The sequence below is a fragment of the Flavobacterium sp. GW823-FHT06G12 genome (genome assembly GCF_058794775.1).
The window spans coordinates 1-57,671 of sequence record NZ_JBXAHE010000003.1; the positions used below are offsets into that span (position 1 = coordinate 1).

49 protein-coding genes and 1 other RNA gene (1 of these 50 running past the window's edge) are annotated in these 57,671 nt (G+C 32.4%); 22 read left to right on the forward strand and 28 right to left on the reverse strand.

All coding sequences use genetic code 11. The features are described from left to right. Positions 1–2,648 (reverse strand): SprB repeat-containing protein (locus AC1Q5Z_RS12855; protein WP_492445136.1); only part of this gene is annotated, 2,648 nt, incomplete at its 3' end. Positions 2,649–2,702: 54 nt separating this feature from the next. Then, a complete protein-coding gene (locus AC1Q5Z_RS12860; RefSeq protein ID WP_198856273.1) occupies positions 2,703–3,314 on the reverse strand; it encodes a COG1470 family protein in 612 nt (203 codons plus the stop codon). 498 nt (positions 3,315–3,812) lie between these two features. Between AC1Q5Z_RS12860 and AC1Q5Z_RS12865 the strand changes: the two genes are divergently transcribed. The 6 genes from AC1Q5Z_RS12865 to AC1Q5Z_RS12890 are packed head-to-tail and all read left to right on the forward strand — an operon-like array spanning position 3,813 to position 9,110. Continuing rightward, positions 3,813–4,298 carry a SixA phosphatase family protein gene (locus AC1Q5Z_RS12865; RefSeq protein WP_198856272.1) on the forward strand — a complete coding sequence of 162 codons (486 nt, stop codon included), beginning with the start codon at positions 3,813–3,815 and terminating at the stop codon, positions 4,296–4,298. Positions 4,299–4,303: 5 nt separating this feature from the next. After that, entirely contained in the window at positions 4,304–6,382 is a 2,079-nt protein-coding gene (ppk1, locus tag AC1Q5Z_RS12870; protein ID WP_289058680.1) for a polyphosphate kinase 1, read from the forward strand. A gap of 34 nt (positions 6,383–6,416) precedes the next feature. Next, positions 6,417–7,313: a Ppx/GppA phosphatase family protein gene (locus tag AC1Q5Z_RS12875; protein ID WP_492445138.1), complete on the forward strand. Its 897-nt coding sequence runs from the start codon at positions 6,417–6,419 to the stop codon at positions 7,311–7,313. Between the two features lie 17 nt (positions 7,314–7,330). Then, positions 7,331–7,912, forward strand: a complete 582-nt coding sequence (locus tag AC1Q5Z_RS12880; protein ID WP_198856270.1) for a TMEM175 family protein — start codon at positions 7,331–7,333, stop codon at positions 7,910–7,912. A 3-nt stretch (positions 7,913–7,915) separates the two neighbouring features. Further along, positions 7,916–8,476 carry a Crp/Fnr family transcriptional regulator gene (locus AC1Q5Z_RS12885; protein WP_492445140.1) on the forward strand — a complete coding sequence of 187 codons (561 nt, stop codon included), beginning with the start codon at positions 7,916–7,918 and terminating at the stop codon, positions 8,474–8,476. Between the two features lie 55 nt (positions 8,477–8,531). Next, complete coding sequence (locus tag AC1Q5Z_RS12890; protein WP_492445141.1) at positions 8,532–9,110, forward strand: NAD(P)H-dependent oxidoreductase; 579 nt, start codon at positions 8,532–8,534, stop codon at positions 9,108–9,110. Between the two features lie 40 nt (positions 9,111–9,150). On the opposite strand, the gene AC1Q5Z_RS12895 is transcribed toward AC1Q5Z_RS12890, so the two are convergent. The 3 genes from AC1Q5Z_RS12895 to AC1Q5Z_RS12905 all read right to left on the reverse strand — a co-directional run bounded on the left by AC1Q5Z_RS12895 (position 9,151) and on the right by AC1Q5Z_RS12905 (position 11,535). Next, positions 9,151–9,567, reverse strand: coding sequence for a DUF8439 domain-containing protein (locus AC1Q5Z_RS12895; RefSeq protein ID WP_198856267.1), 417 nt, complete (start codon positions 9,565–9,567; stop codon positions 9,151–9,153). 254 nt (positions 9,568–9,821) lie between these two features. Beyond that, entirely contained in the window at positions 9,822–10,907 is a 1,086-nt protein-coding gene (gene dnaX, locus AC1Q5Z_RS12900; protein WP_066034110.1) for a DNA polymerase III subunit gamma/tau, read from the reverse strand. Positions 10,908–10,968: 61 nt separating this feature from the next. Further along, a complete protein-coding gene (locus AC1Q5Z_RS12905) occupies positions 10,969–11,535 on the reverse strand; it encodes a hypothetical protein (protein ID WP_492445144.1) in 567 nt (188 codons plus the stop codon). 206 nt (positions 11,536–11,741) lie between these two features. Between AC1Q5Z_RS12905 and AC1Q5Z_RS12910 the strand changes: the two genes are divergently transcribed. The 3 genes from AC1Q5Z_RS12910 (at position 11,742) to AC1Q5Z_RS12920 (ending at position 13,916) form a co-directional block, all read left to right on the forward strand. Then, the gene (locus tag AC1Q5Z_RS12910) at positions 11,742–12,896 is read left to right on the forward strand and encodes a tetratricopeptide repeat protein (protein WP_492445146.1); all 1,155 of its coding nucleotides are present in this window, start codon (positions 11,742–11,744) and stop codon (positions 12,894–12,896) included. A 164-nt stretch (positions 12,897–13,060) separates the two neighbouring features. Further along, a complete protein-coding gene (locus AC1Q5Z_RS12915; RefSeq protein WP_492445148.1) occupies positions 13,061–13,537 on the forward strand; it encodes a BON domain-containing protein in 477 nt (158 codons plus the stop codon). Between the two features lie 7 nt (positions 13,538–13,544). Continuing rightward, entirely contained in the window at positions 13,545–13,916 is a 372-nt protein-coding gene (locus AC1Q5Z_RS12920) for a LysM peptidoglycan-binding domain-containing protein (RefSeq protein ID WP_492445149.1), read from the forward strand. A 124-nt stretch (positions 13,917–14,040) separates the two neighbouring features. Here AC1Q5Z_RS12920 and AC1Q5Z_RS12925 read toward each other — a convergent pair whose 3' ends face one another. After that, positions 14,041–14,334: an SH3 domain-containing protein gene (locus AC1Q5Z_RS12925; RefSeq protein ID WP_198856264.1), complete on the reverse strand. Its 294-nt coding sequence runs from the start codon at positions 14,332–14,334 to the stop codon at positions 14,041–14,043. Positions 14,335–14,458: 124 nt separating this feature from the next. Between AC1Q5Z_RS12925 and rnpB the strand changes: the two genes are divergently transcribed. Next, positions 14,459–14,792: RNase P RNA component class A (gene rnpB / locus AC1Q5Z_RS12930), an RNA gene on the forward strand. Between the two features lie 31 nt (positions 14,793–14,823). After that, entirely contained in the window at positions 14,824–16,071 is a 1,248-nt protein-coding gene (locus AC1Q5Z_RS12935; RefSeq protein ID WP_492445151.1) for a cation:dicarboxylate symporter family transporter, read from the forward strand. 120 nt (positions 16,072–16,191) lie between these two features. On the opposite strand, the gene AC1Q5Z_RS12940 is transcribed toward AC1Q5Z_RS12935, so the two are convergent. Beyond that, positions 16,192–16,386, reverse strand: coding sequence for a hypothetical protein (locus tag AC1Q5Z_RS12940; protein WP_111377225.1), 195 nt, complete (start codon positions 16,384–16,386; stop codon positions 16,192–16,194). Between the two features lie 194 nt (positions 16,387–16,580). On the opposite strand from AC1Q5Z_RS12940, the gene AC1Q5Z_RS12945 reads away from it, so the two are divergent. After that, complete coding sequence (locus AC1Q5Z_RS12945) at positions 16,581–17,132, forward strand: hypothetical protein (RefSeq protein ID WP_286968528.1); 552 nt, start codon at positions 16,581–16,583, stop codon at positions 17,130–17,132. A gap of 32 nt (positions 17,133–17,164) precedes the next feature. Here the strand turns inward: AC1Q5Z_RS12945 and AC1Q5Z_RS12950 are convergent, their stop codons facing one another. After that, a complete protein-coding gene (locus AC1Q5Z_RS12950) occupies positions 17,165–17,854 on the reverse strand; it encodes a response regulator transcription factor (RefSeq protein WP_198856261.1) in 690 nt (229 codons plus the stop codon). Between the two features lie 10 nt (positions 17,855–17,864). Continuing rightward, the gene (locus AC1Q5Z_RS12955) at positions 17,865–19,223 is read right to left on the reverse strand and encodes a sensor histidine kinase (protein WP_492445153.1); all 1,359 of its coding nucleotides are present in this window, start codon (positions 19,221–19,223) and stop codon (positions 17,865–17,867) included. A gap of 137 nt (positions 19,224–19,360) precedes the next feature. Between AC1Q5Z_RS12955 and AC1Q5Z_RS12960 the strand changes: the two genes are divergently transcribed. Together AC1Q5Z_RS12960 and AC1Q5Z_RS12965 are read left to right on the forward strand one after the other, a co-directional pair. Beyond that, positions 19,361–20,248 (forward strand): hypothetical protein, encoded by an 888-nt coding sequence (locus AC1Q5Z_RS12960; protein WP_343584497.1) that lies wholly within the window; start codon positions 19,361–19,363, stop codon positions 20,246–20,248. A gap of 35 nt (positions 20,249–20,283) precedes the next feature. Further along, entirely contained in the window at positions 20,284–22,401 is a 2,118-nt protein-coding gene (locus AC1Q5Z_RS12965; RefSeq protein ID WP_492445154.1) for a TonB-dependent receptor domain-containing protein, read from the forward strand. A gap of 52 nt (positions 22,402–22,453) precedes the next feature. On the opposite strand, the gene AC1Q5Z_RS12970 is transcribed toward AC1Q5Z_RS12965, so the two are convergent. Together AC1Q5Z_RS12970 and AC1Q5Z_RS12975 are read right to left on the reverse strand one after the other, a co-directional pair. Beyond that, positions 22,454–23,062 (reverse strand): RsmD family RNA methyltransferase, encoded by a 609-nt coding sequence (locus tag AC1Q5Z_RS12970; protein WP_198856257.1) that lies wholly within the window; start codon positions 23,060–23,062, stop codon positions 22,454–22,456. Then, the gene (locus tag AC1Q5Z_RS12975) at positions 23,059–23,880 is read right to left on the reverse strand and encodes a DUF3822 family protein (RefSeq protein WP_198856256.1); all 822 of its coding nucleotides are present in this window, start codon (positions 23,878–23,880) and stop codon (positions 23,059–23,061) included. Before AC1Q5Z_RS12975 ends, AC1Q5Z_RS12970 begins: the two co-directional genes overlap by 4 nt. Positions 23,881–24,160: 280 nt before the next feature. Between AC1Q5Z_RS12975 and AC1Q5Z_RS12980 the strand changes: the two genes are divergently transcribed. Further along, positions 24,161–25,570: an ATP-dependent DNA helicase gene (locus tag AC1Q5Z_RS12980; protein ID WP_492445155.1), complete on the forward strand. Its 1,410-nt coding sequence runs from the start codon at positions 24,161–24,163 to the stop codon at positions 25,568–25,570. A 162-nt stretch (positions 25,571–25,732) separates the two neighbouring features. Continuing rightward, the gene (gene ygiD, locus AC1Q5Z_RS12985; protein WP_343584489.1) at positions 25,733–26,563 is read left to right on the forward strand and encodes a 4,5-DOPA-extradiol-dioxygenase; all 831 of its coding nucleotides are present in this window, start codon (positions 25,733–25,735) and stop codon (positions 26,561–26,563) included. A gap of 73 nt (positions 26,564–26,636) precedes the next feature. Here the strand turns inward: ygiD and AC1Q5Z_RS12990 are convergent, their stop codons facing one another. Continuing rightward, positions 26,637–27,974 (reverse strand): outer membrane protein assembly factor BamB family protein, encoded by a 1,338-nt coding sequence (locus tag AC1Q5Z_RS12990; protein ID WP_492445157.1) that lies wholly within the window; start codon positions 27,972–27,974, stop codon positions 26,637–26,639. Between the two features lie 112 nt (positions 27,975–28,086). On the opposite strand from AC1Q5Z_RS12990, the gene AC1Q5Z_RS12995 reads away from it, so the two are divergent. Then, entirely contained in the window at positions 28,087–28,611 is a 525-nt protein-coding gene (locus tag AC1Q5Z_RS12995; protein ID WP_492445159.1) for a hypothetical protein, read from the forward strand. 3 nt (positions 28,612–28,614) lie between these two features. Next, complete coding sequence (gene kdsB / locus AC1Q5Z_RS13000) at positions 28,615–29,349, forward strand: 3-deoxy-manno-octulosonate cytidylyltransferase (RefSeq protein ID WP_343584482.1); 735 nt, start codon at positions 28,615–28,617, stop codon at positions 29,347–29,349. A 190-nt stretch (positions 29,350–29,539) separates the two neighbouring features. Here kdsB and AC1Q5Z_RS13005 read toward each other — a convergent pair whose 3' ends face one another. The 13 genes from AC1Q5Z_RS13005 to AC1Q5Z_RS13065 form a co-directional block, all read right to left on the reverse strand. Then, entirely contained in the window at positions 29,540–31,954 is a 2,415-nt protein-coding gene (locus AC1Q5Z_RS13005) for an alpha-ketoacid dehydrogenase subunit alpha/beta (RefSeq protein ID WP_492445161.1), read from the reverse strand. A 191-nt stretch (positions 31,955–32,145) separates the two neighbouring features. Then, the gene (locus tag AC1Q5Z_RS13010; protein ID WP_492445163.1) at positions 32,146–34,893 is read right to left on the reverse strand and encodes a gluzincin family metallopeptidase; all 2,748 of its coding nucleotides are present in this window, start codon (positions 34,891–34,893) and stop codon (positions 32,146–32,148) included. Between the two features lie 289 nt (positions 34,894–35,182). After that, positions 35,183–35,911, reverse strand: a complete 729-nt coding sequence (locus tag AC1Q5Z_RS13015) for an LOG family protein (RefSeq protein ID WP_111425481.1) — start codon at positions 35,909–35,911, stop codon at positions 35,183–35,185. A gap of 392 nt (positions 35,912–36,303) precedes the next feature. Continuing rightward, complete coding sequence (locus tag AC1Q5Z_RS13020) at positions 36,304–37,170, reverse strand: toxin-antitoxin system YwqK family antitoxin (protein ID WP_492445165.1); 867 nt, start codon at positions 37,168–37,170, stop codon at positions 36,304–36,306. 23 nt (positions 37,171–37,193) lie between these two features. Further along, a complete protein-coding gene (gene uvrA, locus AC1Q5Z_RS13025; RefSeq protein ID WP_492445167.1) occupies positions 37,194–40,025 on the reverse strand; it encodes an excinuclease ABC subunit UvrA in 2,832 nt (943 codons plus the stop codon). Between the two features lie 162 nt (positions 40,026–40,187). Continuing rightward, a complete protein-coding gene (locus AC1Q5Z_RS13030) occupies positions 40,188–41,033 on the reverse strand; it encodes a hypothetical protein (protein WP_343584469.1) in 846 nt (281 codons plus the stop codon). Positions 41,034–41,138: 105 nt separating this feature from the next. After that, positions 41,139–41,714, reverse strand: a complete 576-nt coding sequence (locus tag AC1Q5Z_RS13035; RefSeq protein WP_286968516.1) for a hypothetical protein — start codon at positions 41,712–41,714, stop codon at positions 41,139–41,141. A gap of 23 nt (positions 41,715–41,737) precedes the next feature. After that, a complete protein-coding gene (locus AC1Q5Z_RS13040) occupies positions 41,738–41,989 on the reverse strand; it encodes a hypothetical protein (protein ID WP_286968515.1) in 252 nt (83 codons plus the stop codon). A gap of 163 nt (positions 41,990–42,152) precedes the next feature. Further along, positions 42,153–45,146: a sensor histidine kinase gene (locus AC1Q5Z_RS13045; protein WP_492445170.1), complete on the reverse strand. Its 2,994-nt coding sequence runs from the start codon at positions 45,144–45,146 to the stop codon at positions 42,153–42,155. Beyond that, on the reverse strand, positions 45,130–45,885 hold the full coding sequence (locus AC1Q5Z_RS13050; RefSeq protein ID WP_492445172.1) for a LytR/AlgR family response regulator transcription factor: 756 nt from the start codon (positions 45,883–45,885) through the stop codon (positions 45,130–45,132). Before AC1Q5Z_RS13050 ends, AC1Q5Z_RS13045 begins: the two co-directional genes overlap by 17 nt. A 161-nt stretch (positions 45,886–46,046) precedes the next feature. Then, complete coding sequence (locus tag AC1Q5Z_RS13055; RefSeq protein ID WP_198856242.1) at positions 46,047–47,831, reverse strand: chloride channel protein; 1,785 nt, start codon at positions 47,829–47,831, stop codon at positions 46,047–46,049. Between the two features lie 73 nt (positions 47,832–47,904). Continuing rightward, a complete protein-coding gene (gene ggt / locus AC1Q5Z_RS13060) occupies positions 47,905–49,593 on the reverse strand; it encodes a gamma-glutamyltransferase (RefSeq protein WP_343584463.1) in 1,689 nt (562 codons plus the stop codon). Positions 49,594–49,613: 20 nt separating this feature from the next. Further along, positions 49,614–50,198: an acyl carrier protein phosphodiesterase gene (locus tag AC1Q5Z_RS13065; protein WP_198856240.1), complete on the reverse strand. Its 585-nt coding sequence runs from the start codon at positions 50,196–50,198 to the stop codon at positions 49,614–49,616. Between the two features lie 207 nt (positions 50,199–50,405). Here AC1Q5Z_RS13065 and glmM point away from each other — a divergent pair, with 207 nt between their 5' ends. After that, positions 50,406–51,794 carry a phosphoglucosamine mutase gene (gene glmM / locus AC1Q5Z_RS13070; RefSeq protein WP_198856239.1) on the forward strand — a complete coding sequence of 463 codons (1,389 nt, stop codon included), beginning with the start codon at positions 50,406–50,408 and terminating at the stop codon, positions 51,792–51,794. 65 nt (positions 51,795–51,859) lie between these two features. On the opposite strand, the gene AC1Q5Z_RS13075 is transcribed toward glmM, so the two are convergent. Beyond that, positions 51,860–52,732 carry a lysophospholipid acyltransferase family protein gene (locus AC1Q5Z_RS13075; protein ID WP_492445175.1) on the reverse strand — a complete coding sequence of 291 codons (873 nt, stop codon included), beginning with the start codon at positions 52,730–52,732 and terminating at the stop codon, positions 51,860–51,862. A 112-nt stretch (positions 52,733–52,844) separates the two neighbouring features. Here AC1Q5Z_RS13075 and AC1Q5Z_RS13080 point away from each other — a divergent pair, with 112 nt between their 5' ends. Continuing rightward, the gene (locus AC1Q5Z_RS13080; protein ID WP_198856237.1) at positions 52,845–53,483 is read left to right on the forward strand and encodes a rhomboid family intramembrane serine protease; all 639 of its coding nucleotides are present in this window, start codon (positions 52,845–52,847) and stop codon (positions 53,481–53,483) included. 51 nt (positions 53,484–53,534) lie between these two features. Next, positions 53,535–54,224, forward strand: coding sequence for an SIMPL domain-containing protein (locus tag AC1Q5Z_RS13085; RefSeq protein ID WP_198856236.1), 690 nt, complete (start codon positions 53,535–53,537; stop codon positions 54,222–54,224). 153 nt (positions 54,225–54,377) lie between these two features. Here AC1Q5Z_RS13085 and AC1Q5Z_RS13090 read toward each other — a convergent pair whose 3' ends face one another. Further along, positions 54,378–55,748, reverse strand: coding sequence for a sensor histidine kinase (locus tag AC1Q5Z_RS13090; protein WP_492445177.1), 1,371 nt, complete (start codon positions 55,746–55,748; stop codon positions 54,378–54,380). A gap of 251 nt (positions 55,749–55,999) precedes the next feature. Here AC1Q5Z_RS13090 and AC1Q5Z_RS13095 point away from each other — a divergent pair, with 251 nt between their 5' ends. Continuing rightward, on the forward strand, positions 56,000–56,965 hold the full coding sequence (locus AC1Q5Z_RS13095) for a YheT family hydrolase (RefSeq protein ID WP_198856234.1): 966 nt from the start codon (positions 56,000–56,002) through the stop codon (positions 56,963–56,965). 23 nt (positions 56,966–56,988) lie between these two features. Here AC1Q5Z_RS13095 and AC1Q5Z_RS13100 read toward each other — a convergent pair whose 3' ends face one another. Further along, positions 56,989–57,671, reverse strand: partial view of a DUF2490 domain-containing protein gene (locus tag AC1Q5Z_RS13100; RefSeq protein ID WP_492445179.1) — the 3' portion only. The gene runs 85 nt beyond the window's last position; 683 of the gene's 768 nt are visible here — the last part of the coding sequence; its start codon lies off the right edge, out of view; the stop codon is at positions 56,989–56,991.

Here is a 57,671-nt window from a genome sequence, read left to right on the forward strand (position 1 = left end):
ACAGTTGCAGTAGTTCCTACCACCACATTTGCACTGTTTTTCCAAGAGTAGTTTACCGTTCCAATCGCGTTTGTCACAGTTCCAGCTGTTACGCTTCCACTGCTTGCACCAAAGCAAGAGGCATCTGTTTTAGAAGACGCGCCTAAAGCTAAAGCCGCCGCAGGCTGTCCGATTGTAACAGAATTGGATTGTGAAGAACAGGTATCTGTAACGGTTAAAGTATAAGTTCCCGCTGGAAGATTTGAAACAGTTGCAGTAGTTCCTACCACCACATTTGCACTGTTTTTCCAAGAGTAGTTTACCGTTCCAATCGCGTTTGTCACGGTTCCTGCTGTTACGCTTCCAGTGCTTTTTCCAAAGCAGGAAGCATCGGTTTTAGAAGATATGCCTAAAGCTAAGGCCGCCGCAGGCTGTCCGATTGTAACAGAATTGGATTGTGAAGAACAGGTGTCTGTAACGGTAACCGTATAAGTTCCCGCCGGAAGATTTGAAACAGTTGCAGTAGTTCCTACCACCACATTTGCGCTATTTTTCCAAGAGTAGGTTACAGTTCCAATCGCGTTTGTCACAGTTCCTGCCGTTACGCTTCCAGTGCTTGCGCCAAAGCAAGAGGCATCTGTTTTAGAAGATACGCCTAAAGCTAAAGCGGCCGCAGGCTGTCCTATTGTAACAGAATTGGATTGTGAAGAACAGGTGTCTGTAGCAGTCACCGTATAAGTTCCCGCAGGAAGATTTGAAACAGTTGCAGTAGTTCCTACCACCACATTTGCACTGTTTTTCCAAGAGTAGGTTACAGTACCAATCGCGTTTGTCACGGTTCCTGCTGTTACGCTTCCAGTGCTTTTTCCAAAGCAGGAAGCATCGGTTTTAGAAGAAGCTGCCAAAGCGAGAGCTGCTAAAGGTTGTGTAATTACAACACCATTAACATTTGCAGAACAACCATTTGCATCAACAACTTTAATGTCATAAGTTCCTGCTGTTAAATTTTGTAAAGTATTTGGAGTCGTACCGCCGTTTATGTAATACGTATATGGAGCGGTTCCGTTGGTAGCTTTTATCTGAATAGTACCATCATTGCCTCCAAAACATTTTACATTAGTTTTTGTATCTAATGCAACCGTGTAAAATGGGGGTAAAACAATAGTTGATGTTACAAAATCTCGATTGGCATACCACCAAGTATTTATCGTATTTAAATTACCATATTGTGGAGAACCATTATTGTTAGAATTAAAACCATTCCATCTGTGGCAATTACCAGGAGGAGTACTGTTAGGTGTACAACCTGTTAGGTTTACTTTGGCATCAAAAGTACCGCCAGTATAAGTAATGGCGCTGTCATCCCAGTAAAACTTTAAAACGTATCCTGATGGAGCTGCTGGTCTTACAGTTGTGCATGAAAAACCATATTGATTTTCTTCTACATCATATATTGGAAAATGGAATGCAGCCTGCCCAAATGTAACGACAATAGGTATATTTGTTCCTTGTGCGATCGTGTTTCCTAAACCATCTTTTCCGTTCCAAGGAACACTTACGGCATAAGGAGGAGCGCCTGATGCAGTAACAGTTTGGGTTGTCAAGACATCTTTGGTTCCTGGAGTATAAATTCCGTCTCCGCCATTAAAATCAAGAAGTATTTCAATTGTTCCGCTTTTAAAAACGCTGATATTGATATTACTTTCACCAATACCACAATTGGTTATTCCGTTAATGACTATGTTGCCGTTGTAAGTTCCGTTTTTCCAGACATTAATGTCAGGATCGTTTAAGAAAACCTCATACTTCGGACTCATTTTTGTGGCATCAGAAGCATTGTAAACGCTTTTTTGATCATTTGCAGCATTTCCTGAATTTCCCGGACCTGTATTGTTAAAAGCAACATTGAAATACCATGGTCTAAAACCTGCACCATTGAAATTGATTTTATTAACAAAACCATTTTGAGTAGTAGCTCCAGTTGTAGAGCCATTGTCGGGAGCAAAAACATAGAAAGCTCCTGTAAAATCGGTGGTAACATTGTTCATGGCAAAAGCCCAACGTTTTGAATAAAGACGACCTGGAATTGAATTTTTAGTACTGTTGTTAGCTACAGTTATATCATAATAATTATAATAAAGTTCAGAGTAGTTTGAACTGTTGCTTTCAAATTCAATCCAATAATCACCAGCAGGCATACCTGTTGGATCAAAAACAATAGGAACATAACCAGCAGTAGTCACGCCATCAATTCCATTTGGACCATTTTGGGCTCTTGAAAGGCGTTGAGCTTCAGTACCTGTTATGTTTGCTGTAATACTGGTCAAATTATAACTAGCAAAAGCAACCGTACCGTCAGGTTTCATAATTCTGAATTTAGAATCTATTTCGTTGCTGTTATCTGGTGCAGTTCTTCTGGCTCTAGTAAAACCTAAGTACACCTTTTCGCTATTTGGATTTTGAATTCTAATATAAAGCCTTTGTTCATTGGTTGAACCATATCGAGCAAAATTTCCGTATTCATCATTATTTATGCAAAGAGAAGCTCTATGATTAACATCTGGAGTTGTTTGTTTAGAACCTTCGCCAGCATAAATATTGATGCATAAAGTGCTCAATACAAGGCTTAAAAGAATTTGTAAATTGATCTTAAATGTAAAGTTTTTCATATTAAATATTTTTAATATTGCTGTAATTAGAACTACGAGTAAAACGAATGACTACTACATTTGGTAGTTTAAAGCATAAAGTGTTTTAGAAGCTGCGATCTTTTTAAAATCTAAGATGAAGTCGTTAAACCCAACCCCTTTTGTTTTTTTTGGAGGGACATAGGTGTAAACAATAGTTTGGCTTATGCTTTGAGGACAAGTAGAAGATGTTGCAATGATTTTAGTCCCATTCCATTGATCAAGTTGACTAAGATCTCTTGGATTAAGCTTTATGTAAAATTCTTTGCTTTCTCCTGGAGCAAGAGTAATGGTTTTGTTTTCCAGTCTATTAGTGAATAAAACATTACTTTTTGAAGAGCTTCCATCTGGATTTTCATTGAAGTCTGAAAAATTATCCGCAGATAATTGATAAGTATCTGTTGCGTTTCCAGTATTTTTAATTTGAAGCACAAAGGAAGTTTCTGCACCCGTAAATTTTTGCTCATTTGATCCATCAATAGTAATTTCCGAACCACACGAACCAGACTGAGCAAATAAAACCGTTGTAATCAAGCAGAGTAGCAGCGTAAAAAAGTTCTTTTGAAAGATATTTTTTCTTTGCGAAAAAATAATCTTACAATTGCTTACAAATTTCACCGCTTTTTCAAGAGTAGATTTAGTTTTCATAACTTAAGATTTTATTTTAAAGTATTTATGAAATTTTAACAGAATCAAAGTTATATTAGAGTTTTTCTAATATTATTTTTTTATCTGTAACTAACCAAAAAACTCGTTGAAGTGTTACTTTTTTAGAAAAAAATGACCCAAAAACACTTTTTTTTAACTCAAAAAAGTAGAATTTTTTCGTACATTTTTTTGCTCTTTTGATGAAAATAGGTTTGTTTTTGATGTTGTAAATAATTAATAATCAGGTATTTAGTTAAAATTTTAAAAAAATGTATAATATCGACTAAATACTAATTTCTTAGATGAATTACATAAAAAATAAAAATTTACGTTCCTATTCTATGTTAATGTTAATGTATTGAGAATAATGTATTCTTGTTAAAATTTAATAAGAATGTTAACAGAAATAAAAAAAAGAAAAGGTTTAAAATATCTTTTGTAAATTAGAACTTAATTAAAAAAATATCCTGTAAAACAGGTTTTTAAATTATGCAGCTTATGAAAAATCTCATATTAATTCGTCATGCCAAATCTAGCTGGGAAGCACCACTAAAAGATTTTGATCGTCCTTTAATGAAAAGAGGAATTTTAGATGCGCACGACGTTTCATTAAATATTTCAGAGTATCTTCCTAAAACGTATATTATTTGGAGTAGCACCGCTGCGAGGGCTTCAGAAACAGCATTGATTTTTGCTCAAAATATTTCATACCCTATAGAAAGCATTGTTTACAAAGACGAGTTATATACTTTTGACGATAAACAACTCGAAAAAGTTATTAAATCGTGTGATAATAGTTTTGAAAGCGTTATTCTTTTCGGACATAACGAGGCTATTACAAATTTTGTTAATAAATTTGGGGATGTTTTTATAGAAAATGTTCCAACTTCAGGCTTTGTGTCATTACAATTTGATGCAGAAAGCTGGGACACTATCCATAAGGGCAAAACACATAAAACTATTTTCCCCAAAGATTTAAAATAATAACAGTGTACGAACAGAAATATATCGATAGAGAAAAAAGCTGGTTAGCGTTTAATGCAAGAGTACTTCAAGAAGCTGCAGATAGTACAGTGCCACTTTTAGACAGACTGCGTTTTGTTGGAATTTTTTCAAACAATTTAGACGAATTTTTTAGAGTTCGATATGCAGCCATTCGGCGATTAAGCCTCTCGGGTATTTCTGGCGAAAAATATTTAGGAGGTATTTCTGCCCACCAATTAATTAAAGATATTACCGAAATTGTAATTCAGCAGCAATCTGAAAGTTTGCGTATACTTAGTAATATTGAAGCCGAACTCGAATCTGAGAATATTTTTATTATAAACGAAACACAGATTACGCCAAAACAAGAGTGTTTCTTAAAAGACTTTTATACTCAAAAATTAAGTCCAGAACTGGTAACGATTATCTTAAATGATTTAGCAGTTTTTCCAATTTTAAAAGATACGTTAGGTTATCTGGCAGTTCGTTTAGAATTAGCTAATGATGAGGTTCGTTATGCCTTAATCGAAATTCCAAAAAACATCAACAGATTTGTCGTTCTTCCGTCTGAAGACGAAAAACAATATGTTATTTTAATTGATGATGTCATTCGTTTCAAGCTGAAAAACATCTTTAATATATTCGATTATAAGAGTGTTTCTGCCCACATGATTAAAATTACCCGAGACGCACAATTGGACATCGACAGTGATTTGAGCAAAAGTATGCTTGAAAAAATTGCTACATCTGTAAAAGACCGTCGTATAGGAGAACCTGTTCGTTTTATTTACGATAATTTAATTGAAGATGATACGCTGCAATTTTTCTTAGATAAAATGAAAATTGTAGAAACAGATAGTATAATTCCTGGAGGAAGATATCATAATCGCCGCGATTATATGAGTTTTCCAAATTTAGGACGTTACGATTTATTGTATAAGCCAAATGAGCCTATGCCGGTTCCTGGTTTAAGCTTAGAAGGCAGTATTTTAGAAAAAATCAGCAAAAAAGACTATTTAGTTCACGCGCCTTATCAGTCTTTTTCTTATTTAACCAAATTTTTGCGAGAAGCGGCTTTAGATCCTAAAGTAACAAGTATCAAAATAACTTTATATCGTTTAGCTAAAAACTCGCAAGTAATTAGCTCTTTAATAAATGCTGCTAAAAATGGTAAAAGAGTAGTGGTACAAATCGAACTTCAAGCCCGTTTTGATGAAGCTTCAAATATTTCGTATGCAGAACAAATGCAAATGGAAGGAATTGAACTTATTTTTGGAATGAAAGGTCTTAAAGTACATAGTAAAATATGTGTAATAGAAAGATTGGAAGAAGGTAAAAATCGTCGTTATGGATTTATTTCTACAGGAAACTTCAACGAGTCGACTGCTAAAATCTATACAGACGTAACGCTTTTAACCTGTCATCAGGGAATTTTAAAAGACACTTCAAAAATATTTGAGTTTTTTGATATCAATTACAGAGTACATCGATATAAGCATTTAATCGTATCGCCTCATTATACAAGAACCAAATTTATAAAACTGATTGATCGCGAAATTCTTCATGCGCTTGCAGGTAGAAAAACACACATAAAGTTAAAAATGAATAGTTTATCTGATTTTAAAATGATCGATAAATTATACGAAGCAAGCAATGCAGGAGTAAAAATTCAGCTTCAAGTAAGAGGAATTTGCTCTTTAATTCCTGGAATTCCTGGAATGAGCGAAAATATTGAAGCAATAAGTATCGTAGATAATTACTTAGAACATTCGAGAGTATATATTTTTGGAAATGCTGGTTTAACCGAAGTTTATATTTCTTCTGCCGATTTTATGACTAGAAACCTAGATGCAAGGGTAGAAGTAACATGTCCGATTTATGATCTTGAAATTAAAAAAGAACTAATCGATAACTTCAATATTGGTTGGAAAGGAAATGTAAAAGTAAGGTATCACTCTTATAAATTAGATAATAAATATAAGCCAAAAAATCATCATGCCCCATTTAGAGCACAGTTTGAGACCTATAAATATTATCAAAATAAAGTAGCAATACTAGATGAGGTTCCTCAAAAAGTAAATTAATAATAAATACCAATTTTCAAATCATAAAGTGAGCATGATTAACATTAGGAAGTTTGCAGCGATAGATATCGGTTCGAATGCCATGAGGCTTTTGATCGCTAACGTTGTGGAGCAAGAAGGAAAAGAAAAAGAACCGCAGTTTAATAAAAGTTCCCTTGTTCGTGTGCCAATTCGTCTAGGGCAAGATGCCTTTACGGTTGGAGAAATTTCACAAGAAAATATAGATCGAATGGTTGATGCCATGAAAGCATTTAATCTTTTGATGAAAGTACATAAAGTAGAGCGTTATATGGCATTTGCAACTTCTGCAATGCGTGAAGCATATAATGCAAAAGAAGTCGTGGCTTTGATTAAGAAAAAAGCAGACATAAAGATTGAAATTATTGACGGTAAAAAAGAAGCGGCAATTATTGCTTCAACAGATTTGCATCATTTAATTAAATCTGACGAAACGTATCTTTTTGTTGATGTTGGAGGTGGAAGTACTGAGTTTACTTTGTTCTCTGACGGAAAAATGATTACTTCAAGATCGTTTAAAGCAGGAACAGTACGTTTGCTGAATAATATGGTGCATGATGTTGTTTGGGATGAAATCGAAAAATGGATTAAAACCAACACGGCAGATTATGATGAAGTAACATTGATAGGTTCTGGAGGAAACATCAATAAGTTGTTTAAAATGTCTGGCAAACAACAGGAAAAACCACTTTCGTACATTTATGTTAACTCTCAATATGCTTTCTTAAATTCGTTGACATACGAACAAAGAATTGCTGAATTGGGACTAAACTCTGATCGTGCCGACGTAATTATCCACGCAACTCGTATTTACCTGAATGCAATGAAATGGAGCGGCGCACGCCAGATTTATGTTCCTAAAATCGGACTTTCTGATGGTATCGTAAAAGCAATGTATTACGGTAAAATTTAATATTTATATTTTTTTAAATGAACAAAGGTAGACTAGAAGCTTTTAGTGATGGTGTTTTGGCAATCATTATAACCATTATGATTTTGGAAATCAAAGCGCCAGAAGGACATCAGTTTGAAGATTTAAAACCGCTTATTCCCAAGTTTTTAAGTTATATTTTAAGTTTTATCTATGTTGGAATATACTGGAACAATCACCATTATTTATTGCACGGATTGTCAAAAGTAAACGGAAAAGTGTTATGGAGTAATTTGCACTTTCTGTTCTGGCTTTCACTAATTCCTGTTTCTACCGCTTGGATGGGAGAACATAATTTCGAGAAAGCTGCAATGTCGCTTTATGGTGCTATTCTATTTTTATCTGCAATTTCATATGTCATATTACAGTACACAATTATGTGTAGTGAAGGTGATGATTCTGCTTTGAGAAAAGTGCTTAAAAAAGATTTTAAAGGTAAAATTTCTTTGGTTTTATATGTAATTGGAATTGTTGCCGCATTTTATAATCAATGGATTTCTGGCGCTGCATATTTTATTGTGGCAATGTTGTGGCTTATTCCAGACAAAAGAATCGAGAGAGTTTTTGCTTCTAACGAATAATTTATGAAATCTGTTTTTCAGTCCATTCAGAATTTTTCTGCTGATGAATTAAGTCATTTAGATGATTTGATTACATTTCGAACATTGAAAAAAGGAGAGCTTTTATTGACTGAAAATCAGATTTGCAACGAAATAGTTTTTATCGAAAAAGGAATTCTCCGTTCCTTTTTTGTTAATCATAAAGGTGACGAAATCACCAATTGTTTTGCTTTTGAAAATGAATTCATGGCGTCTTTTGCGAGTTTCATAACAGAAGAAAAAGCAGAAGAAAATATTCAGGCTTTAACCGATACAAAGCTTCAAGTCTTAAATAGAAAAGCTCTTGAAAAACTATATAAATTAGGGTTCAATTGGCAGGAAACAGGACGGAAATTGACCGAAATAGAATTTGTAAATCTGCATAAAAGAATGATTTCCTTTCAAAAGTTGTCAGGCGCAGAACGTTACAGAGAATTGTATCAGAATCATCAAAAATATATTCAGTTAATTCCATTGCAATATTTGGCTTCTTATTTAGGAATTACACCAAGACATTTAAGCCGAATTAGAAAAGCGGTTTTATAGGACATTTGTCTAGCAAAAGAAAATGGCCGAATAGTATTTTTGGAAAAACATTTATATGAAAAAAATACTGATTATAAACGGACATCCAAATGCTGAAAGCTTCAATTTCGGAATTGCTGAAGTGTATAAAAATGGAGCGATCGCTTCTGGCGCTCAAGTAGAAATTATAACGATTGCCAATTTAAAATTCAATCCCAATCTTCAGTTTGGTTACCAAAAACGAACGGATTTAGAACCTGATTTATTAGAATCGTGGGAGAAAATAAAAAAAGCCGATCATTTGGTTTGGATTCATCCTGTTTGGTGGGGTGGACTTCCGGCGATAACAAAAGGTTTTATTGATCGATTATTTTTACCAGGAATGGCTTTCCAATACCGTGAAAATTCTGTTTGGTGGGATAAATTACTGAAAGGAAAAACGGCTCATATTATCACAACTCTAGATCAGCCAAGTTGGTATTATAGATTGGTTTACGGTAGACCAAGCGTTAATCAGTTAAAGAAATTGACTTTGGAATTTTGCGGAATAAAACCTGTGAAAGTAAGTTATGTTGGAATTGTAAAAGGTTCTAATGAAGAGCAAAGAAAAAAATGGCTTGAAAAAGTTTACACTTTCGGACTCAAAAACAAATAAAATTTTGTTCCAAATTATCAGAATAAATTACCTCCTTAAATTAAAGATTTATATCCAATCCAAATGTAGTACGCAAAAGTTCTATATTTGGATTGATTTCTAAGAAACGATTGTATCGATCTTGATCGTTAAGGGCTCTTACTGCTTTAATCTCTTCGTTTACAATTACTTCAATTGTAATATCATGATTATGTAAGTGACCTTTTAAATGTCCTAATAAACCATTCATCTGCCCCTCAAAATCCAATTTAGAACCTTCATTTGGCAATTCATAAGAGATTGTTGTGCCATTAAGAACAGGATCGCTAATCAATAGAATCGATTCCATAATCTTAAGACCTTTTTGGCCTAAACGTTCCGCATATTTGTTCCAGTGTAGGCGCATATCGGTTTCGTTAAATTCTTCAGTTAAATAAGCAGTGGTAGGTTTAACATACGTCTTGCCGCTGGCTTCCATTTCTTTTTTCTTGCGGATACTAGCAAGAGAAAAAGCAGAAACCTTAGGAGCGCCGTTTGATTCTGTTGTTGGAGCTTCTGGAGTCTGAACTTTTGGAGTTTCTGCAACTTGTTGTGGTTGAGAAACAGGAGTTTGGTTTTCTGTTACAGCTGGAGAAGTTTGACTTTCAGTTGCTACAGAACTTTCGATTTTGGCCTTTGGGCTTTGGACTTCAACAATAGAATAGCCTCCGTTTTTAAAGTAAACGGGTGGAATTATGAATTGCTCAACTTTTTTTTTTCTCCATCAAAGTTGATAGAGGCTAATTGCATCAAGCATAATTCAACTAAAAGTCGTTGATTCTGGCTTAATTTGTATTTTAAATCGCAGTCGTTTGCAATGTCAATTCCTTTTAATAAAAACTCCTGAGAACATTTTTGAGATTGAACTGCATACATTTGCTGTGCTTGTTCTCCTACTTCTAATAAAGCAATAGTTGAGGGCGTTTTGCTTACTAGCAAATCTCTAAAATGAGAAGCTAAACCAGCAATAAAATGATGTCCGTCAAAACCTTTAGCAAGAATGTCATTGTAAGCTAATAAAAGCTTTGGAATTTCATTTTCTAAAAGTAAATCAGTAATAGAAATATAAGTCTCGTAATCTAAAACGTTTAAGTTTTCAGTAACGGCTTGACGTGTTAAATTTGTTCCGCAGTACGAAACTACACGATCAAAAATAGACAAAGCATCACGCATCGCACCATCTGCTTTTTGAGCAATAATGTGTAAAGCATCGTCTTCAAAAACGATTCCTTGACTTTCAGCAACATCTGCTAAATGTTCTTTAGCATCTTTTACTGTAATTCTTTTGAAATCAAAAATTTGACAGCGAGATAAAATCGTTGGAAGGATTTTATGTTTTTCTGTTGTTGCCAAAATAAAAATAGCATGTTTTGGCGGTTCTTCTAACGTTTTAAGAAAAGCGTTAAAAGCGGCCGAAGACAACATATGAACCTCGTCAATAATATATACTTTGTATTGCCCAGTTTGTGGCGGTATTCTAACCTGATCGATAAGGTTACGAATGTCATCTACAGAGTTGTTTGAAGCAGCATCTAGTTCAAAAACGTTAAATGCAAAATCTTCGGTAGGATCATCATATCCAGGCTGGTTTATTTTTCGAGCCAAAATACGAGCACATGTAGTTTTACCAACTCCACGTGGTCCTGTAAATAAAAGAGCAGAAGCTAAGTGATTGGTTTCGATGGCATTCAACAAAGTGTTGGTAATGGCCTTTTGTCCCACAACATCCTTAAAGGTCTGCGGGCGATATTTACGTGCCGATACTACAAATTGTTCCATGTTCTCTTTTATTGGATAGCAAATATATGACTTTTGTTTCGTTGTTTAAAACCGATTTTAGTTATTTGGCGAAATTCTTTTTCTTCAAAATAACAAAGATCAAACTTGCTAATAATACGATGTTGACAATCAAAGAAATGATGATATATACGCTATAAGATTCAAGTTTTGTAGTTGTTTTTTCTTTATCAGAAATTTCTTTTTGTGTTTTTTTGTAGGTTCTTAATTTTTCTAATTGATAAATCCAATCTTGTAAATTTCGATTTTCAAATTTTAGATCCCAAATATAAAATGATAATGATTTTATTTGATCATCTATCTTTTGAGAGATTTTGATATCTGGGGGAGAAGGCATGGAGTCACTTCCATAGGGTCTAAATCCAGTACTAGGAGAACAACCACTCACTTCGATAGTTTTATCGTCATTAAAATTGGCATAAACTATCCAAAGTTGTTTTAAAGATGGGATATTAGAACAATTACCAGTATATTTTTGTGTAATGAACTGAGAATTGTATTTTCCTTTGTAGAGTTCTATGATTCTAAAAGTATAAAGTTCCTTTATTGAATCCACTTTTATAACTTCTCCATAAAATGCAATTTCATACTTTAGTCCTACTTCTACCATATTTTTTCTGTCAATTGTCTTGCAATCGCATGAAAAAGAGTAATTAGTGATTAATAAGATTACAATGATTAATAGATACTTCAATTTCATAAAGGAAAATTTTTACTACAATAATAATGATTTTTAACTATTTTATTTTGTATTTAAAAAAGTGCTATTTTCGTGTTAATTAAGATAAGTTAATACAAAATAGAAGCACAGAGCATATGGGAATATTTGATTTTTTATGGAGAAAAAATTTAGGAATTGAAGAGTCTAAGTTTAATTCATCTCAATTTCAACATGAAGTTTGTGCTCTAGCACTAGCTGAGCTAGAAGGAAATGGATTAAATCCTGATACGGCAATATATGAACTTGAAAAATTAGGTTTGAGTAATGAGCAAATCAATTCTGTTTTAGAAAAGGTTAATCTATTTCTACAAAAGGAAAAAAAGAGCAATAATATACATGAGTTAAAGCAGCAGGAAACTGATTTTCAAAAGGCTCTTGATTCTGGAGCTATTTCTGAAATTAAAATCATTCCTAATCCTGATCATGTAAAAGAAAACACAGATTCTGACCAAGTCGACAAATATATAGGTTTTGGTGCTTATCAAATGGACAGAGGCGACTTCGATAATGCTTTGGAGCTTTTTGATAAAGCCATTGAGCTCGATGAAAAGGCAACTTTAGCTTATGCTAATAAAGGAACTTTGTATACAAGAAAAAACGATAATGAAAAGGCATTGTATTTTTATAACAAAGCATTAGAAATAGAACCAGATAATCTTCAGATTTTAGAAAATAAAATGGATTTATTATTCGAAATGATGACTGAGTCTAATGAATCAGAATTCATTGAAACGGTAAAAAATATCCTTAAAAAAGATGAAACTAATCCGAACGCTTTAATTTTTATAATCCAATTTTATTTGAAAAATAATGAAATGGAAAAGGCACTAATTGATTTAAAGAAATTGTTTTCAATGTATCATAGAGAGCATGTAGTGATTGATCTTTTGCTAACTACTTTTCATAAACTTTCTAAAGAGAGAGCTTTATCTGAGTTTGTGAATTTCAAAAAAGACTTTGATGAGCAGGCGAAATATCAACTTGATTACTGTAGAGGGTTATATTTGAAAGGATTGGGTGATTTTGATGAAGCAATTAATCAGTTTGAGGAAATCAATAAAATTCATGAGTTTTCATGGAATTATTATCAGATAGCGATCATGAAAAATAGACAGGATAAAATTCAGGAATGTTTTAAATATCTCAAAACTACTTTTGAATTAGAGCCTGGATTAAAAAATGACGCAAAACAATATCCAGAACTTCAAAATTTATGGCTAAATCAAGAATTTATAGAGTTGACAAATTAACTAGAACCTCGAATTGAAAAATTTGAGGTTTTTTTTAGTCTTTTTTTTAGAAAAGAATAAAAATTTAATTACTGGAAAATTTACAAATATCATAACAGTATCATATAACTCGTTGATATTTAATTTGTTTAATTTTAATGAGTTAATTATTAAAACGTATCATTATGAAAATTAGATCAATTTTATTAGGAATGAGTCTTACTGTTTTTTTGGTGTCTTGTAAACCCAGTGATGCCGATATTGAAAAAGCAATCAGTGAAAAATTAAATGATCCAGATATTCAAGTTGTAGTGCATGAAGGAGTGGCTACGATTACAGGTGTTTGTGATGATGAAATGTTCAAAAAAAATATTGGAAAAAGCGTAAAAGCAACCAAAGGTGTTAAATCTGTAGTTAATACTTGCGAAATAGAACAAGCCAATCAGGAACCTGCTGCAGCTACTGTTGTAATTAATTCAGATACTGATTTAGACAAATCGGTTAGTAAAGTTGTAGACGCTTACGATGGTGTCAGTGCAACTGTTGTTGGCGGTATTGTTACACTTTCGGGTGAAATTAAAAGAGACAAATTGCAGCCTTTAATGCAAAGTATTCAGGAATTGCATCCTAAGAAAGTTGACAATAAATTAATCATTAAATAAGGTTGTTATGAGTTTACAAGATAAATATAAAGAGGTCACAGATTTGGCATCCGAATTAGGAATTGAAAATTTGCAGGTTAGAGAACTGGATAATGTGCTTTATGTTGACGGAAAAGCAAAATCTGCAGCAGATAAGGAAAAGCTTTGGAATGCTTATAATACTATTGATCCTGATTTTAGATCGGCCGATTTGGTTATGAATATCGAGGTTGAAGAAGGCGTTTCAAGAGAATATACAGTTGAAGCGGGAGATTCTCTTTCGAAGATTGGAAAAGCATACGGAGTTTCTTGGCAGGATATTTTTGAAGCGAATAAAGATATTATTTCGAATCCGGATTTAATTAAGCCAGGATGGAAATTGAAAATACCGACAATTTAATTTTTTATTGCAAAGAAACATAAGCTCTTATTATATGCCATTCCTAGAAAGGTTTAAATTCCGTTTCTAGGAATGACATAGATTATTTAATATTTTTTTTGTTCTCATTTTTTTACTTGATTTTCTAACGTCCTCTAATACTTAAATCAAATAAAAACTTTGCTGTTTCCTGATCTGAATCGGCTGAAAAACCAGCGACATAAACTCCCTTTTTACCCGAAGTCGATTTAATTCCGTATACAACTGCTTCATCCGCTGGGTCTGACTCACCCTCGTATCGATACACATGAACAATTTCAAATTTCTCAGGATTTTTTTTAATCGCATCTGAATTTCGATTAAAATCGCACGTAAATCCTTTTTCATTCAATTGATCTAAAGCCTTTGAAACAGTTGCGTAATGATACATTCTTTTCATGATAAACTGAATTTAAATTATAGATTTTTAAAGATAACTATTTTAAAATTAAAAAGTTATGATAAAATTCATAAAATCTGAAATTTAAAATCATTATTGTTAGTTCTTAAATCGCTACTTTTGCAGCGCAGACCGCCTTATCGTCGTCTCGATTCATCGGGAGGGAGGAAAGTCCGGACACCATAGAGAAGCATAGCGGGTAACGCCCGTCGGTCCTGATAGCTATCAGGATTAGGACAAGTGCAGCAGAAAGTATGTACAGGTAATGCTGTAGTGAAACCAGGTAAACTCTATGCGGTGAAATACCAAGTATATCGGCATTTAAGGGCTTCTCGTTCGTTGCCGAAGGGTAGGTAGATTGAGTCCAGTAGTAATGCTGGATCTAGATAAATGATAAGGTATTGTTTTGTTGTAAAATAAGACAAGAACAGAATCCGGCTTACAGGTCTGCATTTTTTATATATTTGTGAAACTATCTAACTTGTTTTCATGAATATTACCACTCCAAATTCTTCTTCAAAACCTCAAAAAAGTCTTTTAAGGACTGTTGTAACCAATCTTACTTTTTGGGTTTTAATTGCCATTATTTCGGGTATCTTACTAGGACATTTTTCTCCTGCAAATGGTGTGAAAATGGAATTTCTTGGCAAGAAGTTTATTCAGCTTATTTCTCTTTTTATTGGACCAATTATTTTCTTGACCATAGTTTTGGGAATCTCTGGAATGGGAAATCTAAAGAAAGTGGGACGAATTGGCGTAAAAGCTTTAACTTATTTTGAAGTAGTTTCTACAGTCGCTCTTGCAATTGGAGTTGCTGTTGCTTATATATTTAAACCTGGAAAAATTGATAAATCGGGTTTGACGTTTGGAGATGCAAGCCAATATACAAATGGAGCAGCGAAGGATTTTTCTTGGTTGCAATTCTTTTTATCCAATTTTACTTTACAGGTTTTACTTGCCGCTATTATTTGCGGAATTGCTTTGAATTTTTATCAAAAAAGGGAGCAAACTATTTTGGTTTTAGAACGATTCTCAAAAGTGGTTTTCTTTTGCTTAAAATATGTAATGTATCTTGCTCCAATTGGTGCTTTTGGCGGAATGGCTTACACCATTGGTAAATTTGGTTTAGCAACTTTGATTCCGCTTGGAAAGTTAATGCTTTGCGTTTATTTGACGATGGCACTTTTTGTCTTTTTTGTTCTAGGAAGCATCTTGAGATATTATAAAATAAATATTCTTTCTATTTTAAAATATATTAAAGAAGAACTTTTACTAGTGTTAGGAACTTCATCTTCTGAAGCGGCTTTACCAAGTATTATGATAAAATTGGAAAGAATGGGCTGCAGTAAATCGGTTGTAGGATTGGTGATTCCGACGGGATATTCTTTTAATCTCGACGGAACTTCGATTTATCTTTCAATGTCGGTACTGTTTATTGCACAATTGTATGATGTTCATTTGAGCTTTTTCGAAATTATGACCGTTATCGGAATTTTGATGATTACTTCGAAAGGCGCGGCGGGCGTAACAGGAAGCGGATTTATTGTTTTAGCATCAACTTTAACCGCTTTGCATAAAATTCCAGTTGAAGGTTTGGCATTTTTGCTGGGTGTAGATAAATTTATGAGTGAAGCCAGAGCGATTACCAATTTAATTGGAAACACAGTCGCAACCATAATAATATCTAAAACAGAAAGAGATTTTACAGAATTAAATCTTGATTCTGTTTCGGAATGATTTGCCGCAAAGTCGCAGAGTCGCAAAGTTTTAAAAATTAATAAAACTCTTTGCGACTCTACGCCTTTGTGAGATTAAAAAACTTTGTGCCTTAGTGTCTTCGTGGCAAAATAAAAAAAACTAAGATTCGTCTTTCGTTGTTCGCACCAAGCTTATGCCCGATGTAAAAAATACGATTCCGAGTATGCCATAAATAATAAGCGATTTTATATCTCTAGTTTCTCCAGAAGTGCCGGCAAAAATAACCGCAGTATAAATAAGTCCTATAATTCCGAGGATTGTAAGCAATCCGCCGAAAAATCTTTTTAGGTTCATGATTGTTAGATTTAAAAGTTCTTTAACAAAGTTAAATTTCAATAAGTTAATTGTTGTTATACAATTGTTTATGGAAAATTACATGATTTGCAGTGTTATAAAATCTTATTTTTATCTGTAAGAAAATAATTTTTCTTTTAGTAGGATAATATGCTTTTAATACTATTTTTGCTGCAACCAATTAATAACTAACCATGACAAAAAACTACTTGTTTTTATTTTTTTCCGTTCTTTTAATTAATGTTGCAAATGCCCAAGAAGAGGCACCAGTTTCTGTAACTAAAAATCAATTTAAGATTAATCTTTTATTGTCTCCAGGATTTGTTTACGAACATGCATTTTCTCCAAAGAACACGCTTTATTCAGAAGCAAGTTTACTTGTTGGTTATAGAAGCAATAGTGTATACGATGAGTCCACTTGGTATTTTATTCCAAGAATTACAGAACAATTTAGACATTACTATAATTTAGAGAAAAGAGCACAAAAAGGAAAAAGAACAGCAAATAATTCTGGAAACTTTTTCGCATTACATACAAACTATGATTTTCAATCTATTTCGACAAATAAATGGTTTAACGAATATATCCCTTCTTTTTCTGCCGGACCAGTTTGGGGACTCCAACGTACTTATAAAGGGAAATTTAATATGGATTTTAATATAGGTGGCGGAATACTTGTAGATAAATGTAAAACTGAATTTACTCCGATTGCTAATTTCAGTTTAGGCTGGGTTATTGGAAAATAGATCTTAAATAAAAATAGAAAAACCTTGAGAGATCAAGGTTTTTCTATTTTGAATTCTAAGCCAATATTTCGAACACTTTCGATCTTAATTTTTGGATCTGAATTGAAATATTTTCTCAATCTACTGATAAAAACATCCATACTTCTTCCTGAGAAATAATCGTCTTTTTTCCAAACCGACATTAGAATTTGATCTCTTTTTAGTAACTGATTATGATTGAGATATAAATATTCAATAAGAGAAGCTTCCATTTCTGTTAGCTGCTGAACATGATTTTTATTGTTAAGCGTTAAACGTTCATTGTCAAAAATATAAGAACCAATTTCGATTATATTATTTCCGTCTAAACTTCTCTTCTGTTCAATTCTTTTTAAGATATTCTGTAAACGAAGAACCAGTTCGTCAACTTCGAAAGGTTTTGCGATGTAGTCGTCTGCACCAAGTTTTAAACCAATGATTTTATCTTCTTTTAGCTTTCTCGCCGTTAAAAAAATAAATGGAATTTCAGGATTGATAGTAATTATCTTTTCAGCCAATGAAAATCCGTCCATTTTTGGCATCATTACATCAAAAATACAAATGTCAAAAGGCTGGTTTTTAAAAAAATCCAGAGCTATTTCGCCGTTTTCTGCCCAAATTACTTCAAACTGATGCAGTTCTAAATATTGTTTTAAAATCGCCGCAAAGTCAAAATCGTCTTCGGCTAAGAGTAATCTTTTCAAAATAAAGGAATTAAACTTTTAATAAAATAGTAAACTGAGTTCCTTTGCCTAAATCGCTAATAACGTTTACAGAACCTTGATGTGCTTTTACAATTTGATCAACATAATACAATCCTAAACCTAAGCCTTTTGTATTGTGAAGATTTCCTTGCTCTACACGATAAAATTTCTCAAAAAGAAACGCTTGTTTGTTTTTGGCAATGCCAATTCCGTCATCTTCAAAACTAATTGAGAATTGTTTTTCGACAATTTTTGTTTTCACTGTAATCGTGTTAGAACCATATTTTACAGCATTTTCTAGAACATTTAAAAAAGCAGTTGTCAAATGAAATTTATCCAAAACCAAGATAGTTTTCTCTGTTTGAAAATCGGTTTTAAGAGTGATTTTTGGAAAAGTAATTTTAAAGTCATTTACAATAGAAAGCAGAAAATCTTCAGCGTCTATTTTTTCTTTCTGTAATTCAATTTCGTTTTCAGCCAACGAATTTGCCATAACCTGATCAATCAAATTCTGAAGGCGATTGTTTTGGCGCGAAATGGTATTTACAATCGAATTGAAATTTTCATCGTTGTCACGAATGTTTTTTTGAGCTAAAATTTTTGTCGAAATTCCTAAAGTTGCCAATGGAGTTTTTAGCTCGTGCGTAATATTATTGATGAAATCAGTTTTAACGTCGCTTACTTTTTTCTGTTTAATTAAAGCTCTAATCGCAATTACAAACAAACCAGTTAATGTTGCAATCGAGAACAAAGAAAGAATCAGGATAAACGTCATTCGTCTTAAAATAATCATTTCCCAATCAATTACAGAAACATACATCGAATCTTCTGTCAACAATTTATATTCCTCATTTTCAAAAGTGCCATTTGTTGTTCCAACATAACTTCTTACTAAAAAAGCATGATTTAATGAAGCCAGATTTCCATACAATTTATTTTGTATAAAAGGCTTTTCAGAAAAAATAGTATCAGTTTCTTGTTCGTTTTTGTAAAGAATAAATTTGTTTAGAACAATGGCAAAATCAATTTTAAAATCGGGTAAATCTTTCTCAAGTTTTCGCTTGATTTTTTGAGTGATTATGTTTTGAAATGGAGTATTCAAAACGCCATTTTTAATATCTAATCTGCTTTTTTTTCCTTTCATGTATTTTTCTGAAAGGCTTTTGTAAAGCATCTCTTGTCTAGAAACCAAAGCCGAATCTATGTCGCTGTAATTATTGGTAATTGCGCCAATTTCGTTTTTAATCTGCGTATGAAACTGAGCTACTTTATACTCGTAAGCGGTCTTTACCAAATAGCACTGAACTGTCATAAGCACAAATAGTGCTACGACAGAAAACCCGATTAGTAAATTGATTCTTTGCTTCATATTGGTTTGAAATGATGTCTCAAAAATACAGTTTTTAAGAAACAAATAGCAGATTAACCTTGCATTAACCTACGATTAACTTTCAGAACTATGTTTTCAAAGCATTTTTGCAGCAACATAAAATCAAATTTCATAAAATGATACATACAAAAAGACTTGTAGGAGGATTATTTGCTTTCTTTTTTTTAGTGAATTGCCACGCAACTGAAATCATAAAAGAGAAGCAATATGAATTGAATATTGCTACAAAACAAAAGGCTGTTTTAATTTTATTTCCCTGCTTTCCCTGCAATATAGAAAATACTAAAAATGAAGCTAAATTTCTTAAAAACTTAAAAGCCGAAGGTATAACCACATTGTTGTTGAATTACAACTTGAAGCTTTATTTATCAGAATCAGAAAAAAAAGAATACTCGTTGGCACTCAATTCAATTTTTGATCGAAATAAAATAGCAAAACAAAACATTTTTATTGGTGGTTTTTCTAGCGGCGGTAATTTGGCGCTTCTGCTTTCTAATTATCTTATTCAAACTAAAAACGCAATACAGCCAAAAGGTTTATTTGTGATCGATTCTCCTTTAGATTTAGAAAGACTTTATATTGGCGCACAAGATGATGTGAAGAAAAATGTGAGTGAAGAAGCGGTTGAAGAAGGAAATTATTTAATACAACTGTTAAACAATGATCTTGGAAATCCGAGAACAAATATTGAGCCTTATAAAAAAGCATCTCCATATTTGATTTCTTGTAATTCAAAAGAAAATATAGAATACTTAAAAGATATTAAAATTAGGTTCTATTGTGAACCAGATTTAGATTGGTATTTGACTAACAAAAATAGAACTTATGAAGAATTGAATGCCTTTCATTTAGAAAAAGCATATGATTCATTATTGAATTTAGGAGCAAAAAAAATAGAATTTATAAAGACTTCAAACAGAGGATTTGATGCGAAAGGAAATAAAAAACCGCATTCTTGGAATTTAGTTGAAAGAGAAGATCTGATAAAATGGATTCTTAACTAACTGATGAATTTCTAAATCTAAAATCAAATTCAATAATGAATTATTTGCCATTAAAACTACTTATTAGCATTTTACTTTTTTGCCTTTCATTTTTTGCGAATGCTCAAGCTCAGAATGAAACAACGAAAGATTCGATTTCAAATCAATTAAATGAAGTTGTAATCAGTCGGGAGAAAAAAACGATTACCAATTTAAACGGAAACATAAAAGTTGATGTTGCCAATTCAGTTTACAGTACCATTCCAAATCCGATCGATTTGCTATCAAAACTTCCATCGGTTCAAATAAGCAGCGATCGAGAAAACATTTCGATTGTCGGAAAAGGAAATCCGCTGATTTATATTGACGGTCAAAAAGGAACTATAAACGATTTAAATGCTTTATCTGTTGCCGATATTAAAACAATAGAAATCATTAAAAATCCGTCTTCTAAATACGAGGCAGAAGGTCGTGCCGTAATTTTGATTACTAGAAAATGGAGTAAAAAGGACAGTTTTAAAACTGAAATTTCTGAAGTAGCTTCATTTAAAAGAAACTACAATAATTATTTAGGTTTTAATTCTAGTTTTAAAAAAGATAAATTAGAATGGAAAGCTAATTTTAATTACAATCGACGAAATCCGTGGGAAAATCATAGTTTGGAATATGAGATGCCAAAGGCTTCAATAATTTCCAATTATGATGTGACGGCAAATTCTAATGTAAAGGAATATGTTTTTGGAGGAAGTGTGTTTTATAAAATAAACGAAGACGATTATTTGTCTGTTAATATAAACGGTAAAATGCGAAACGATACTTTCGACATTAATACGTTTACTTTTAATCAAAACCAAAATCAAATAAACAACATTCTTACGTTTAGCGAAAATTCGAGTTCAAAGAATTTTATCAATTCGTTCATCAATTATTCAAAGAAAATAAAGGCTATTGATACCAAGATGTTTATTGGTTTTCAAGGCTCCAATTACAATCAGCATTTATTAAGTTTAGTGCAAAATAATTTTAATGACACTGCTTTTGAATTTTCGCAAAATCGCGATCAGAAATTTAATGTTGATGTTCTTTCTGGAAGAATCGATTTGGAGAAAAAGTTTAAAAACGATTTGAATTGGGAGTATGGCGCACTTTATTTGGCTGCCAAATCCAAATCGGATTACGATGTTTTTGACTATGAAAATAATCAAAGTACAACTTTTGAGTATTATTTTAAAGAAGCAAATTCTGCAGCGTATTCGCAGCTTTCAGGAAAGATTAAAAAAGTCAATTTTTCAGTTGGACTAAGAGTTGAAAATACCAATGTAAGCGGAAAGTATAGTAATGAAAGTAGTAATTTGGTAGATAGGAATTACACTAATCTTTTTCCGAAAGCGCAATTTTCATTTTCGCTAGACAGTGTAAAAAGTATAAATGTGGATTATTCTAAAAGTATTTCTAGACCTAATTATTCTTCGCTAAGTATGATTGCAGCCTACATAAATCCATATTTTATTTATGGAAACAATATCAATTTAGGGCCAACATTTATGGATGTGCTTTCAGCTACTTTTCAATATCATGACAAATCGGTAAAGCTGACTATTTATGAAAATAAAAATCCTATTTACCAAGATTTTGTATTTGATAAAGAGACAAATGTGATGACTTTTACATCAAAAAACTTTAAAAAAGAATCGGGTTATAATATTGAGTTTACATTGCCCTTTAAATATAAATTTTGGGAAAACACCAATTCTTTAATTTTTGCAACCAATAAAATTGAAGATGATTTAGCTTTGTTCAATTCTTCCAAGACGTATTTGTATTATTATTCCAATAATACTTTTAACCTCCCAAAAGATTTCACATTTGTTCTTTCTTTTTGGGGATCTACCAAACAAAAAGAAGGCGTTTTTGAGCGTGGCGCGATGCTGATTTTTGATCTTTCTTTGGCAAAGAAACTTGGAAAAAACTGGAATTGTGTTTTGAGTTATAATGATCTGTTTAAAAATATGATTTATACCGAAAAATTTACGATCAACGCTATTAGTTCAAAAGTGCGATATTTGGGTGATGCAAACGAAATTTCTATTGCTGTTCGTTATTCTTTCGGGAAAGTAAAAGATTCTGAATTTAAGCAAAAGAGCGTAAATGAAAGCGAAAATAGAATAAGATAAAATAAAAAATCCCTTGATTCTCAAGGGATTTTTTTATGTTTTAGAAAGATCGTTATCCTTCGTCTTCTTCGGTTTCTTTTTTAGTAATATCATCATGAGGCAATTCTTCATCATCATCGGTTGAATTTAGTTCGAAGAAACTAAAAAAAGAACCGCCGTAACTTTTCTGAAAAGAAAAATTACTCATGTGATCCAATTTGGTGTATTTTGAATGCTCGATAATCATCATTCCATCATCTTCCAATAAATCTCTTTCGAAAACGGTTAGAACAATTTTTTCAAAAGTAGCCTGATCCAATCCGTAAGGCGGATCAGCAAAGATGATATCGTAAGTTGTTTTAGAATTTTCTAAAAATTTAAAAACATCGCTTTTCGTTGCAGCAATATCAAAATCATATTCAGAAGAAACTTGTTTGATAAATTTAACGCATCCAAAATCTCCATCTACAGACGTAATAGGTGCGCTTCCGCGTGAAGCAAATTCATAACTGATGTTTCCTGTTCCCGAAAAAAGATCTAAAACCTTTAAACTATCAAAATTAAAATGGTTATTCAAAACATTAAACAATGCTTCTTTACTCATGTCAGTCGTTGGCCTTACAGGTAGATTTTTTGGCGGAAAAATTCTGCGTCCTTTGTATTTTCCTGAAATGATTCTCATGATTGAAATAAGATATAATGTTTTTGATTTTGAGCGGTTGTAAAACTATTTCTTTCTTTTAGTTTTGAAACGTCTATAAAAGAAATATGGCGCACATATTTGTAAGCTATAGCATAAAACGGATCGTTTTCTGTAATAGTTCCTAAAAGTTCTAATTTGAAACTTTCGGGATTCATACTCATTTGCTCAGCCGTAAATAAAATATAGTAGATAAAATCTTCTGGAGTATTGTATTCGAATGAATTAAAAAGCAAAAGTTTTTGATTTTGCACAACGATTATTTCGAAATTTCCTGGATTAAAATTGACGATCATTTTCTTATCGTCGTTGTTTCGTGAGCCATCCAAGATTTTTTCGACCAAAATACTATTGGCATGTTTATAATCAAAAGAGCCTACATTGTCAATTAGAAAATTGTTTATGTTCACAAACGGAATATAAACCGAATTCATTTGATAATTTGGGATTTGATCAAAAGTAAAATGATCTGTTTCGAATACTTTCGAAGTATATTGCAAGTAACTTCCTAAATAATTTTCGTCAAACAAAGCAGTCGGAACAAAAGTAGAAAGGTTATTGTTGTGAATAACCATTACTTCATCGTAATTGTTTTTTAATTCAGGATTATTTCTGAAAGCTTCATTGAATAAATCTTCAATTCGAGATGTTTTGTTAGTAGTATCAAACTTTATTTCTTTAAAAGAAGTAATGATATTATTTAAAGTATCAAAACAGCAATATGAAAATCCAGTCAGAGAAACCTGAATAGAAAGTTTCCTGTAATTTTTTGAAGTAATGTTAGTATTTTGTAATGACATAGTTGATTTACAATTCGTTACCTGTTTTAAATCAAGAAAGAATTTAAGCGACCACAAACTTACAAATTAAAAAGGAACAATTATAATTGCAATTTCAAAAAACAATTTGGATTTGAGTTTAAAACAAGGTTAAGAAAAGGTTTATTTAATTGAAAATTAATTAGTTATATTTTGTTTGGGTGCTAATTGATTGTTTTTTGCTATTTATTGCAATTACTATTGAATTTTGAAATTGCCATTGCCATTAAAAAAAGCGAACTTTGTATTTCAATATCACTTTATGAATTCTGCACAGTTTTACGGTACTTTACAAAAACGATTTCCTTTTGCTCCAACTTACAAACAGGATATTTTTTTTCAGAAAATTGCAATCTTCCTAACCGAACCTCAAAACGACACGATTTTCGTTTTAAAAGGATATGCGGGAACGGGAAAAACTACCGTTATTTCTACCATTGTTAATAATCTTGGCGATATCAACAAAAAATATGTTTTGTTGGCGCCAACAGGACGAGCGGCAAAAGTAATTGCCAATTATTCAAATAATCCAGCATTTACAATTCATAAAAAAATCTATTTCCCTAAGAAATCATCCGGCGGTGGCGTGGCTTTTACTAAACAAGTCAATAAACATAAAAACACCATTTTTATCGTCGACGAGGCTTCGATGATTTCAGATAGCACATTAGACAGTGGATCGCTTTTAGACGATTTGATCAATTATGTTTATTCTGGAAACAATTGCAAAATGATTCTTTTGGGAGATACGGCGCAGTTGCCTCCAGTAAATTTAGATATAAGTCCTGCGCTTGACATTCAGACTTTGGGAATTCATTATGACAAAGAAATTGAACATATCGAGTTGGACGAAGTAATGCGTCAGGAAGAAAGTTCAGGAATTTTATACAATGCTACTGAATTGCGTGAATTGCTGAAAGAAAGTTTTATAACAGAATTTAAATTCAACGTCAAGAAGTTTAAGGATATCGTTCGACTTACTGATGGTTACGACATTCAAGACGCGATTAATACAGCATACAGTAATTATAGTATTGAAGATACTGCTTTTATTGTCCGTTCTAATAAACGTGCAAATCAATACAATGAGCAAATTAGAAGTCGAATTTTATTTAAAGAAAGCGAACTTTCGGTTGGTGACTTTTTAATGGTCGTAAAAAACAATTATTTCTGGCTGAAAGAAACCGATGAAGCTGGATTTATTGCCAACGGAGATATTATTGAAGTTTTAGAACTTTTCGGAATCAGAGAGTTGTATGGGTTTAAGTTTGCGAAAGTAAAAATCAGAATGGTCGATTATCCAGAGCAAAAACCTTTTGAAACGGTTTTAATTCTAGATACTTTAACAAGCGAATCGCCTTCTTTAACTTATGAAGAATCAAATCGTTTGTACGACGAAGTAATGAAAGATTATGAAGATGAGCCGACTAAATACAAGAGATTTCAGAAGGTAAAAGAAAACGAATATTTTAACGGATTACAAGTTAAATTCTCTTATGCCATAACGTGTCATAAATCGCAAGGTGGACAATGGAATACTGTTTTTATTGAACAGCCATTTCTTCCAAACGGCATTGATACTGATTATATTAGATGGCTTTATACCGCTATGACACGTGCCAAAAATAAGCTATATTTGATAGGCTTTAAAGACGAGAGTTTTGAAGAGTAAATTTTAGCCACAGATTAAAAGGATTTTCACAGATTTTTTGATTTTGTTTTTCAAGTAATAATAAGCGTAATCTGTAAAATCTGCGAGAGATATTTAAACGCATTCTAAAAAGAAATCTTTTTAATCCGTTTAATCTGTGGCAAAAGAAAAATCTTTTTTACAATGACAACACTAAACGACTTACATTCGATTTCATCAACGTTTTCGAATACCGATAAAATGCCAGTTCTATTTTTAGGCCACGGTAGCCCGATGAATGCTATTGAAGAAAATCAGTTTGTGACGGGTTTTCGTAATTTGGCAAAAACACTTCCGCAACCCAATGCTATTTTATGCGTTTCGGCGCATTGGTTTACAAAGGGAACAAAAGTGACTTCTATGGAAATGCCAAGAACTATTCATGATTTTGGAGGTTTTCCGCAGGCGCTTTTTGATGTGCAATATCCCGCAAAAGGAAGTCCAGAATTAGCTGTTGAGACGCAAAAGATGCTAAATCCAGTCACGGTTGAATTAGACGAACATTGGGGGTTGGATCATGGAGCTTGGAGTGTTATCAAGCATTTATACCCAAATGCAGATGTTCCAGTAATTCAGTTGAGCATTGATTATACAAAATCGGGTCAATACCATTTTGAATTAGCTCAAAAACTGCAGGCGCTTCGCTACAAAGGTGTTTTAATTATTGGAAGCGGTAATATTGTCCACAATCTTAGAATGGTCGATTTCAGAAACTTTGATAAAGACAATTATGGTTACGATTGGGCAATTGAAGCTCGCGAAATTGTAAATAATTATTTGTTAGATGGAAATTTTCAGCCTTTAATAGATTTTGAAAAATTAAATAAAGCCGTTCAATTGGCAGTTCCAACACCAGAGCATTATCTCCCGTTATTGTATACTTTGGGCTTAAAGGACAAAAAAGATGAATTAGATCTGTTTAATGACAAATTATTAGCAGGTTCTTTGAGTATGACATCTGTAAAGATTGTTTAATTTACTTTGCAAATCTTTGTGCAATAGACTTAGACAAAGATTTGCAAAGTTTTTTCGCAGAAATTTGTTAAGATTATTTTTCCTTTTTCAAATTATAAGCATATAAATAACCGTCTGCACTTCCGTAAAAAATCACATTGTTATTGATAAATGGAGAAGAGACGATTGGACCCAATTTGTAAAATTCATCCATTATTCTTTTGTTTTCAGAATAAATAGATAAGTCAGCTTGTTTTGCCAGAAATCCAAAATCTAATAGATTATTATTGAGAATACTTTCGGCATATTTATTTCTGTTTTCTGTCGAAATAGTATTCGATTCTTTTCCGTCAGAAAGGAGATTCAAGTCGAAGAAATTTCCGGTAAAATCTCCAAAATAAATCGTATTTCCAGCAATTGCAGGAGAAGAGTAAACATATCCGTTACCTTTAAAACGGTATTTTTCTTTTCCTGTTTTTGCATCTAAAGCCAATAAAGCATAAGTATCTGAGGTTCCCACATAAACAGTATTGTTTTTAATAACGGCCGAGCTTAAGATCCATGAATTTTCAGCATTGTACTTCCAAATTACTTTTCCTGTATCAGCATCAAGTGCAAAGAAATAAGGATCTCTAGCGCCAAAATACACTATGCCATCAGAAACAGCTGCTGAAGCTTGAATTCCTGTAAAGCCAGTCTTAATTTCGGTAGAAAACTTCCATTTTTCTTTTCCTGTTTTTGCGTCTAAAGCATAAAAAATACCATCCCAACCGCCAAAATAAACGGTACTTTTATCTAGAACAGGAGTGCTATGTATTGCGGCCTTTGTCTGGAAATTCCATTTTAAACTTCCGTTTTTAGCGTCAACGGCATATATATTTCCATCACTACTTCCGAAAATTGCTAACGCCGATTTATTGTCTAGGTAGATAACAGGTGTAGAAAGATAAAAATCCCATAAATCAGCCATAAGTAAATCGCTTGGTTTCATTCCCCACATTCCGATTTCGCTGTACCAATGTTCGCCTTTGGTTTTAAAACGCCAGATTTCTTTTCCTGTTTTGGCATTTACAGCATAATAATGTCCATCAAAACTTCCAAAATAGACAATGTCATTGTAAAGGCTTGCTGAGCTATGAACAGCGCCATTGGTTTTAAATTTCCATTTTAGAGTTCCAGATTTTTCATCTGTAGCATAAAAATAACCATCTTCGCTACCAATATAAACTGTTTCGTTTTGTACAATTGGAGAAGAAAAGATTTTTCCTTCAGTCTTGAATTTCCATTTTAAATCTTGAATAGGTTGATATCCCTTTCCAGGAAAAATCCGATTTGAGAATGGATTTAAAATGTCCGATTTGTTCTGAGAAAAAGTATTAGAAGTAAAAATTAAAAAGAAATAGAGCAGGAGTAAGGTAAAGTTTTTCTTCATGTTTTTTCTTATAAAAGTAAAAATATTATAAGATATTAAAATGCAATGCGTTAAGAAATATGTTATAAATATATTTTAGAAAGCTCTTGATGTATAGTATATTTGTTATGATATGGAAATAGTAAACGAAAACGTCAAAGTTTATCAGTCATCAAAAAAAGATCAATTTATATTTTTTGCAATTGTAGCATTGCTAATAATTTTATTTTCTGCATTTAGCGGTTCGATAATAGCAGTGGTCTTTTGGTTTGTATTTTTTTTGCTTTGTGGTACATTAGCATTTGTTGCTTCAGTAAATTTAAAATTTACAATAGATTCTGAAAAAGAAGTAATTACTGTTGAAAAAATAAATTTTCTAGGAAATGTAGTAGAAATAAAACAGTATCCATTGAATCGGTATTATTTTGAAAGAAGATTTGTAAAGATGTATAAAAATCGAAAAAAAGATTGTTTTTCGTTTAGTGACAGTAGTTATGAAGGTGGAGAATTGTATTATAATAAAGAATTTTATACAGATGATTATATTATAGAAGGGCTTCCGAAAAAGATGGTGCGAGTAATAGAAAATGATATTCAAAAAATGCAAGATAAAAAGGGTCAAGTTTTATCTATAAATTCAAAATTGATAAATAATTAAAAAATGAAAATAATAGCTGTAATTCCGGCACGATATGCTTCAACTCGTTTTCCTGCTAAGTTAATGCAGGATTTGGGAGGTAAAACAGTAATCCTGAGAACTTATGAAGCAGCAGTTTCGACAAATTTGTTTAATGATGTTTTTGTCGTAACCGATTCTGATTTGATTTTTGACGAAATTGTTTCTAATGGCGGAAAAGCCATTATGAGCATAAAAGAACATGAATCTGGAAGTGATCGAATTGCAGAAGCCGTTGCGAATTTGGATGTTGATATTGTAGTGAATGTGCAAGGTGACGAGCCTTTTACAGAAGCGGGACCATTAGAACAGGTTTTATCGGTTTTTAAAAATGATGCAGACAAAAAGATTGATTTGGCTTCGCTAATGCGTGAAATATCAGATGAAGAGGAAATCAATAATCCGAATAATGTAAAAGTGGTGGTAGATCAATCACAGTTCGCGTTGTATTTTTCGCGTTCTGTAATTCCGTATCCAAGAGAGAAAAATGTTGGAGTGAGATACTTTCAGCACATCGGAATTTATGCTTTTAGAAAACAAGCTTTATTAGATTTTTACAGCCTCCCAATGAAATCTTTAGAAGCTTCTGAGAAGTTGGAGCAGTTAAGATATTTAGAGTTTGGAAAACGCATTAAAATGGTTGAAACAACTCATGTTGGAATTGGAATTGATACAGCAGAAGATTTGGAGAGAGCGAGAGCTATGTTGAAGGATCTTTAATTAATTTGAGTAACATTATCTACAATCTTGTCATTTCGACGAAGGAGAAATCTCCGTAAGAGGCTCGACAAAGATTGATTTGCATTGTGGAGATTTCTCCTTCGTCGAAATGACAAAACTGTGTGTTTACTTTGGGTAAAAAAAAAACGCTCCAAAATCTTGGAGCGTTTTTAGTATCTAAAATTCTTAATTACTGGTATAAAGCTGGATATTTAGAAGGATTTACTTCGTGCATCATGTCGTAAACTTTTTCGTAAATATCTTCAGCTGAAGGTTTAGAGAAATAATCACCATCAGTTCCGTATGCAGCTCTGTGTGCTTTTGCTGCCAAAGTCTGTGGTTTACTGTCTAGGTGTTTATATGCATCTTGTTCTTCTAAGATCTGCTGTAAGATGAATGCTGAAGCTCCACCAGGAACATCTTCGTCAATTACTAACAGACGATTTGTTTTGGCGACACTTTTTACAATGTCCTTGCTAACATCAAATGGAAGTAAAGATTGAATGTCAATAACTTCACATTCAATTCCTTTTTCTGCTAATTCATTAGCAGCTTGCATAACCAATCTTAAAGTTGAACCGTAAGAAACCAAAGTAATATCAGAACCGTCTCTTAAAGTTTCTACAACACCAATTGGTGTTTTAAATTCACCAAAGTTTAGCGGTGTTTTTTCTTTTAAGCGGTATCCATTTAAACATTCAATAACCAAAGCAGGTTCATCACATTCTAACAAAGTGTTATAAAAACCAGCTGCTTGTGTCATGTCTCTTGGAACCAAAACGTGAATTCCGCGGATTGCATTGATAATCATTCCCATAGGAGAACCAGAATGCCAGATTCCTTCCAAACGGTGACCACGAGTTCTAATGATTAATGGCGCCTTTTGTTTTCCAACCGTTCTATATTGTAAAGTAGCTAAATCGTCACTCATGATCTGAATAGCATACAGTAAATAATCTAAATACTGAATTTCAGCAATTGGGCGTAAACCTCTTAGAGCCATTCCGATTCCTTGACCAATAATAGTCGCTTCACGAATTCCGACATCGGCAACACGAAGTTCTCCGTATTTTTCCTGCATGCCTTCTAAACCTTGATTTACGTCTCCAATGTTTCCAACATCTTCACCGAAAATTAAAGTTTCAGGATATTTTGCAAATAAAGCATCAAAGTTATCGCGTAAAATCATTCTTCCATCTAAATCTGGTTTTGCATTTTCTGCATATTTAGGAAGAACTTTTTCTACTGAAAATATATTTTGAGCAGATTCAGAATGCTGATTGCTGCTGAATTTCTGTTGAGTTTCGTTTAGGAAATTTGTAATCCAATTAGATAAAAGAACCTTACTGTTTGGAACCTCAATAAAACGAAGAATCTTTCTAGCGTAAACTAATAATTCCTTTTTTAAAGGTGCTTTAATCGCGGCTAATTCAGAAATTAATTTTTTGATTCTTTCTTTATGGTTGATGCTTGCTTCGGCAATTTGCTCCAATAAAGCTAAAAGATTTTTTTGCTCTTCGATAATTGGATTAATAAAAGCATTCCAAGCCTCTTTTTTAGCTTCTAAAACTTCTTTCTTTAATTGAAAATCAAGTTCGGCCAATTCTTCTGGAGAAGCAATATTAATAGCAATCATCCACAAACGCATTTGGCGAATACAGTCAAAATCTCTTTCCCAAGCCAATCTTTCTGCACTTTTGTAACGTTCATGAGAACCAGAAGTAGAGTGGCCTTGAGGCTGTGTTAATTCGTTTACATGAATTAAAACAGGAATATGTTCTTCACGTGCAATTGCTCCAGCTCTTTCATATGTCGAAACTAGTTCAGCATAATCCCAACCTTTTACTCTAAAGATTTCATAACCTTTAGAATCTTCATCGCGTTGGTATCCTTTTAAAATTTCAGAAATATTTTCTTTTGTAGTCTGATGTTTAGCATGAACAGAAATTCCGTATTCATCATCCCAAACACTCATAACCATCGGAACCTGTAAAACTCCCGCAGCGTTTATCGTTTCAAAAAATAAACCTTCAGAAGTACTTGCGTTACCAATTGTTCCCCAAGCTACTTCATTTCCATTAACAGAAAATTTATCTTTAATTGTGATTCCGTCAACCTCTCTGTATATTTTAGATGCTTGAGCTAAACCTAATAATCTAGGCATTTGCCCTGCAGTTGGCGATATGTCTGAACTCGAATTTTTTTGTTTAGTTAAGTCTTTCCAAGAACCGTCTTCGTTTAAACTATGTGTTACAAAGTGTCCGCCCATTTGTCTTCCCGCAGACATCGGATCAAAAGCTAAATCGGTATGACCGTATAGACCGGCAAAAAATTGTTTTGCATTTAGTTCACCGATAGCCATCATAAAAGTTTGGTCGCGGTAGTATCCAGAACGGAAATCTCCGTTTTTAAAAGCTTTTGCCATTGCTAGCTGCGGAACTTCTTTTCCGTCGCCAAAAATTCCAAATTTAGCCTTTCCTGTTAATACTTCTTTTCGACCTAAAAGACTACATTCGCGGCTTGTTACAGCAATTGTATAGTCATTCAATACCTCAGTTTTGAAATCTTCAAATGTCAGTGTAGTATTGGTTTTTTCTTTTATCATAATCTTGTAGGGTCATGTTATTTATGTCGCGAAATTACTTAAAAACAATCAATAATCATAATTCTTTAAACTAAATATAATTTAATTATTTGTATTCAAATTCAAAAAACTACGTATTTTATTTATGTGATTTTTATATAAAATTTAATTTTGTTGATAATTTCGTAAGTTTTTGTTTAAAATTCATTTGATTAAAACCATTTTCGAGTGAAAAGAGTAACTAATGTTTTTGGTGAGAAAGTGATTATAAATCGTATTTTTTCATTGTATTTAGGTTGTGATATTTCCCATCCATTATTGGAGTAAACTGGAAAATAGAGTTCAAAATAGTCTGGAACCAAGTTTAAACGTACTCCCGAATCGTAAGCAAAGAACTCGCTTTGATGCTTGTTTTTCAAGAAACCAATGTCTCCATATAGTTCTACCCAGTTCCATATGGCATAACTGGCATTTAAAGTCGTTATCCATTGATTGGCATATGCTGGTTCTAATTGCGATTTGAAACCACCTTCGGCAATAACATACTGCTGGCTAAAAAATCCAGTGCTTTCAGATCTACCAAACAAATTATAGTCAAATAAATAATCAGTTGGGCGGTCTAATCCAAAACTAAAATAATCTGAATTTGTTGTGTTGTACAAGAAGGTTCCTGCATACAATCTTAAATTTAACTTTTTATTGTTTTCAAATAACCTTCTATATTCCACCTCTCCAGACATTTTTCCGAATCCGCTAGAAAGCTGCAAATCGGTCATAAAGCTAAAATGATTGATTAATTCTGTTTTAGTATTTCCATAACGGGCATTAAAAATAGAATAATTGGGTTGCGAGTTATCTGTTATATAAGCACTCTCTTCACGATTTACAATAACCTGACGTGCTAGAATGTATTGTTTTCGATTATCTCTAAAATCTTTTTCACGAATGCGAAACTGCACCATTGGATTTAACTTCAAATAAGTGGCATCTGGTGCATAATGATAATAATTTTGACTAATAGAATAACGAACATTATATAAAGTACTATTTCTATAATTCTGATTCCATGAAAAAGCCGATGAACCAGAAATCGTACCCGCTTTAATTGAATAAGCTGGGTTAATATCAAAATTAAAAGGTTTGTCTAAAATGGTCTTATTATGAAAACGAACTCCAGGCGTTATACCATCATAATAGTTGTAATTTAATGTTGGGATATATAAAATCTGATTGTAATCTGGGTCTTCTAAATCTTTTGAAAAATTAAATTTTAAAGGACGATTCAGCGAAACATGTTTTAAAGATCTCCAATTGTTTCTTTGGTTGTATTCTGGAACTTCATTGTTATAATTAATTACAATTTTGTCTGCATTTTTTCGGCTAAGTTCATAAACAGAATCTTTTGTTTTAGGCTCAATCCACTCTTTAAAAACAACTTCTTTCTTTTTAATTCCGTAAATCGGAATAGGAGCATATATTCCAGTTTTGTTTTTAATAGAAAACTTTATGCTGTCTGCTGTTCTCGAAACGTGAGAAAATTTATAATCGATAATATCTCTTGAATCGATAATGGTTTTAAAGAACCAATCGATATTTTTTGAGCTTTTTTGAGTTAAAATTTTTTCAAAATCATAACGATTAGACTGACCAAATTGATTCAAGTTATAAAATTCTTTGATGCTTTTTGGAACAATATCGTGATTAAGATAATCGTCTAGATAACTCAAACTTAAACCAGCGCGGTATTTACTGGCAATTTGTTCGTTAAACTTGATTAGCGTATTTTTCGGATCTCCCAATGGCTGATCCAAATTTTTACGTGCCATTAGCATATAGTAATAGCTGTATTGCTCATTAAAAGTTAGATTTGTAATATTATAACTTTTAAAGAGTTTCATGTCAGACAGTTTTCCCAGCATTTTTTCATCACGATGATGTTCTTCCATATAATTCATCATGGTATAAATCTGGATGGCGTCATAAACCCAATTGTCTTTTCTTGGGTCTAAACGAAGACTATTCTTGAGATAATTATTTAAAAAAGTCTTTAAAAACTGAATTTCAAATATAAAATCGTCCTCAAACGGACTAATAAATGAAGGCAGCTGATTTAATCCGTAAAACGGATTTCTGTCATAATCGATCTGAGAAACCGTTATTTTTTCATTCGGATATTTGCCAATAACTTTTTCAGCGTAAGAAACCACTCGGTTGATTATAATAGCTCTCTGAAATTCATCTATTTTTTTGTTTTTTAGATTAGTTTCTACAAGTAAATAGCCATTATCATACGTTCTAAAGCTATTTTGTTTTTCGATATAAAGGCTAAAATCGGTTCTGTTTCTTCCTGAAAAAGAGTAAATGCTATAGGTTTGATTGGTCGTGTCTTTTGAAATGGAATTTAAATCGGTAGTAATAGAATACTGGTTCGGAATTTTAATTTCGACCTCATAATCGCTCACTGCATTCGCGATATCATCTAGATTAAAATTGTTGTATTTTACAAAAAGACCATTTTCAAAGCGAGCAGGGCTTAAGAACCAGTTTCTTAGTGCCATTCCGCCATTTTGATCAAAACCAAAACGAGTGAATTTATCGTTTGGTATTTTTACAATGTAATTAAGGTGCAGGTCAATTTTTTCGTTCGGAAAAAGTTTACGATCCAGTTTGACAACAATATAATCAGGATTCTGGGCGCTTCTTTCCCATTCTAAAGCCGAAAAATTAGTTTCAGTTAAATTGATGATTGTTGTTTTTCCTCTATCGACAGCTTTAGCTAAGTGGAAACCTTTGTAAAATTCATCAGAAAAACGTTTTGCCAAAGGCGTGTTTTTGTCGGCAAAAGCATTGTTCCAGTCATTTAGAACAATCGTAGTCAGCGTATCATTTGTTGTATTATGATATGTAATATCTTGCTTAACGTTCAGTGTTTTAAGCTCAAGATTCACTGCCACTTCCATCTTAGAGAGATGTTGCGCAGTTAGTTTTATCGAAAATGATAAAGCTAAAAAGAGGCAAATAATTTTATAAAGTGCTTTCAAATAATGGCTTAAAAATTATCAGATATACTTACGTTACGGACATATTGAAGTTACGGATTTTTGTAAAAATAGTATAAAAAAAGCTGTTTAAAAAAACAGCTTTCAATTTTTGCGTATTTGCAGTATATTTTAACCATATAAGTGATATAAGTTCATTTAAAAAGATTGCTTTAAACGCTACGCTTATATCACTTATATGGTTCGAAAATTAGAAATTCGGACTTAAATCGTACTTTTTGTAGAATTTATCCAAAGCTTCAACAACTTCGTCTTCTGTGTCTACAATTTTAAATAAATTTAAATCTTCTGGGCTTACTGTATGCATTTTTTCAACCAAAACGGTTTTAACCCATTCAATCAGTCCAGACCAGAATTCAACTCCAACCAAAATAATCGGGAATTTTCCAATTTTCTTAGTCTGAATCAAAGTGATAGCTTCAAACATTTCGTCCAAAGTTCCAAAACCTCCTGGCATAACCACAAATCCTTGCGAATATTTTACGAACATTACTTTTCTCACAAAGAAATAGTCGAAATTCAAGTTTTTATCATGATCAATATACGGGTTGAAATGCTGCTCAAATGGAAGCTCAATATTTAAACCAACCGAAGTTCCACCACCTAAATGTGCACCTTTATTTCCAGCTTCCATAATTCCGGGACCACCTCCTGTAATCACACCGTAACCTGCTTTACTGATTTTATAAGCAATTTTTTCTGCCAATTGATAGTATTTATCCTCTGGTTTTGTTCTCGCCGATCCAAAAATAGAAACACAAGGGCCAATACGTCCCATTGCTTCGTAACCATTTACAAACTCAGACATAATCTTAAAAATTGCCCAGCTGTCATTGGTTTTAATTTCATTCCACGTTCTTTGTTTCAAACGATCCTGAATTACTTTATCTTCATCATTATCAAAATCTTCTAATCTCATTTTAGGTATTTTAATTTATTATTATATTTCTATGTAAACGGAAGAAGGAGCTATTTCCTGCTGTCCGCTATATCTTTTGTGGCGAACCCCGCCACAAAAGGATGCCGCTCCCATCAGGGCTAGGGCAGTTGGTTTCAAATAAACATTTGGTTTAATTGAAACATGTTTTCTTTAAAAAAGCATGGATTTTTCAAAAAAAGCGGACACTAAATTAACGCTTTTTTCTAGAATTGTTACAAAAAGCAGTAATTATAATCCAAAAGTAATGTTGTGATAATAATCAAATTTAGTTTTTTTGATTCATTATCAGTTGATTGGATCAAATGATTTTCTTAAATTATTATAAGAATCCACAAAACATATACAATAGCTTAATTGATTGACGTTGCAATTTAATCTAGGTTTTCTTCTATTTTTTTTCCATTCTCGTCCCATTGAGAAAATGTATTTTTGATAGCATCTCGGATAAAATAGATTTTTCCATTTTCGTAATATTGTTTGTGGTAAAGCTCTTTTCCGTTTTCGACTTTGCTTTCAAATTTTAAAATTCCATTTCCGTAATAACTATAAAATTTGCCAACTGGAATTCCATTAAGAACCTCTTCAAAATGTGATATTTTACCATTCTTGAAATAGCAAATTATTTTCCCGTCGAATTTTTTATTTTCCTTGTATAATAGATTGTGTTTGTATTTTCCTGAAAACTTAATTTCTCCGTTTTCATTATAATATTCAACGAAGTATTCGTCTTTATTAATAGGAGCGAATTTTTCCTTTAAATTACCGTTCTGATAGAAATAATAATGCGAGCCATTTTCGATAAATTTTAATTTTGGTTTACCATTTTTCCAATAAGTTGTTGATTCGTTTGTTGTATTATCAAATTGTTGCTTAAGATTTCCAATTTCATCGTATTCAATGCTTTTCCCAATTTGATTTCCGTAATTGTAGTCTCTTGTCCATTTAAGTTTGCCATTTTCATACCAATCAATATATTTGTCGTGACACTGATGATTTTTTACAGGACCAATTGATTTTTTCTTTCCAGACTCGTAAAACGATATATCGATATATTCAGTTGGCGTTGTAATTAATCTTAAAGATCTTATGTTATGATTTTTATAAAATACCGTATCAATATTAGTAAAATTCGCAGGTCTGATTTCTAAACTTTCTATTTCTTTATCAATGACGGTTTTTTTATTGCAAGAGACCAATGTAGATATAAGAAAGAAAATTAAAGCTATATTTTTTTTCATATTGATGTATTGGGGGCTAATTTTTACTCCAATTCTTTTTTCAAAAACTTAGCTGTATAACTCTTTTTATTCTGAGCCACTTCTTCTGGTGTTCCTTTGGCAACCAATTGACCGCCGCCTTTTCCGCCTTCTGGACCAATATCGATAATATAATCAGCAAGTTTTATAACATCCATATTATGCTCGATTACTAGAATGGTATTTCCTTTATCAACCAATTTATTGATTACTTCCATCAAAACACGAATGTCTTCGAAGTGTAAACCTGTTGTTGGTTCGTCTAGAATATAAAATGTATTTCCAGTATCTTTTTTAGATAATTCTCCCGCCAATTTAATACGTTGCGCTTCACCGCCAGAAAGCGTTGTGCTTTGCTGACCAAGTGTAATATAACCTAAACCAACATCTTGAATGGTTTTGATTTTTCTATAAATCTTCGGAATATTTTCAAAAAACGGAACCGCTTCATCAACCGTCATATCTAAAACATCAGAAATTGATTTTCCTTTATATCTAATTTCTAAAGTCTCTCTGTTAAAACGTTTTCCTTGGCAAGTTTCACATTCTACATAAACGTCTGGTAAGAAGTTCATTTCGATTGTTCTTACACCAGAACCTTCGCAAGTTTCGCAACGTCCGCCTTTTACGTTAAAACTAAAACGTCCCGCTTTGTAACCACGAATCATACTTTCAGAAGTCATGGTAAATAGATTTCTGATTTCTGTAAAAACTTCGGTATACGTTGCAGGATTTGAACGCGGCGTTCTTCCAATCGGACTTTGGTCAATATCAATTACTTTGTCGATATGTTCTAAACCTTCAATCTTTTTATAAGGCTGCGGTTTCTTTACTCCATTAAAATAATACGCATTTAAAATCGGATAAAGCGTTTCATTAATCAAAGTCGATTTTCCACTTCCAGAAACTCCTGTAACGCAAGTCATCTTACCTAACGGAATTTCAATTGAAACGTTTTTAAGGTTGTTTCCTGTTGCTCCGGTCAATTTCAAGAATTTGCCATTTCCTTTTCTTCTTTTCTTCGGAATATCAAATTTCATTTTACCATTCAAATATTGAGCGGTAATAGTGTCTGAAGCTAAAGTTTCTTTTGGAGTTCCTATGCTGATGATTTCTCCTCCATATTTACCAGCTTTTGGACCAATATCAATTACATAATCAGCGGTTTCGATCATGTCTTTGTCATGTTCTACCACAATAACTGAGTTTCCGATATCGCGTAATTGTTCTAGAGAATGAATCAATTTTTCGTTATCTCTTTGGTGTAAACCAATACTAGGTTCGTCCAAAATATATAAAACTCCAACCAATTGTGAACCAATTTGAGTTGCCAGACGAATACGCTGCGCTTCACCACCAGAAAGCGATTTTGAACTTCGGCTTAAAGCCAGATAATTCAAACCGACATTCATCAAAAAGTTCAAACGGTCTTTGATTTCTTTTACAACTTCAGATGCAATTAAAAGCTGCTTTTCTGTCAAATGGCTATTTAAATCTTGAAACCAAGCTGTTAAATCTGAAATATCCATATCACACAATTCGGTGATATTTTTTTCATTTACTCTAAAAAATAATGCTTCTTTTTTAAGACGTGAGCCATCGCAAACAGGACAATTAATTTCGTCCATAAAATCTTTTGCCCAACGTTTTATACTTGTTGTGGCACTTTCGTCATATTGATTTTTAATGAAATTAGAAATTCCCTCAAAATCGATTTTATATTCTCTTGTAACGCCAAGATCTTTTGAGTTGATAGAAAATTTATCTTTTCCGCCATACAAAATCATTTGCATTGCTTCTTGCGGAATTTTCTCGATTGGATCGGTTATTTTAAATCCGAACTTTTCTCCAATAGTTTCCAATTGTTTGAAAATCCAAGACGATTTGTATTCGCCAAGCGGAGCAAAACCACCAGCTTTTATAGATAATTTCGGATTCGGAATAATCTTCTTAACGTTGATTTCGTGTACAGTTCCTAATCCGTTGCAATGCGGGCAAGCACCTTTTGGAGAGTTGAACGAAAATAAATTTGGCTCTGGATTTTGATATGAAATTCCTGTTGTTGGACACATTAAATTTCTACTGAAATAACGAACCTCATTAGAATCCTGATCTAAAATCATTAAGACATCTTCGCCGTGATGCATCGCGGTATTGATGCTTTCAGATAATCTTTTCTGAGTATCTGGATTGTCTTCAATCACCATTCTATCTACAACAATCTCGATATCGTGTGTTTTGTAACGATCCAGTTTCATTCCGGCAACCAAATCCTGAACGTCTCCGTTTACACGAACTTTTAAGAATCCTTGTTTGGTAATTTGTTGGAATAATTCGGCGTAATGCCCTTTTCTAGCTTTAATTACTGGTGCTAGAATATTAATGCGTTTTCCGTTGTAATCCTGAATAATCAAATCTTTGATTTGTTCATCAGAGTACGAAACCATTTTTTCGCCTGTGTTATAACTGTAGGCATCTGCGCCACGTGCGTACAAAAGCCTTAGGAAATCGTAAATTTCAGTAATGGTTCCAACTGTAGAACGCGGACTTTTACTGGTTGTTTTTTGTTCAATTGCAATAACTGGAGAAAGTCCGTCGATTTTGTCAACGTCTGGACGCTCTAAACCGCCAAGGAATTGCCTCGCGTAAGCTGAAAAAGTTTCAACATAACGACGCTGTCCTTCGGCATAAATCGTATCAAATGCCAAAGAAGATTTTCCCGAACCTGATAAACCAGTAATTACAACCAGTTTTTCACGCGGAATAGATATATCGATATTTTTTAGATTATGAACTCTTGCACCAAGAACTTCAATAGTATTGTCTTTATCTAACATAATTTTGAGCAAAAACGCAAAGTTACCACTTTGATTTGTTCTTTTTGTGCTCGATAGCAAAACTTTATGTTACAATTAGTAACAAAAAACGCTAGTTTGAACTAGCGTTTTTAATATTCAGTTAAGTTAAAATGTTATTTTTTGACGATCTAAAACTATTTTTCAATCATCATAATTCTCTTTTTGTTGCTTTTCATTGATACTAAATGAGCTTGATTTATCATCACGTATTTTACCATCATAATAATTGTAACCTTTTACAAATTTGGCAATATAGATAAATTTCTTCTTATCAAATTTTGTTGTACTTGTTATTCCGCTATCTAATTCTTCATCTGTCAGTATGTGAGGAGTTTTCACTTGTACTTCTACTTCGTAAAGATCTTTTAGATAAGAATTCCAATTGTCATCTCCAGTGCCTCTGTAAAGTATTATCTCATCTCTCAAAAATGGAAGCTCATAATTAGCATTTTTAGCATTATGATAAGCATTCATATAGATGGTGTTGCCATTGTGATAATGAAAGTCAACATCTCCTCCAATACTATCCATTTTCTTTTCAGCGAGAGCAATAATGGCTTTTAGATCAGCAATTTTTTTTATTGTTTCTGCATTTTTTTCAAATGTCCTCTCTTTGCCAGTAGTTGCTCGGATAATTATTATAGTATCTATTTTTTCGTTATTTTGTATGTTATAACTTTTTAATGTTGCTAATAATTTCTTTTTGACACCATCATTAGATAAGCTGTCAGCAACATTTTTTTTTGATTCTTTAGTGCTGTATTTAGTCATCAAAGCTAACCATATGCCTTTATCATGTGGAGACATATTATTAAGTTTATTTACTAATATTATAGATTCTTCGCGTTTTTTGTAATCTGGTAGCGATTCAAACCATTTTACATAGTTTTTAACTTTGACTTCCAGAGATGGTGTTTGTTTTTTTGTTTGACTGTGTGTTGATAATGCAAGCAGAAATATAAGTGCTAATACTATTTTTTTTGTCATTTTTTTTCTAATTATTGGTTTATATCTAAACTTTTCATTGAGAATCCTGAGCTGATTTGTTTGGAAAAGAGATTAAGAAGATATTTAATTTTGAATATGGGCTTTTTATTTTTTATCCATTATATCATCTGCAACTTTAATAAAAGATCCTGCTTGAGGAGCAATTGCTTTAATCGCATTATTAACTAGTCTGTTAATTGCTTCCTCATTAAGTTTAAATTCGTTAAATTCATATTTTTCAACAAAAGAATATACTGGGTCAAAAACTGGAATTCCTTTTACAAATAACTGGCGTTGGAAACCAACATTTACATATTTATTTTTTTTGCCAAAAATTATATACTCTCTATCGGCTTCATAAGTTTCTTTGTAAGGAATGACGTTGACAAAATAGTCTTTCTCAAATTCTGCAGCAGCATCTTTTTTTCCTTTCTCATAAGATTCTCTTTCGATAGTAATGCATTTATTTTTTAATTCAAGAATCTGCTCATTTAATAGAATAACTTTTTCTTCAAGTTTTTTATTTACTTCAAAATCAATGTTAGATTTTAAGTTGAATAATTCTATCGATAATTTTTCTTTGTCATGAGTTAGCTTGGTTTGAATGTTTTTAAAGAATATTATCCAAACTAATGTTGTTAAGATTAAAGTGCTTACAATTGATATTATTATAATTTCCATGGTTATCTAGTTTTTTTGGATTATTAAAGCGCTGGCGCATGTTTTCCTTTTCCAGATCCATCTGGATGTCTGCTACATGAACTAGCTGTTAGGCTTGAAATGCTTGAAGTTGAAGTACCGCAGTATTTGCAGCTATATTTTGTTTTTTCTGAACCTTCATAAAGTTTATGTTTTCCTTTTCCAGAACCAAGCGGATGGCGCGAGCAAGAACTTGCAGTTAAACTTGAAATGCTTGATGTTTTAGTACCACAGTATTCACAATAAAAATTTGGCATATTTTAAAATTAAAGGGTTAAAACGCAAAAATAGAAGAACATTTAAGCGTTTTTTTTTTTCTTCTTTAATGGGCTTTTTATTGTATGAAAGCACCTTTCTGGCATAAAAACAAAAAAGCACTTGCCAAATAACAAGTGCTTTTTTAATTTTAAGAGTGAAATATTAAACCCAAAACATAATGGTTACTGTTGTACCGTTATGTTCGCTAAAATTAATTTCTATTGAATTCTCTTTTGAATCTTGTAAAAGCGACAAACGCTCTTTGGTAAGTTGAATTCCTTTAGATTCATGAAGTTTATTTTTTTTGGCAGCATTTATCCCCATTCCGTTGTCTATGATTTTACATTCTAAAATAGTTTCAGAAATCATTTTAAATGAGATTGTCAATTTAGGGTTCTGGTTAGATTCGTTAAAGGCATGAACAAAAACATTCTCAACAAATGGCTGTAATAACATTGTTGGAATCTCGGTAAAATGAGTATCTATTTCGTCTGAAATTAGGAGTTCAAAATCAATAGGATTTTCTAAACGTTTATTTTCAATTTTTATATATGCCTTTAAATACTCGATTTCTTCATCGATAGTGATTTTTTGTTTGGATGAGTTTTCAAGGGTTTTCCTAATCAATTTTGAAAATTCACTTATATAAATCATCGATTCTTCCATTTCTCTATGCGCAATATAAGACTGAATGGTATTCATTGCATTAAATGTAAAATGCGGATTCATCTGGCTTAACAAAGCTTCTAATTTTGTCTCTGCAATACGACGCTGGACAATGATTTTTTCGTTTGATTTCTTTTTAATTCTTAGAAAAACCAATACGATTATAATAAGTAAAATGGTTGCAACCAAAGAAATAAACCACCAGCTTAACCAAAATGGTGGCTGGATATAAAGCTGTAAAATGGTAAAAACTTTTGATTTTCCTGCGTTCATATCAAAAACTTCAATCATTACATTGTAGTTTCCAGCAGGTAAATAAGGAAGAAACAAATTGGTCTTTTCGCTGTATGGACTCCAACGATTGTTACTATTTAAACGATATCTGAATTTCAGTTTGTTTGGAAATGAATGTCCTTTAGGAATAAAATCTATAGAAAAAGAATTGTGCTTATAGTCAGAAATCAGTTGTTTTGAATTGTATCTAAACCATTTGTATTCTGATGATTTTAAAGGAACGTTATTGATGGCGATCTTATTAATTCCGATCTCAGAGACAGTCAATTGTGTTGCCGTCAAACGATTCAAATCTATGGTGTAATAGCCTTTTTTGGTTCCGAGCCATAAACTGTTTTCAAAAATTTGCGAGGTTGTAATTTTAGAATCTTGAAGACCTTGCTCTTTATCAATAAGCCTTATAACACCGTTTTTATAAATGTTTATGCCTTTTTCTGTTCCAATCAAGATATAGTCTTTGTAAGCTTCAAGAAATAGAATGGTGTTTCCGATAATTTCTTTTTTCGAAATGGTATTCAGTATTTTAAACGATTTTGAATCGTCAATTAAAAAAACATCTCCAAATTCAGCCGCTAAAATAAGTTGGCCTTTATTATTTTTTGTAATGTGTTTGAACTTTTTTTCTTTCCAGATTCCATCAGTTAAATACGATTTGAATTGATCTTTTTCATGTACAAACAAACCATTAAAAACAGATATAAGATAAGTCTTCTCCTTATTGTTTAAAATTTTTACAATATCTAAAGGTGTGTGTTTGTCAAATTCCGAAAAATGTTTGGCTTTTAAATTTGGCAAATCATCATATACGCGTACGCCTCCATAAGGAATTGTTTCTATAAATTTATGATCATTTGTAAAACCAATTTTATAAGTATGAATCGGACTGTAGCTTATTATTTTGCCTTCAAAATTAAGTTCAAAAATTCCAATATTACTTGTAACCCATAAAGAATTCTGATGTTTTAAAAGTTCATAAAACTCAATTTTGTTTTCAGGAATATTATAATCCAATTCATAATATCCATCGGCATGTGTAGGAAGTTTTAATTTTGTTTTTCGTATGAAATCAGTTTCATATTTTTTGAAATCGGATAATGAAATGTTTTTTAAAGCATTATTTTCATTGTTTAAAAATGTAATTCCATTTTGATGCAATATTATTTTTTGAGTTTTAATTGCTTCAAAATCAATAATGGTTTTATCATTGAAATTATAGTAATTGATTATTTGATCTAATTGAACTTCATAAATTCCATTGTCTTTTGAACCTACGTAAAGAATGTTTTTTTTGCCATTATATACAACATTCAGCAAATTCTTCGAAGTGATTCCGTATGATTCTGAAATGTCGATCATTTTATCATCAGAAATAGAATAAAGCCCGCCGCTTAAATCAAAAACACCCCAAGCTGCGGCATACAGAGTATTTTGGCTATCTTTTGCAAAGTCCCAAACAATAGAATTTCCAATTGGTTTTAATTTCTTTTTATTTGAAATTAAATCTTCAACTTTAAAGCGATCAATAAAACCTTTATTTCCAGAATAAATAATATAGTCGTACAAGCCTAAACCGTAAAGAAATTTATGTCTAAAAACTTCCTGAATTATTGGAGCTTTGTTTTCATAAATTATTTTAAATAAGCCTTCATTTATGGTTGAAAAATAAACCTCATTCTCAAAAACAAAAAAATCTGAAACCAAAAAAACACCAAACTGTGGTAAAATGCCTTTTGGAACTAGAACTTTGTTAGTTTTAATATCAATTATTGCAGGACCTAATTCTGTACCAACATACATTTTGTTTTTGAATGGTAATAGTTTTCGAACCCTTTCATTTGGCAATTTTTGTTTTTTATTAAAGACAGTAAACTCCCTGCCATCAAATTTAGTTACGCCACCGCTGTAGCTTGCAAACCAAATATTTCCGTCAGCATCTTCAGAAATGTCCCAACAGCTATTATGGCCTAATCCGGTGCTTTCATCCAGATTGGTAAACATGCCGTTTTCCATTCTAGAGACACCATTTTCGGTTCCAATCCATAAAACATTTTTAGAATCTAGAAACAAGGCTCGCACAGCATTATTGGGAAGACCTTCAGTTGTTGTATAATTTTTTGACGGAAAATATTGTCCAAAGAAAAATATTGGAAAGAAAAAAAGAAATGAACAAAATCTAAGCTTATTTTGTGATGGCATCTATAAGCTTGTTTTTTGTAAATTTTTTGTCTGAAACCTGAATTTCATGACCAGAAGTCATTTGTAGTTTAAATTCTTCCGATTTAAATTTTTTGACATGTGCAGCATTAATCAAATAACTTCTGTGAACTTTTAAGAAGTTTTTTTCTGATTCTAATAATTCGCAGATTTCTTTAAGGGACTTTGTAGCACAATATTTATGATCTTTAGTATAAATGTCGGTATAAGGACCTTCTGACTTGCAAAATAAAATTTCGTTAAGTTGAATGACGTCGAAGCCTGTTTTTGATGCAAGGGCAATTCGTTGTTTTCCTGAAGATTGGTTTTCTCTATTTTCCTTTAATAGTTGATATCTATCTAAACTATCTTTTTTTTCTAAAGCTAAATCTAGTTTACTAATGGCAGTTTTAAAATCTGGTATATGAATTGGTTTTATTAAATAGTCTAAAGCACTATTTTTAATGGCTTGCAATGCATGCTCTTTATATGCCGTTGTAAAAATAATTTCAAATGGAATTGTGTCAAAGTAAGAAAGTAAATCAAAGCCGTTTTCACCGGGCATTTGAATATCAAGAAAAACAAGATCTGGAGATTTTTTTTTAATTGATTCTAAAGCTGAGCGAACAGAACTGCATTGTTCGACTATTTCGATTTTGTCATCATAAATTTGCTTACAGAGTGTCTCTATAAGATTTCTTGCAGACAATTCATCATCAACAATAATAGCTTTAATTTTCATCTTTGGTGTGGCGTTTAAAAATAATTCTACTCTTGGGCTTTTGTTTGGTGCAACTCAAATATCCTGAGAAATATATTATTTGTACTAATATGAATTGAAAAATCAAATATAATATATTCTGTATGAATATATCTATGATCTTTAATGCATCCAAAAGAAAATTATTCTATCGTCATAGAACGAAGTTTTGTTCTATAAGCTTCAAGCGCTATTGATTTAGAAATAAAACCATAATATTTTCCATCTCTTAAAACAGGCAGAAAAGCTGATTTTGAAGTTTCGAACTTCTTCATAACAATTTCCATACTATCCAGAGTTGAAATTGTTGCCAATGGCGCTTTCATAACATCTCTAATATGGGTGTATTTTACACGATAGGCATTGAAGATAATTTCGCGAATGTCATTAAAATGTACAACTCCAATTAAATCTTTGTCATGGTTGACAACGGCAAAAACAACTTGGTTGGAGTGAGAAATCAAATCGACTAATTTGCTTAAGTTTTCATCTGGATGAACGGTAAGATAATCGCACTGAATAATAGTGTCAATTTCTAAAGTAGAAAGAATATTAGAATCTTTATTGCTGGTAAAGGCATGTCCTTTTTTGGCTAAACCTTTTACGTCAAGCGAATACTTTTCGTAACGTTTAGAAATGGCAAAACTGATTGAAGAAACAATCATTAGAGGAATCATTAATCCGTAACCTCCTGTGATTTCTGCAATTAAGAAAATAGCTGTAAGCGGAGCATGAAATAAGCCACTCAAAATTCCAGCCATTCCAACCATTGTAAAGTTGCTGATAGGAAGTTTAGATAAGCCAATCAATGTAACCAATTTAGAAAAGAAATAGCCTAAATAAGATCCTAAAAATAGAGAAGGGGCAAAGTTTCCACCATTTCCACCGCTACCAATGGTTAATCCAGAAGCAAAAACTTTAACCATTGCTGTTGCTCCAACAAACAAAAGCAGAACCCATTGATTATTTCTAAAATCGGCAAACAAAGTATTATCTAATAAAAGTCCAGGATCTGCATCAGATAATGTTTTAATGCTTTCGTATCCTTCACCAAATAATGTCGGAAAAATAAAAATTAACAACGCCAATAGTGATGAACCGATTAGAGCTTTTTTGTATGGATTAATTTGCTGTTTGGCAAAATAATGTTCTACTTTTTGGAAATTTCTCGAGTAATAAATAGCAACTAATCCCGTAATAACGCCTAAAATAACGTAAAATGGGATATTGTGATAATCGAACGTTTCTTGTTTTTTGAAGCTCAATAAAATGCTTTCATCTAAAACAATCGCAGAAACCAAAGCGCCTGTAGCAGCAGAAATCATAATAGGAGTGAAGGCAGAAATACTAACATCTACCAATAAGACTTCAATCGCAAAAAGCACCCCAGCAATTGGAGCATTAAATGCAGCCGCAATTCCAGCCGCAACGCCACAGCCAATTAATAAAGTTCTGTCTTTGTATTGTAGCTTATAGTTTTGAGCAAAATTAGAACCAAAAGCGGCTCCTGTTATCACAATCGGACTCTCTAAACCAGCAGAACCACCTAAACCAACCGTTAACGAACTGGTAATAATCTGGGCATACATTTGCTTTTTCGGTATAATACTTGCTTTTTTTGCAACGGCATAAAGTATTTGTGAAGTTCCTTTTTGAATAGTTCCGTTAAGGACTTTTTTTACTACAAAAACCGTCAGCAATATACCAATAATAGGCAAAATACTGTTAATGAAACTCAATTTTAGAATTCCGTTAATGTATGTAGCGAAAGAAAAAACACTGTGTGCGAATGTTTTAAGGACAATTACTGCAAATGCACACGATATTCCTGTTAAAACACTAGATAAAAAAAGGAATTGTTTTGGTGTCATTAATGATTGAGCCAAAGCAATTATACTTTCAAGTCGTCTGAAATATTTTTTTATCATTCTGTTTTAAAATTATCGATCTTACAAAATTAGATTATAATCTTGTTTAAAAAAATATAAAATCAAGAAAGAATTAAAAACCAGAGGCTGCATCATCTCCTCTAAAATCTGCTCCACCTTCTAATCTATTGTCTGGCAAAATCAAAATAGCATCAACTTTTCCGATAATTGGAGTTGGTTTTTCGTTTATAATGTAATGCTTAGCTTTTAGAGTGTCTATAGTTTTAGTTTCAAAAGTATTTGGTTCAAAAGTAATTAAATCAGGCAGCCATTGATGATGAAAACGTGGAGCATTAACTGCTTCTTGCATGCTTAATTTGTATTCGTAAACGTTTAAAATAGTCTGTAAAACAGAAGTAATAATTGTCGATCCTCCTGGAGTTCCTACTACCATAAAAAGTTTTCCGTCTTTCTCTACAATTGTTGGTGTCATAGAACTTAACATACGTTTTTGTGGTGCAATGCTGTTAGCTTCATTTCCAACTAAACCAAACATATTTGGAGATCCAGGTTTAGCGCTGAAATCATCCATTTCATTATTCAAAAAGAAACCTAAATCGTCGCAATAGTACTTAGAACCATAACCATCATTTAAAGTTGTTGTAGCGGCAATTGCGTTTCCAAATTGGTCTACTATTGAATAATGTGTGGTTTCTGTACTTTCAGCATAATTAACTTTTCCTTCTTTTATTTCAGTAGATAAAGTCGCCTTTTCTGGATTAAAGCTTGCCATTCTTTCGCGAAGATAGTTTTCATCCAATAATTCTTTCATCGGAATTTTTACAAAATCGGGATCACCCAAAAAGTAGCTTCTGTCTGCATATGCTCTTCTTTCTGCTTCAACAATAACCTGAATTGCAGCTGGCGAATTGTGCCCCATTTTGGCTAAATCATAAGGTTCAAGCATTTTTAAAATTTGAGCCAAACAAATTCCACCACTACTTGGCGGAGCCATCGAAGTTATTTTTAAATCCTTGTAAGTAAACTGAAGTGGCTTTCTCCATATAGCTTCATACTTTGCTAAATCAGCCATGGTAATAATACCGCCTTTTTCTTTAAGATAATTGACTAGGATTTTTGCCGTTTCGCCTTTATAAAATTCATTTCTTCCTTTTTTCTGAATCCTTTTTAAAGTCTTTGCTAGTGCTGGATATTTTATAGTATCATTTTCTTTGTAAGTTTTTGATGCGGGAGAATCTTCTCCATTTATTTTTACAATGCTTTCATGATAATCTTTTAAACTTTTTTCTTGTTTTTTGGTAACGATAACCCCTCTTTCAGCTAAAGCAATTACAGGTTCTAGGATTTTAGAAATTGGCATGGTACCATATTTTTTATGAACTGCAAAAACCCCAGCAATAGTTCCCGGAACGCCAATTGCAAGCGCAGTTTGCGTACTTTTTCCTTTTATTACATTTCCTTCATTATCTAAAAACATGTCTTTTGTGGCTGCCAACGGAGCTTTTTCTCGATAATCTAAAGAACCAACTTCGCCATTTGCTTTTCGGTAAACCATAAATCCGCCGCCTCCAATGTTTCCTGCAAAAGGAAAAGCAACTGCAAGAGCTAATTCAGTTCCTACCATGGCATCAAAAGCGTTTCCGCCTCTTTTCATAATGTCAGCGCCAATTTTTGAAGCTTCTTCGCGAGCAGAAACTACCATTGCTTTTGTAACGACTAATCCGGTTGGTTTTGAAACGGCATCTTGCGCATTGGCACTATTTAGGTATAAAAGCGCTATTAAAAGTGTAATTTTTTTCATGTGTAATAAGGTTAAATGAGCTAGAGTGTAAGCAGTTTTTGTTTTGCTTGCGCTCTCATTTCTTCAAAGAAAAGAGTGAATTCTTTTTCAAATTCGTCGTAAAATTCAGTCAACTCTTCAACAGCAAACTGCATTTGAGAAATGTTTTTAGATCTTCTGTCCATTTGAGTTAAAATATGCTGAATTCCTTCAGTTGTACGATAACTTACAAGCCAGTTTCTTTCAATCATATAAGGCATTAAACCTTGTGTTCTTTCGGTTAAGATTTCGTAATTATCGTGTAAGGAATGATAAAATCGTTTTACGAAAAGTTCTAACTTTTCATCCGAATATTTTTCCCAGTTTTTGGCTAGAAAATGATCGTAAACAATATCTACAATTACGCCGGCATAATGATGATATCTGTCATGCAGACGTTTGGTGCTAGTTCTAAAAATATCGTGAGAATCGGTATAAGTGTCTATGAATCGATGCAGTAAAATTCCTTTTTGTACATCTTCAGGAAAATGCTCAAACTGTTTTCCGCGAATTCCGTCAGCCATAAAATTCCCAATTTTAATCAGATCATTTTCTCCAGAAAGGTATATGTGGGCTAAGAAATTCATTTTTTTTATAAGTTTCTAAGAATCTAAGTTTCTAAGATTCTGAGTTATTTTAGTAAATGTATAAAAACTTTTTTAAATCATTTTGTTATAAAAATAGCGAGATATAAGTAGTTTCTTATAGGTTAAATTTAAAATCTTAGAAACTTAGCGCCTTAGTAACTCAGTAACTTTTTTATATTTGTAAAAAAATAACCCTAACTCACAAAAATGACTTTAATAAAATCTATTTCTGGAATCCGTGGAACGATCGGAGGAAAAGTGGGAGATAATCTAACTCCTGTTGATGCAGTGAAATTTGCGTCGGCGTACGGAACTTTCTTAAAAAATAATATTGCTAAAGATAAATTGACTGTTGTAATTGGCCGTGATGCTAGAATTTCTGGACCAATGATTCATAATTTAGTAGTGAATACTTTAATTGGTCTTGGGATCGATGTTATCGATCTTGGACTTTCTACAACTCCAACTGTTGAAGTGGCTGTTCCGTTAGAAAAAGCAGATGGCGGAATTATTTTAACAGCATCTCACAATCCAAAACAATGGAATGCTTTAAAATTATTAAACGCAAAAGGAGAATTTTTAAGCGGTGCCGACGGAGCAAAAATTCTTGAAATTGCAGAAGCAGAAGCTTTCGATTTTTCTGATGTTGATAGTTTAGGTGAAGTGATTTCAAATGACGCTTATATGGATATTCATATCGATGAAGTTTTAAACTTGCCATTGGTTGATATAGAAGCGGTTAAAGAAGCTAAATTTAAAGTGGTTGTTGATGGTGTAAATTCATCTGGAGGAATTATTATTCCTAAACTGCTAAAATTAATGGGAGTTGAAGTAGTAGAGTTGTACTGCGAACCAAACGGACATTTTCCTCATAACCCAGAGCCATTAAAAGAACATTTAACTGATATTTCTGAGCTTGTTGTAAAAGAAAAAGCTGATTTTGGTATTGTAGTAGATCCAGATGTTGACCGTTTGGCTTTTATTAGCGAAGACGGAGAAATGTTTGGCGAAGAATATACTTTGGTAGCTTGCGCAGATTACGTTTTGAGTAAAACTCCAGGAAATACTGTTTCTAATATGTCATCTTCTCGTGCTTTAAGAGATGTTACGAAAGCACACGGCGGAAGTTATGAAGCAAGTGCAGTAGGAGAGGTGAATGTGGTAGAATTAATGAAGAAAAACAACGCTATTATAGGTGGTGAAGGAAACGGTGGAATTATCTATCCAGAATTGCACTATGGAAGAGACAGTCTAGTAGGAGTTGCTTTGTTTTTGACGCATTTAGCAAACAAAAAAATGCCAGTTTCTGCTTTGAGAGCTTCTTATCCAGAGTATTACATGAGCAAAAATAAGATTGAATTGACACCGCAAATTGATGTTGATGCAATTTTAACTCAAATGACTGAGAAATATAAAAACGAAGATATCTCGACAATTGATGGTGTAAAAATTGATTTTGCAACAGAATGGGTTCATTTAAGAAAATCAAACACAGAGCCAATTATTCGTATTTATACTGAAGCGCCTTCTCAAGATGCAGCAGATAAATTAGCACTAAGAATTATTGATGAAATCAAAGTGATCGCTGGAATCTAAGATTTCAGTTTTTAAATAGAAAAAAGCCTCTTTAGAAATTTCTAAAGAGGCTTTTTATATTTAGATTATTCAATACGGTGTTTCCATCTTTTGTGTGTCCACAAATAAAATTCTGGAGCCTCTAGAATTTGTTTTTCTACTTCTCTTAAATACATTTCTGTGATGTCAAAATTTTCAAATTCTTTCGGATCATCAGCAAGAGAAAGAAAAGTCGCTTCGTAAAATCCTCGTTTTACTTTTTTTACTTTCACCATTATGACAGCTAAATCGTATTTTTTTGCTAGCATTTCTGCTCCTGTATGAACTGGAACTTCAATTCCCATAAATTTCATCGAGTGAAAAATTCGATCCAGTTTTGGAGATTGATCGCTTGCTAAACCATATAAACTTAAAACTCCATCTCGCTGATGTTGCGCCATTGTTGGAATTGCTTTTCTGGTTTCGATCATTTCTGTATTGTATTTAGAACGGATTTTTCGAACCAATTTATCAAAATAAGGATTGGCTAATCTTTTGTAAACAGCAACACCCTGAAATCCAAGTTTTGGATTAATAGTCAAAAGCCATTCGTAACTAGCATAATGCGAAGCTACAAGAATTACGCTTTTTCCTTTTTTAGCATAATAGCGAACCAAATCAATATTGGTAACCTGAAATCTCCTTTCCATTTCTTCAGGAGACATGCTCATGGTTTTAATCATTTCTAAAAACATATCACACATATGCTTGTAGAATTTCTTTTCTATATCTTTTCTTTCAGCATCACTTAAGTGAGGTAAAGTAAGCGCAAGATTTTCGCGAACCACTTTTTTACGATAGCCGATTACTCTGTATACCAGAACGTAAACAAAATCTGAGAATAGATAAAATATAGGAAACGGAAGTATGGAGATAAGCCAAAGCAATGGATAGGCTAAAATATAAACAAGAAACTGCATCTAAATTTTTTTTACAAAGATAAATTAAAAATGATTATCGATTGATATTTTGCTTTCTTGCTAACTTATCTTTAAGAATGATTATATTTACAATTCACAATAATTAGTACTTATGAATTTTATTTTAATAGCGATTATCGTTGCGAACGTTGTTATTAGTTACAAAGGTTTTAATGATCTTTATTTTTTTAGAAAATACGAATTTCATGTAGGAAGCATTCGTTCTGGAGAGCAAATCAGAATGTTATCTTCAGGATTTTTGCATGTAGATATGATGCATTTAATTTTTAATATGCTGACTTTGTATTTTTTTGCTCCTGTAGTTTTAAACTGGCTTGGCAATTTTTCTTTTGTCTTGGTGTATTTTGGAAGTTTAATCTTCGGAAGTCTTCTTACCATGTTATTGCATAAAAACGATTATAGTTATCGAGCTGTTGGAGCTTCTGGCGCGGTGACTGGAGTTTTGTATTCAGCAATATTGCTGCAGCCAGATATGATGCTTGGAATATTTTTTGTCATTCCGATGCCAGCTTATATTTTTGGAATTTTGTATTTATTGTACTCCATTTATGGAATGAAAGCCAAAAATGATAATATTGGGCATACAGCACACTTTGGAGGTGCTATAGGCGGATATTTGATAACTTTAATTAAAATGCCATCACTATTTACAGACCACACAATGATGGTTATACTTCTCGCAATTCCAATTTTAATACTTTTTGGAATGGCAAAATTGGGAAAATTGTAATGGTGGCATAACTTTTGGGATGTCTTTTTTAAATATTAAAATTTAACAAAAATGAAAAAACTAGTATTATTTTTAACAATCATGTTTATGACTATGTCTTACGGCCAAGAAATCAAACAAGTACCTCTAATTAATGTTAATGGAGAAGGAAAAGTAAAAGTAGCACCTGATCAAGTTTGTATTTCAGCTTCTGTTGAAACAAAAGGGAATAATGCTAAAGACGTTAAAAAACAAAACGACGAAAAGATGGACGCTGTTTTAAAATTCATCAAAAAAATGAATATTCCAACAGCAGATTTCAAAACAAAACAAGTAGCTCTTAATCCGCAGTACGATTATGAGAAAAAGAAAACTTCTTACAATGCTGTACAAACTGTAGAAATTGTAGTGAAAGATTTAGCTAAATACGACGAGTTAATGGAAGGTTTGGTTCAGCAAGGAATCAATAGAATTGACAGAGTTTCTTTCGAATCATCTAAATTAACGCAATATGAGTCTGAAGCTAGAAAATTAGCTATGAAAGATGCTAAAACTAAAGCAGAAGAGTATGTGTCTGTTTTAGGGCAAAAAGTGGGTAAAGCTTTTACAATTTCTGATAATTCTCAAGTTTACCGTCCGCAACCAGTGTACGCTGCTATGAGAATGAAAGAAGCAGATTCAATGGGAGCTTCAAACGAAACTTTAGCAATTGGTGAAATCGAAATTACAGCAAATGTTAGCGTAAGTTTTGTATTAGACTAAATTTTTCTAAAATTCCAATATTAAAAAATCCAAATTCCAATTAAAACTGGAGTTTGGATTTTTTTTGTTTTAGGTTTTTGTAAAGAATTCACACAAAGCTTACTTTCCTAATGAGAATTATAATTTGGAATTTTGAGATGGTAATTTCATAATCTAAAAAACTTTTATTGGAAGAGTAAATTTGAATGTACTTCCTTTACCAAGTTCACTTTCTACCCAAATTTTTCCTTGATGTATATTTACAAACTCTTTACAGAGTAACAATCCGAGTCCGCTTCCTAGTTCATTTTCTGTTCCTTTTTGCAGTACTTTTCCATTGATTTTAAAAAGCTTTTCTTTTATACTGTCAGGAACTCCAATTCCATTATCCGTAATCGAAATTTCTACTTTTTGATTTGTCTTGATAAGCTTCACTTTTATCTCGCCGTTTTTGTCAGTAAATTTAATCGCATTGCTAAGTAAATTTCTCAAAATAGTACTAATCATATTTTTATCAAATTCTGCCTCAACAAGATAAGCCGATTCAAATGTAATATTGATGTTTTTATTTAAAGCGACATTTCTGCTCAGCTCAATATTTTCCTCAATTAAAGCGTTTAACAGCATGTTTTTAGGATGAAAAGTAATCATTCCGGTTTGAACCTTAGACCATTCTAATAGATTTTCAAGCAGCTTATAAATGTTTTTATTTGAGTCGTGCAACAGTTCTGATATTTCTTTGATTTCTTCTCGGCTGTACTGATCGATATTTTCGAGTAAAATTTCAGAGAGAGAAACAGAAGAACCCAATGGCCCTCTTAAATCATGAGAGATTATAGAGAAGAATTGGTTCTTGTCATTTAAAAGCTTTTTAATTTTATGATCTTGTTTTTCTTTCACCAAAAGCAAAAAGCCAACAATTCCAATTAAAGACAATAGAAATAAACAAATGCTGTATAAACTATCAAAAGTATCGTTAGAAATAATAAGATTTTGAGGGTACAAATGTCTGTGAACGGTCCGTATTGCAATTAGAATTTCAAAACCCATATAACACAAGACATAAAAAGTTTTGAAAAAGCTTTTTTCTTTTTCTGTAAAATAAGTTATTGTAGGCAATAAATAAATGGCAAAGACTCCAATACCGCCAATAATGACGCGAGTATTCATTGTTGCGTCAAAAAGTGTCGAAATATTAAATAGCAATATGGTTGCCGTGGTAATGGCTATCTGAAAACGATAATGTTTTTTTGCATGTGTTTTAATAAGAGACAGCATAGCCAACGTTTCAAAGCAACAAGCGCCTAAAATCATAGAATTGGCAATGTTAATAGAAGCAAAATCAGGGATAATATTTCGTAAAAGAGCCAATACCCATGCAAGAGTAAGTATTAATTTCCCTAAGCCGAACCACTTTAAAGTTTTTCTATTATCGCTAGTGGCATACGAAAATGAAAAACTAAAAATAAGGACGCAAGTAAATAAATTGCCCCAGAAGTAAAGTAGAAATATTGTTTTTGGATCTACTGGTAAGAGTTCAAACATTGTAGGGATTTTGCTTTTTGTAAATCGATTTTACAAAGATACAAATAAAGTAAACATTCAGACCAGAGTTGGCGCTTCATGAGCCGTGTTCTTGCATATTTAACAATTAGTTTTCTTTAGAATCTTTACTGTTTTTTTAAATTTACATATAGTTAAATTATTAAAAAGGAAAACAAATTAAAAGAAAGAATTAAATTACATATTGAATGATTTCTTAGCTTTGTAATAAGTACCACAAAAAACACTTTGTTATGCCATTAATTGAACAATCAGAATATAATTCTCCTTCTATTCTTAATCGAAACAGGCATATATCTACTATTTATGCTGCACTGATAAAAAAGTTTGAAGTTCCTGAATATACAAGAGAGAAGCAGGAATTAAACGACGGAGATTTTATCAATATCGATTATATTATTGATAACCCTAAAAAAGCAGTTATTTTATGTCATGGTTTAGAGGGTGACTCACGCAGAACATATAATAATAGTTGTGCAACTTATTTTAAGCAGAAAGGTTTTTCTGTTTTTGCTTGGAACAATCGTACTTGTGGCGGAGAAATGAATCGTCTTCCGAGATTGTATCATCACGGTGCAGTTGATGATCTTGACGAAGTAGTTCAGTTTGTTTTGAGAAAAGGATTTGAAGATATTTATTTAATCGGATATTCGATGGGAGGTGTTCAATTGCTTAATTATTTGGGTTGGACAAAAATCGACGAACGCATAAAAGCGGCAGTTTCTATTTCAGTTCCAACACATATCGCGACCAGTGCAGAAGTTCTTAAGCAAGGCTTTAATAGAGTTTATCTAAAGAATTTTACGATTGATATTAAAAAGAAACTGAAATACAAAGCGGCTCAATTTCCTGATTTTATCAACCGAGATCAAATAGATAAAATTACTTCTTTTGATGAAGTAGATCAATATTTTACTGCGCCATTACATGGTTTTGCAAGTAAAGACGATTATTATCATCGTGTTTCTCCAGAGTTTTCACTAAAAGATATTACGACACCAGTTTTAATTATTAATTCGCTTGACGATCCTTTTCTGGGAGAAAGATGTTATCCGAGATCTATTGCTAAGGATAGTGCTTATGTTTATCTGGAAACTCCAAAATATGGCGGACATTGTGCTTTTCCGCTTCGAGATTCTACGTATTCTTATGCAGAGAAAAGGGCTTTTGAGTTTTTTGAGTCCTGCAAACAATGCTAAAAAAAAATCGTATTTGTAACACATCATTCATCGCCAGAATTCTCAATCTCTGAAGGTGCTTTTTTTCTAATACTGGTACTTAGATAAAAAAATAATCTTATCGTATGATTCATATCGTATTGATATCCAGAGTATTTTTGTTGATATACATTCATGTAGCCAAAATCATAACTCCATTTTGGATTGATATTTTTTTTAATCCCTACAAAAAAACGATTTTGGTCAAAAGTGTTGTAAATAACTTCCTCTCCAAAATGCAGCAGAATCTCATCAGAAAGAACCATTTGTGGCCATGATTTTTTATCGGAAATTCGAAAAGTAAAACTCATCAGATAGCGAATTCTGTTGGTAAATCGCCAATCTCCGCTGGGTTTATCATTAACTATTTTTTCCTGCCAGCGCTGTTCATTCCGTAAGCGCTGCAGAATGCTTATATTTCCAAATTTTGTATTTAACTGCGCTTGCTGGTAAATTCTGTTTTCATCTGCAAAAGTACTCCAGTCTGGGTTTGACGGTGCCAGCCACATATGTGCATATCCTAAATTTAAAGAAATATTTGAATTTGGAATATAACTGATACCTCCTCTTATAAAATAAAAACTCGGATCGGCAACAAAATCATTTCGCCTAATATGAAAATCGCCAATCACACCCCAATGGTCTGCAAATTTGGTAACCGTATTTATAGAAACCCAAGTCTGAAGCT

Excerpts from the sequence above, each read along its gene's own strand:
- AC1Q5Z_RS12945 (WP_286968528.1), top strand. The coding sequence starts at position 16,581 with ATGACAAAAAACTACTTGTTTTTATTTTTTTCCGTTCTTTTAATTAAT.
- AC1Q5Z_RS12895 (WP_198856267.1), bottom strand. The coding sequence starts at position 9,567 with ATGGAAGCCAGCGGCAAGACGTATGTTAAACCTACCACTGCTTATTTA.
- AC1Q5Z_RS13090 (WP_492445177.1), bottom strand. The coding sequence starts at position 55,748 with ATGTTTGAACTCTTACCAGTAGATCCAAAAACAATATTTCTACTTTAC.
- AC1Q5Z_RS12955 (WP_492445153.1), bottom strand. The coding sequence starts at position 19,223 with ATGAAGCAAAGAATCAATTTACTAATCGGGTTTTCTGTCGTAGCACTA.
- AC1Q5Z_RS12965 (WP_492445154.1), top strand. The coding sequence starts at position 20,284 with ATGAATTATTTGCCATTAAAACTACTTATTAGCATTTTACTTTTTTGC.
- AC1Q5Z_RS12960 (WP_343584497.1), top strand. The coding sequence starts at position 19,361 with ATGATACATACAAAAAGACTTGTAGGAGGATTATTTGCTTTCTTTTTT.
- AC1Q5Z_RS12910 (WP_492445146.1), top strand. The coding sequence starts at position 11,742 with ATGGGAATATTTGATTTTTTATGGAGAAAAAATTTAGGAATTGAAGAG.
- AC1Q5Z_RS12980 (WP_492445155.1), top strand. The coding sequence starts at position 24,161 with ATGAATTCTGCACAGTTTTACGGTACTTTACAAAAACGATTTCCTTTT.
- AC1Q5Z_RS12865 (WP_198856272.1), top strand. The coding sequence starts at position 3,813 with ATGAAAAATCTCATATTAATTCGTCATGCCAAATCTAGCTGGGAAGCA.
- AC1Q5Z_RS13020 (WP_492445165.1), bottom strand. The coding sequence starts at position 37,170 with ATGAAAAAAAATATAGCTTTAATTTTCTTTCTTATATCTACATTGGTC.
- AC1Q5Z_RS13075 (WP_492445175.1), bottom strand. The coding sequence starts at position 52,732 with ATGCAGTTTCTTGTTTATATTTTAGCCTATCCATTGCTTTGGCTTATC.
- AC1Q5Z_RS13050 (WP_492445172.1), bottom strand. The coding sequence starts at position 45,885 with ATGAAAATTAAAGCTATTATTGTTGATGATGAATTGTCTGCAAGAAAT.
- AC1Q5Z_RS13010 (WP_492445163.1), bottom strand. The coding sequence starts at position 34,893 with ATGGAAGTGGCAGTGAATCTTGAGCTTAAAACACTGAACGTTAAGCAA.
- AC1Q5Z_RS13045 (WP_492445170.1), bottom strand. The coding sequence starts at position 45,146 with ATGCCATCACAAAATAAGCTTAGATTTTGTTCATTTCTTTTTTTCTTT.
- AC1Q5Z_RS12905 (WP_492445144.1), bottom strand. The coding sequence starts at position 11,535 with ATGGTAGAAGTAGGACTAAAGTATGAAATTGCATTTTATGGAGAAGTT.
- AC1Q5Z_RS13035 (WP_286968516.1), bottom strand. The coding sequence starts at position 41,714 with ATGGAAATTATAATAATATCAATTGTAAGCACTTTAATCTTAACAACA.
- AC1Q5Z_RS12890 (WP_492445141.1), top strand. The coding sequence starts at position 8,532 with ATGAAAAAAATACTGATTATAAACGGACATCCAAATGCTGAAAGCTTC.
- AC1Q5Z_RS12875 (WP_492445138.1), top strand. The coding sequence starts at position 6,417 with ATGATTAACATTAGGAAGTTTGCAGCGATAGATATCGGTTCGAATGCC.
- AC1Q5Z_RS13065 (WP_198856240.1), bottom strand. The coding sequence starts at position 50,198 with ATGAATTTCTTAGCCCACATATACCTTTCTGGAGAAAATGATCTGATT.
- AC1Q5Z_RS13005 (WP_492445161.1), bottom strand. The coding sequence starts at position 31,954 with ATGATAAAAGAAAAAACCAATACTACACTGACATTTGAAGATTTCAAA.
- AC1Q5Z_RS13095 (WP_198856234.1), top strand. The coding sequence starts at position 56,000 with ATGCCATTAATTGAACAATCAGAATATAATTCTCCTTCTATTCTTAAT.
- AC1Q5Z_RS12880 (WP_198856270.1), top strand. The coding sequence starts at position 7,331 with ATGAACAAAGGTAGACTAGAAGCTTTTAGTGATGGTGTTTTGGCAATC.
- AC1Q5Z_RS13055 (WP_198856242.1), bottom strand. The coding sequence starts at position 47,831 with ATGATAAAAAAATATTTCAGACGACTTGAAAGTATAATTGCTTTGGCT.
- AC1Q5Z_RS12885 (WP_492445140.1), top strand. The coding sequence starts at position 7,916 with ATGAAATCTGTTTTTCAGTCCATTCAGAATTTTTCTGCTGATGAATTA.
- AC1Q5Z_RS12915 (WP_492445148.1), top strand. The coding sequence starts at position 13,061 with ATGAAAATTAGATCAATTTTATTAGGAATGAGTCTTACTGTTTTTTTG.
- AC1Q5Z_RS13085 (WP_198856236.1), top strand. The coding sequence starts at position 53,535 with ATGAAAAAACTAGTATTATTTTTAACAATCATGTTTATGACTATGTCT.
- AC1Q5Z_RS12975 (WP_198856256.1), bottom strand. The coding sequence starts at position 23,880 with ATGTCATTACAAAATACTAACATTACTTCAAAAAATTACAGGAAACTT.
- AC1Q5Z_RS12935 (WP_492445151.1), top strand. The coding sequence starts at position 14,824 with ATGAATATTACCACTCCAAATTCTTCTTCAAAACCTCAAAAAAGTCTT.
- AC1Q5Z_RS12990 (WP_492445157.1), bottom strand. The coding sequence starts at position 27,974 with ATGAAGAAAAACTTTACCTTACTCCTGCTCTATTTCTTTTTAATTTTT.
- ggt (WP_343584463.1), bottom strand. The coding sequence starts at position 49,593 with ATGAAAAAAATTACACTTTTAATAGCGCTTTTATACCTAAATAGTGCC.
- AC1Q5Z_RS12920 (WP_492445149.1), top strand. The coding sequence starts at position 13,545 with ATGAGTTTACAAGATAAATATAAAGAGGTCACAGATTTGGCATCCGAA.
- AC1Q5Z_RS12940 (WP_111377225.1), bottom strand. The coding sequence starts at position 16,386 with ATGAACCTAAAAAGATTTTTCGGCGGATTGCTTACAATCCTCGGAATT.
- kdsB (WP_343584482.1), top strand. The coding sequence starts at position 28,615 with ATGAAAATAATAGCTGTAATTCCGGCACGATATGCTTCAACTCGTTTT.
- AC1Q5Z_RS13040 (WP_286968515.1), bottom strand. The coding sequence starts at position 41,989 with ATGCCAAATTTTTATTGTGAATACTGTGGTACTAAAACATCAAGCATT.
- ygiD (WP_343584489.1), top strand. The coding sequence starts at position 25,733 with ATGACAACACTAAACGACTTACATTCGATTTCATCAACGTTTTCGAAT.
- dnaX (WP_066034110.1), bottom strand. The coding sequence starts at position 10,907 with ATGGAACAATTTGTAGTATCGGCACGTAAATATCGCCCGCAGACCTTT.
- glmM (WP_198856239.1), top strand. The coding sequence starts at position 50,406 with ATGACTTTAATAAAATCTATTTCTGGAATCCGTGGAACGATCGGAGGA.
- AC1Q5Z_RS12925 (WP_198856264.1), bottom strand. The coding sequence starts at position 14,334 with ATGAAAAGAATGTATCATTACGCAACTGTTTCAAAGGCTTTAGATCAA.
- AC1Q5Z_RS12995 (WP_492445159.1), top strand. The coding sequence starts at position 28,087 with ATGGAAATAGTAAACGAAAACGTCAAAGTTTATCAGTCATCAAAAAAA.
- AC1Q5Z_RS13030 (WP_343584469.1), bottom strand. The coding sequence starts at position 41,033 with ATGACAAAAAAAATAGTATTAGCACTTATATTTCTGCTTGCATTATCA.
- AC1Q5Z_RS13080 (WP_198856237.1), top strand. The coding sequence starts at position 52,845 with ATGAATTTTATTTTAATAGCGATTATCGTTGCGAACGTTGTTATTAGT.
- AC1Q5Z_RS12970 (WP_198856257.1), bottom strand. The coding sequence starts at position 23,062 with ATGAGAATCATTTCAGGAAAATACAAAGGACGCAGAATTTTTCCGCCA.
- uvrA (WP_492445167.1), bottom strand. The coding sequence starts at position 40,025 with ATGTTAGATAAAGACAATACTATTGAAGTTCTTGGTGCAAGAGTTCAT.
- AC1Q5Z_RS12860 (WP_198856273.1), bottom strand. The coding sequence starts at position 3,314 with ATGAAAACTAAATCTACTCTTGAAAAAGCGGTGAAATTTGTAAGCAAT.
- AC1Q5Z_RS13015 (WP_111425481.1), bottom strand. The coding sequence starts at position 35,911 with ATGAGATTAGAAGATTTTGATAATGATGAAGATAAAGTAATTCAGGAT.